The sequence below is a fragment of the Hydrogenophaga sp. genome, assembly GCF_025699295.1.
GTDB lineage: Bacteria > Pseudomonadota > Gammaproteobacteria > Burkholderiales > Burkholderiaceae_C > Hydrogenophaga.
The window spans coordinates 1-52,686 of record NZ_JAILWB010000011.1; the positions used below are offsets into that span (position 1 = coordinate 1).

The 52,686-nt window shown below is 65.5% G+C and carries 67 protein-coding genes (1 of these 67 only partly in view); 51 read left to right on the forward strand and 16 right to left on the reverse strand.

The genetic code is table 11. The features are described from left to right. Window positions 1-63: 63 nt before the first annotated feature. The 9 genes from hpaD to K5880_RS12775 all read left to right on the forward strand — a co-directional run bounded on the left by hpaD (window position 64) and on the right by K5880_RS12775 (window position 8,043). Window positions 64-987 (forward strand): 3,4-dihydroxyphenylacetate 2,3-dioxygenase, encoded by a 924-nt coding sequence (hpaD, locus tag K5880_RS12735; protein WP_297652628.1) that lies wholly within the window; start codon window positions 64-66, stop codon window positions 985-987. An 8-nt stretch (window positions 988-995) separates the two neighbouring features. After that, window positions 996-1,442: a 5-carboxymethyl-2-hydroxymuconate isomerase gene (locus K5880_RS12740; RefSeq protein WP_297652631.1), complete on the forward strand. Its 447-nt coding sequence runs from the start codon at window positions 996-998 to the stop codon at window positions 1,440-1,442. Window positions 1,443-1,447: 5 nt separating this feature from the next. Beyond that, complete coding sequence (gene hpaH, locus K5880_RS12745) at window positions 1,448-2,275, forward strand: 2-oxo-hept-4-ene-1,7-dioate hydratase (RefSeq protein ID WP_297652634.1); 828 nt, start codon at window positions 1,448-1,450, stop codon at window positions 2,273-2,275. An 11-nt stretch (window positions 2,276-2,286) separates the two neighbouring features. After that, complete coding sequence (locus K5880_RS12750; RefSeq protein ID WP_297652637.1) at window positions 2,287-3,105, forward strand: aldolase/citrate lyase family protein; 819 nt, start codon at window positions 2,287-2,289, stop codon at window positions 3,103-3,105. Window positions 3,106-3,125: 20 nt separating this feature from the next. Further along, window positions 3,126-3,920, forward strand: coding sequence for a class II aldolase/adducin family protein (locus K5880_RS12755; RefSeq protein ID WP_297652640.1), 795 nt, complete (start codon window positions 3,126-3,128; stop codon window positions 3,918-3,920). Between the two features lie 4 nt (window positions 3,921-3,924). Further along, entirely contained in the window at window positions 3,925-4,944 is a 1,020-nt protein-coding gene (locus K5880_RS12760; RefSeq protein ID WP_297652643.1) for a 2-dehydropantoate 2-reductase, read from the forward strand. A gap of 40 nt (window positions 4,945-4,984) precedes the next feature. Further along, window positions 4,985-5,800 carry a LuxR C-terminal-related transcriptional regulator gene (locus K5880_RS12765; protein WP_297652646.1) on the forward strand — a complete coding sequence of 272 codons (816 nt, stop codon included), beginning with the start codon at window positions 4,985-4,987 and terminating at the stop codon, window positions 5,798-5,800. 118 nt (window positions 5,801-5,918) lie between these two features. Further along, entirely contained in the window at window positions 5,919-7,004 is a 1,086-nt protein-coding gene (locus tag K5880_RS12770) for an aromatic ring-hydroxylating dioxygenase subunit alpha (protein WP_297652649.1), read from the forward strand. 34 nt (window positions 7,005-7,038) lie between these two features. Continuing rightward, window positions 7,039-8,043 carry a TRAP transporter substrate-binding protein gene (locus K5880_RS12775; RefSeq protein WP_297652651.1) on the forward strand — a complete coding sequence of 335 codons (1,005 nt, stop codon included), beginning with the start codon at window positions 7,039-7,041 and terminating at the stop codon, window positions 8,041-8,043. Here K5880_RS12775 and K5880_RS12780 read toward each other — a convergent pair whose 3' ends face one another. From K5880_RS12780 to K5880_RS12790, 3 genes are all read right to left on the reverse strand, one after another. Further along, window positions 8,044-8,664, reverse strand: coding sequence for a MarC family protein (locus tag K5880_RS12780; protein ID WP_297652655.1), 621 nt, complete (start codon window positions 8,662-8,664; stop codon window positions 8,044-8,046). 127 nt (window positions 8,665-8,791) lie between these two features. Continuing rightward, window positions 8,792-9,271, reverse strand: a complete 480-nt coding sequence (locus K5880_RS12785; protein WP_297652658.1) for a MaoC family dehydratase — start codon at window positions 9,269-9,271, stop codon at window positions 8,792-8,794. A gap of 2 nt (window positions 9,272-9,273) precedes the next feature. After that, entirely contained in the window at window positions 9,274-10,035 is a 762-nt protein-coding gene (locus tag K5880_RS12790; protein ID WP_297652661.1) for an SDR family oxidoreductase, read from the reverse strand. A gap of 87 nt (window positions 10,036-10,122) precedes the next feature. On the opposite strand from K5880_RS12790, the gene K5880_RS12795 reads away from it, so the two are divergent. Genes K5880_RS12795 through K5880_RS12810 form a run of 4 tightly spaced genes read left to right on the forward strand, consistent with a single transcriptional unit; the run spans window position 10,123 to window position 12,995 of the window. Further along, complete coding sequence (locus K5880_RS12795; RefSeq protein ID WP_297652664.1) at window positions 10,123-10,722, forward strand: 2-hydroxychromene-2-carboxylate isomerase; 600 nt, start codon at window positions 10,123-10,125, stop codon at window positions 10,720-10,722. 30 nt (window positions 10,723-10,752) lie between these two features. Further along, complete coding sequence (locus tag K5880_RS12800) at window positions 10,753-11,436, forward strand: dienelactone hydrolase family protein (RefSeq protein WP_297652669.1); 684 nt, start codon at window positions 10,753-10,755, stop codon at window positions 11,434-11,436. A gap of 6 nt (window positions 11,437-11,442) precedes the next feature. After that, window positions 11,443-12,348: an amidohydrolase gene (locus K5880_RS12805; RefSeq protein ID WP_297652672.1), complete on the forward strand. Its 906-nt coding sequence runs from the start codon at window positions 11,443-11,445 to the stop codon at window positions 12,346-12,348. Then, window positions 12,345-12,995: a glutathione S-transferase family protein gene (locus K5880_RS12810; protein ID WP_297652675.1), complete on the forward strand. Its 651-nt coding sequence runs from the start codon at window positions 12,345-12,347 to the stop codon at window positions 12,993-12,995. Before K5880_RS12805 ends, K5880_RS12810 begins: the two co-directional genes overlap by 4 nt. A gap of 4 nt (window positions 12,996-12,999) precedes the next feature. Here the strand turns inward: K5880_RS12810 and K5880_RS12815 are convergent, their stop codons facing one another. Together K5880_RS12815 and hemB are read right to left on the reverse strand one after the other, a co-directional pair. Continuing rightward, complete coding sequence (locus tag K5880_RS12815; protein WP_297652678.1) at window positions 13,000-14,112, reverse strand: magnesium transporter CorA family protein; 1,113 nt, start codon at window positions 14,110-14,112, stop codon at window positions 13,000-13,002. Window positions 14,113-14,122: 10 nt separating this feature from the next. Next, entirely contained in the window at window positions 14,123-15,124 is a 1,002-nt protein-coding gene (hemB, locus tag K5880_RS12820) for a porphobilinogen synthase (RefSeq protein ID WP_297652681.1), read from the reverse strand. 257 nt (window positions 15,125-15,381) lie between these two features. On the opposite strand from hemB, the gene K5880_RS12825 reads away from it, so the two are divergent. The 22 genes from K5880_RS12825 to K5880_RS12930 all read left to right on the forward strand — a co-directional run bounded on the left by K5880_RS12825 (window position 15,382) and on the right by K5880_RS12930 (window position 31,208). Then, on the forward strand, window positions 15,382-16,506 hold the full coding sequence (locus tag K5880_RS12825; RefSeq protein ID WP_297652684.1) for a hypothetical protein: 1,125 nt from the start codon (window positions 15,382-15,384) through the stop codon (window positions 16,504-16,506). Window positions 16,507-16,765: 259 nt separating this feature from the next. Then, window positions 16,766-17,194, forward strand: coding sequence for a CopD family protein (locus K5880_RS12830; RefSeq protein ID WP_297652687.1), 429 nt, complete (start codon window positions 16,766-16,768; stop codon window positions 17,192-17,194). A gap of 4 nt (window positions 17,195-17,198) precedes the next feature. Continuing rightward, the gene (locus K5880_RS12835) at window positions 17,199-18,308 is read left to right on the forward strand and encodes a VanZ family protein (RefSeq protein ID WP_297652690.1); all 1,110 of its coding nucleotides are present in this window, start codon (window positions 17,199-17,201) and stop codon (window positions 18,306-18,308) included. A gap of 9 nt (window positions 18,309-18,317) precedes the next feature. Further along, window positions 18,318-18,659 carry a (2Fe-2S) ferredoxin domain-containing protein gene (locus tag K5880_RS12840; RefSeq protein WP_297652692.1) on the forward strand — a complete coding sequence of 114 codons (342 nt, stop codon included), beginning with the start codon at window positions 18,318-18,320 and terminating at the stop codon, window positions 18,657-18,659. A gap of 14 nt (window positions 18,660-18,673) precedes the next feature. Then, entirely contained in the window at window positions 18,674-19,297 is a 624-nt protein-coding gene (locus tag K5880_RS12845; protein WP_297652695.1) for an alpha/beta hydrolase, read from the forward strand. Between the two features lie 103 nt (window positions 19,298-19,400). Further along, a complete protein-coding gene (locus K5880_RS12850; RefSeq protein WP_297653213.1) occupies window positions 19,401-20,531 on the forward strand; it encodes a D-alanyl-D-alanine carboxypeptidase family protein in 1,131 nt (376 codons plus the stop codon). A gap of 135 nt (window positions 20,532-20,666) precedes the next feature. Next, window positions 20,667-21,044 (forward strand): 30S ribosomal protein S12, encoded by a 378-nt coding sequence (gene rpsL / locus K5880_RS12855; protein WP_068169701.1) that lies wholly within the window; start codon window positions 20,667-20,669, stop codon window positions 21,042-21,044. A gap of 155 nt (window positions 21,045-21,199) precedes the next feature. Continuing rightward, complete coding sequence (gene rpsG / locus K5880_RS12860; protein ID WP_137918320.1) at window positions 21,200-21,670, forward strand: 30S ribosomal protein S7; 471 nt, start codon at window positions 21,200-21,202, stop codon at window positions 21,668-21,670. A gap of 91 nt (window positions 21,671-21,761) precedes the next feature. Next, window positions 21,762-23,864 carry an elongation factor G gene (gene fusA / locus K5880_RS12865; protein ID WP_297652699.1) on the forward strand — a complete coding sequence of 701 codons (2,103 nt, stop codon included), beginning with the start codon at window positions 21,762-21,764 and terminating at the stop codon, window positions 23,862-23,864. A 109-nt stretch (window positions 23,865-23,973) separates the two neighbouring features. Further along, entirely contained in the window at window positions 23,974-25,164 is a 1,191-nt protein-coding gene (tuf, locus tag K5880_RS12870; RefSeq protein ID WP_297652702.1) for an elongation factor Tu, read from the forward strand. Window positions 25,165-25,173: 9 nt separating this feature from the next. Then, complete coding sequence (gene rpsJ / locus K5880_RS12875; RefSeq protein WP_069048583.1) at window positions 25,174-25,488, forward strand: 30S ribosomal protein S10; 315 nt, start codon at window positions 25,174-25,176, stop codon at window positions 25,486-25,488. 202 nt (window positions 25,489-25,690) lie between these two features. Then, complete coding sequence (rplC, locus tag K5880_RS12880) at window positions 25,691-26,365, forward strand: 50S ribosomal protein L3 (RefSeq protein ID WP_297652706.1); 675 nt, start codon at window positions 25,691-25,693, stop codon at window positions 26,363-26,365. Beyond that, window positions 26,365-26,985: a 50S ribosomal protein L4 gene (gene rplD / locus K5880_RS12885; protein ID WP_297652708.1), complete on the forward strand. Its 621-nt coding sequence runs from the start codon at window positions 26,365-26,367 to the stop codon at window positions 26,983-26,985. Before rplC ends, rplD begins: the two co-directional genes overlap by 1 nt. After that, on the forward strand, window positions 26,982-27,296 hold the full coding sequence (rplW, locus tag K5880_RS12890; protein WP_056266794.1) for a 50S ribosomal protein L23: 315 nt from the start codon (window positions 26,982-26,984) through the stop codon (window positions 27,294-27,296). The genes rplD and rplW overlap by 4 nt, the downstream gene beginning before the upstream one ends. A gap of 2 nt (window positions 27,297-27,298) precedes the next feature. Further along, on the forward strand, window positions 27,299-28,123 hold the full coding sequence (gene rplB / locus K5880_RS12895) for a 50S ribosomal protein L2 (protein ID WP_137918323.1): 825 nt from the start codon (window positions 27,299-27,301) through the stop codon (window positions 28,121-28,123). A gap of 12 nt (window positions 28,124-28,135) precedes the next feature. Beyond that, on the forward strand, window positions 28,136-28,411 hold the full coding sequence (gene rpsS / locus K5880_RS12900) for a 30S ribosomal protein S19 (RefSeq protein WP_297652715.1): 276 nt from the start codon (window positions 28,136-28,138) through the stop codon (window positions 28,409-28,411). A gap of 9 nt (window positions 28,412-28,420) precedes the next feature. Then, window positions 28,421-28,750 (forward strand): 50S ribosomal protein L22, encoded by a 330-nt coding sequence (rplV, locus tag K5880_RS12905; protein WP_137918325.1) that lies wholly within the window; start codon window positions 28,421-28,423, stop codon window positions 28,748-28,750. Window positions 28,751-28,765: 15 nt separating this feature from the next. Continuing rightward, complete coding sequence (rpsC, locus tag K5880_RS12910) at window positions 28,766-29,644, forward strand: 30S ribosomal protein S3 (RefSeq protein ID WP_291124650.1); 879 nt, start codon at window positions 28,766-28,768, stop codon at window positions 29,642-29,644. Window positions 29,645-29,646: 2 nt separating this feature from the next. Next, window positions 29,647-30,063 (forward strand): 50S ribosomal protein L16, encoded by a 417-nt coding sequence (gene rplP, locus K5880_RS12915; RefSeq protein ID WP_066272355.1) that lies wholly within the window; start codon window positions 29,647-29,649, stop codon window positions 30,061-30,063. A gap of 16 nt (window positions 30,064-30,079) precedes the next feature. After that, window positions 30,080-30,286, forward strand: a complete 207-nt coding sequence (gene rpmC, locus K5880_RS12920) for a 50S ribosomal protein L29 (RefSeq protein WP_297652726.1) — start codon at window positions 30,080-30,082, stop codon at window positions 30,284-30,286. A gap of 9 nt (window positions 30,287-30,295) precedes the next feature. Continuing rightward, the gene (gene rpsQ, locus K5880_RS12925; RefSeq protein ID WP_066272358.1) at window positions 30,296-30,565 is read left to right on the forward strand and encodes a 30S ribosomal protein S17; all 270 of its coding nucleotides are present in this window, start codon (window positions 30,296-30,298) and stop codon (window positions 30,563-30,565) included. A 130-nt stretch (window positions 30,566-30,695) separates the two neighbouring features. After that, window positions 30,696-31,208 carry a peroxiredoxin gene (locus tag K5880_RS12930; protein ID WP_297652728.1) on the forward strand — a complete coding sequence of 171 codons (513 nt, stop codon included), beginning with the start codon at window positions 30,696-30,698 and terminating at the stop codon, window positions 31,206-31,208. Between the two features lie 82 nt (window positions 31,209-31,290). On the opposite strand, the gene K5880_RS12935 is transcribed toward K5880_RS12930, so the two are convergent. Both K5880_RS12935 and K5880_RS12940 read right to left on the reverse strand, forming a co-directional pair. Then, the gene (locus K5880_RS12935) at window positions 31,291-31,788 is read right to left on the reverse strand and encodes a GNAT family N-acetyltransferase (protein ID WP_297653216.1); all 498 of its coding nucleotides are present in this window, start codon (window positions 31,786-31,788) and stop codon (window positions 31,291-31,293) included. A 70-nt stretch (window positions 31,789-31,858) separates the two neighbouring features. Next, window positions 31,859-32,527, reverse strand: a complete 669-nt coding sequence (locus K5880_RS12940; RefSeq protein WP_297652731.1) for a cytochrome b/b6 domain-containing protein — start codon at window positions 32,525-32,527, stop codon at window positions 31,859-31,861. 150 nt (window positions 32,528-32,677) lie between these two features. Between K5880_RS12940 and K5880_RS12945 the strand changes: the two genes are divergently transcribed. Then, the gene (locus K5880_RS12945) at window positions 32,678-33,130 is read left to right on the forward strand and encodes a cytochrome c (protein ID WP_297652734.1); all 453 of its coding nucleotides are present in this window, start codon (window positions 32,678-32,680) and stop codon (window positions 33,128-33,130) included. An 89-nt stretch (window positions 33,131-33,219) separates the two neighbouring features. Here the strand turns inward: K5880_RS12945 and K5880_RS12950 are convergent, their stop codons facing one another. Further along, a complete protein-coding gene (locus K5880_RS12950) occupies window positions 33,220-33,744 on the reverse strand; it encodes a TlpA disulfide reductase family protein (RefSeq protein ID WP_297652737.1) in 525 nt (174 codons plus the stop codon). 73 nt (window positions 33,745-33,817) lie between these two features. On the opposite strand from K5880_RS12950, the gene K5880_RS12955 reads away from it, so the two are divergent. Next, window positions 33,818-34,522: a DUF4197 domain-containing protein gene (locus K5880_RS12955; protein WP_297652741.1), complete on the forward strand. Its 705-nt coding sequence runs from the start codon at window positions 33,818-33,820 to the stop codon at window positions 34,520-34,522. A gap of 24 nt (window positions 34,523-34,546) precedes the next feature. On the opposite strand, the gene K5880_RS12960 is transcribed toward K5880_RS12955, so the two are convergent. Together K5880_RS12960 and K5880_RS12965 are read right to left on the reverse strand one after the other, a co-directional pair. Further along, the gene (locus K5880_RS12960) at window positions 34,547-34,963 is read right to left on the reverse strand and encodes a thioredoxin fold domain-containing protein (RefSeq protein WP_297652744.1); all 417 of its coding nucleotides are present in this window, start codon (window positions 34,961-34,963) and stop codon (window positions 34,547-34,549) included. Between the two features lie 23 nt (window positions 34,964-34,986). Further along, complete coding sequence (locus tag K5880_RS12965) at window positions 34,987-36,252, reverse strand: CaiB/BaiF CoA-transferase family protein (RefSeq protein WP_297652747.1); 1,266 nt, start codon at window positions 36,250-36,252, stop codon at window positions 34,987-34,989. 67 nt (window positions 36,253-36,319) lie between these two features. On the opposite strand from K5880_RS12965, the gene K5880_RS12970 reads away from it, so the two are divergent. The 5 genes from K5880_RS12970 to ptsP are packed head-to-tail and all read left to right on the forward strand — an operon-like array spanning window position 36,320 to window position 40,661. After that, window positions 36,320-36,886: a hypothetical protein gene (locus K5880_RS12970; RefSeq protein ID WP_297652750.1), complete on the forward strand. Its 567-nt coding sequence runs from the start codon at window positions 36,320-36,322 to the stop codon at window positions 36,884-36,886. Next, window positions 36,883-38,208, forward strand: coding sequence for an MFS transporter (locus tag K5880_RS12975; RefSeq protein ID WP_297652753.1), 1,326 nt, complete (start codon window positions 36,883-36,885; stop codon window positions 38,206-38,208). The genes K5880_RS12970 and K5880_RS12975 overlap by 4 nt, the downstream gene beginning before the upstream one ends. A 9-nt stretch (window positions 38,209-38,217) precedes the next feature. Further along, entirely contained in the window at window positions 38,218-38,664 is a 447-nt protein-coding gene (locus K5880_RS12980; protein WP_297652756.1) for a PTS fructose transporter subunit IIA, read from the forward strand. Beyond that, window positions 38,633-38,902 carry an HPr family phosphocarrier protein gene (locus K5880_RS12985; protein ID WP_297652759.1) on the forward strand — a complete coding sequence of 90 codons (270 nt, stop codon included), beginning with the start codon at window positions 38,633-38,635 and terminating at the stop codon, window positions 38,900-38,902. Before K5880_RS12980 ends, K5880_RS12985 begins: the two co-directional genes overlap by 32 nt. A 1-nt stretch (window position 38,903) precedes the next feature. Beyond that, window positions 38,904-40,661, forward strand: coding sequence for a phosphoenolpyruvate--protein phosphotransferase (gene ptsP, locus K5880_RS12990; protein ID WP_297652762.1), 1,758 nt, complete (start codon window positions 38,904-38,906; stop codon window positions 40,659-40,661). A gap of 3 nt (window positions 40,662-40,664) precedes the next feature. Here ptsP and K5880_RS12995 read toward each other — a convergent pair whose 3' ends face one another. The 6 genes from K5880_RS12995 to K5880_RS13020 form a co-directional block, all read right to left on the reverse strand. Then, entirely contained in the window at window positions 40,665-41,507 is an 843-nt protein-coding gene (locus K5880_RS12995; protein ID WP_297652765.1) for a DMT family transporter, read from the reverse strand. A gap of 64 nt (window positions 41,508-41,571) precedes the next feature. Next, window positions 41,572-42,267 (reverse strand): AraC family transcriptional regulator, encoded by a 696-nt coding sequence (locus K5880_RS13000; protein ID WP_297652768.1) that lies wholly within the window; start codon window positions 42,265-42,267, stop codon window positions 41,572-41,574. A gap of 1 nt (window position 42,268) precedes the next feature. Beyond that, complete coding sequence (gene lipA / locus K5880_RS13005; protein ID WP_297652771.1) at window positions 42,269-43,285, reverse strand: lipoyl synthase; 1,017 nt, start codon at window positions 43,283-43,285, stop codon at window positions 42,269-42,271. A gap of 28 nt (window positions 43,286-43,313) precedes the next feature. Continuing rightward, window positions 43,314-44,006: a lipoyl(octanoyl) transferase LipB gene (gene lipB, locus K5880_RS13010; protein ID WP_297652774.1), complete on the reverse strand. Its 693-nt coding sequence runs from the start codon at window positions 44,004-44,006 to the stop codon at window positions 43,314-43,316. Then, entirely contained in the window at window positions 44,003-44,287 is a 285-nt protein-coding gene (locus K5880_RS13015) for a DUF493 family protein (protein ID WP_297652777.1), read from the reverse strand. The genes lipB and K5880_RS13015 overlap by 4 nt, the downstream gene beginning before the upstream one ends. A 16-nt stretch (window positions 44,288-44,303) precedes the next feature. Then, a complete protein-coding gene (locus tag K5880_RS13020) occupies window positions 44,304-45,215 on the reverse strand; it encodes a D-amino acid aminotransferase (protein WP_297652780.1) in 912 nt (303 codons plus the stop codon). A 149-nt stretch (window positions 45,216-45,364) separates the two neighbouring features. Between K5880_RS13020 and K5880_RS13025 the strand changes: the two genes are divergently transcribed. The 9 genes from K5880_RS13025 to K5880_RS13065 form a co-directional block, all read left to right on the forward strand. Continuing rightward, window positions 45,365-45,853, forward strand: a complete 489-nt coding sequence (locus K5880_RS13025) for an ATP synthase subunit I (protein ID WP_297652783.1) — start codon at window positions 45,365-45,367, stop codon at window positions 45,851-45,853. A 24-nt stretch (window positions 45,854-45,877) separates the two neighbouring features. Further along, the gene (gene atpB, locus K5880_RS13030; RefSeq protein ID WP_297652786.1) at window positions 45,878-46,747 is read left to right on the forward strand and encodes a F0F1 ATP synthase subunit A; all 870 of its coding nucleotides are present in this window, start codon (window positions 45,878-45,880) and stop codon (window positions 46,745-46,747) included. A gap of 76 nt (window positions 46,748-46,823) precedes the next feature. After that, window positions 46,824-47,072 (forward strand): F0F1 ATP synthase subunit C, encoded by a 249-nt coding sequence (gene atpE, locus K5880_RS13035; protein WP_077334647.1) that lies wholly within the window; start codon window positions 46,824-46,826, stop codon window positions 47,070-47,072. Window positions 47,073-47,194: 122 nt separating this feature from the next. Continuing rightward, window positions 47,195-47,665: a F0F1 ATP synthase subunit B gene (locus K5880_RS13040; protein ID WP_297652797.1), complete on the forward strand. Its 471-nt coding sequence runs from the start codon at window positions 47,195-47,197 to the stop codon at window positions 47,663-47,665. Window positions 47,666-47,707: 42 nt separating this feature from the next. Then, on the forward strand, window positions 47,708-48,238 hold the full coding sequence (locus tag K5880_RS13045; protein WP_297652800.1) for a F0F1 ATP synthase subunit delta: 531 nt from the start codon (window positions 47,708-47,710) through the stop codon (window positions 48,236-48,238). A 54-nt stretch (window positions 48,239-48,292) separates the two neighbouring features. Further along, entirely contained in the window at window positions 48,293-49,849 is a 1,557-nt protein-coding gene (gene atpA, locus K5880_RS13050; protein WP_297652803.1) for a F0F1 ATP synthase subunit alpha, read from the forward strand. Window positions 49,850-49,880: 31 nt separating this feature from the next. Continuing rightward, window positions 49,881-50,747 carry a F0F1 ATP synthase subunit gamma gene (gene atpG, locus K5880_RS13055; RefSeq protein ID WP_297652806.1) on the forward strand — a complete coding sequence of 289 codons (867 nt, stop codon included), beginning with the start codon at window positions 49,881-49,883 and terminating at the stop codon, window positions 50,745-50,747. A 44-nt stretch (window positions 50,748-50,791) separates the two neighbouring features. After that, a complete protein-coding gene (gene atpD, locus K5880_RS13060; RefSeq protein ID WP_297652809.1) occupies window positions 50,792-52,198 on the forward strand; it encodes a F0F1 ATP synthase subunit beta in 1,407 nt (468 codons plus the stop codon). A 100-nt stretch (window positions 52,199-52,298) separates the two neighbouring features. Next, window positions 52,299-52,686, forward strand: the 5' portion of a protein-coding gene (locus K5880_RS13065; protein WP_297652812.1) for a F0F1 ATP synthase subunit epsilon. Its footprint extends 29 nt past the window's final position; the window shows 388 of its 417 coding nt (coding positions 1-388); it begins with the start codon at window positions 52,299-52,301; the stop codon falls past the right edge of the window.

The following is a 52,686-nucleotide window of genomic DNA, read 5'->3' on the forward strand; positions in this document are numbered from 1 at the left end:
CGCCCACCCCCAGGGTCATAGCCACGGAGCGAACGAAACCAACCGCACGAAGAGAGATCACACATGGGAAAACTAGCACTCGTCGCCAAGATCACCCACGTCCCCTCCATCGTCCTCAGCGAATTCGACGGACCGCGCAAGGGCTCGCGGCAGGACGCCATCGACGGCCTCAAGCACATCGGCCAGCGCTGCCGCGACATGGGCGTGGACACCTTCGTCGTCTTCGACACCCACTGGCTCGTCAACGCCAGCTACCACCTCAACTGCACGCGGCACTGGGAAGGCCTCTACACCAGCAACGAGCTGCCGCATTTCATCAGCAACATGCCCTACGCCATCCCGGGCAACCCCGAGCTCGGCCACCTGCTGGCCCGGGTGGCCAACGAGATGAAGGTCGACACCCTCGCGCACGAAGGCACCACGCTCGCGCCCGAGTACGGCACCCTCGTGCCCATGCGTTACATCAACCCCGACCAGCACTTCAAGGCCGTCTCCGTCTCGGCCCTGTGCATGGCGCACTACCTCAACGACAGCGTGCGCCTGGGCTGGGCCTTTCGCCGCGCCATCGAGGACGAATACGACGGCACCGTCGCGATCCTCGCCAGCGGCTCGCTCAGCCACCGTTTCGCGCAGAACGGCCTGGCCCCCGAATACGCGTTCAAGCTCTGGAGCCCCTTCCTGGAAACCATGGACCACGAGGTGGTGCGCATGTGGCAGAGCGGCGAATGGAAGGCCTTCTGCGAGATGCTGCCTGAGTACGCCGTCAAGGGTCACGGCGAAGGCTTCATGCACGACACGGCCATGATGCTGGGCGCGCTCGGCTGGAGCGAATACGACGGCCGCGGCGAGGTGATCACGCCGTACTTCGGCGCCTCGGGCACGGGGCAGATCAACATCGCCTTCCCGGTCACGCCCGTCACGGGCAACGCCATTCCCGCGCCGCAGGCCTCTTCGGCGCAAGGCTTCCAGGCCGTCTCGCGCCTCTGAAATCCGCCATGCCCCACCTCGTCATTCTCTACACCCCCAACCTCGACCGCGTCGCGAGCGAGGGCGGCGCCGACATGGGCGCGCTCTGCCGCACGCTGTGCGACGCCATGCTCGCCGTGCGCGACGAGGCGGACAAGCAGGTCTTCCCCACCGGCGGCACGCGTGTGTTCGCCTACCCGGCCGCGCACTGCGCTGTTGCTGACGGGGGTGCTGCCGGCATCGCTGCCGGGCTGGGCGGCGACTACGCCTTTGTCTACATGAACCTGCGCATGGCCAAGGGCCGCAGCGCGCTGACGCACCAGCGCGTGGGTGACGCACTGCAGGCTGTGGTGAGGGCGCACTTCGCCGCGCAACTCGCCGCGCGTCCGATAGGTATCACCGTGCAGGTGGACGAGGGGCACGAGGTGTTCGACGGCAAGACCAGTTCGCTGCATCCCCTGTTCAACCGAAGCTGATCCCCATGCTTGACGACACCCATATTCAGCAACTCGCGGCCGAACTCGACCAGTCCGAGCGCAGCCGTGTGCCGCTGGAGCACTTCTCGAAGCGGTTCCCCGGTATGACGATCGACGACGGCTACCGCGTCGGCCGCGCCTGGGTGGCGCAACAGGTCGCCGGTGGAAAAAAGGTCATCGGCCACAAGATCGGCCTGACCAGCCGCGCCATGCAGATGGCCAGCCAGATCGACGAACCCGACTTCGGCACCCTGCTCGACAGCATGCTGTTCACCGCCCAGGCCGGTGCGGCGCTGGAGATCCCCGCCGCGCGCTTCATCGCGCCGCGCGTGGAGGTGGAACTCGCCTTTGTGCTCAAGGCGCCGTTGCAGGGCGCGGGCGTGACGGTGCAGGACGTGCTCGCCGCCACCGACTACGTGACGCCCGCGATCGAGATCATCGACGCGCGCATCGAGCAGTTCGACCGCCACACGAAAGTGATGCGCAAGGTGTTCGACACCATCAGCGACAACGCGGCCAACGCCGGCATCGTGATCGGCGAGGGCGACCCGCGCTACCGCGCCGACCCGCGCATCACAGATCTGCCGTGGTGTGGCGCGGTGCTGCGGCAGAACGGCGCGGTGGAGGAAACCGGCCTGGCCGCCGGCGTGCAGGGGCATCCGGCCATCGGCATCGCCTGGCTCGCGCACAAGCTCGCGCCCTGGGGCGAGTCGCTGCAGCCCGGGCAGATCGTGCTCGCCGGCTCGTTCACGCGGCCTGTGGCCGCGAAGGCGGGAGACCTGTTCGAGGCCGACTATGGCCCGCTGGGTTGCCTGAAGTTCCAGTTCATTTGAAGCCCCTCACCATGCAGACACCCACCAACCCTTTCAAGCAGGCGCTCGCGCAGCGGCGCGCCCAGATCGGCCTCTGGCTTGGCCTGGCCAATGCCTACAGCGCCGAGATCTGCGCCGGCGCCGGTTTCGACTGGCTGCTGGTCGACGGCGAGCACGCGCCCAATGGCCTGCCGGACGTGCTGGCCCAGGCCCAGGCCATTGCCGCCTACCCCGGCTCGCACGCCATCGCGCGGCTGCCCGTGGGCGATACGGCGCTGGTCAAGCAGTACCTGGACCTGGGCCTGCAAACCTTGCTGGTGCCCATGGTGGACACGCCCGAACAGGCCGCCGCGCTGGTGCGCGCCTGCCGCTATCCGCAGGACGATGGCCAGGGCGGGGTGCGCGGCATGGCCGGCAGCCGCGCCTCGCGCTGGGGCCGTTACCCGAACTACGCGAAGGAGGCCAATGCCCAGGTGTGCCTGCTGGTGCAGGCCGAGACGCGCGAGGCCCTGCGGCACCTGGATGCGATCGCCGCCACACCCGGTGTGGACGGCGTGTTCATCGGCCCGGCCGACCTGTCGGCCTCGCTCGGCCATGTGGGCAACCCGGGCCACCCCGAGGTGCAGTCCGCGATCGAGGACGCGATCGCGCGCATCCTGCGCGCGGGCAAGGCGCCCGGCATCCTGACCACCGACGAGGCCCAGGCGCGCCACTACCTCGCGCTCGGCGCGGTGTTCGTCGCGGTGGGGCTGGACACCCAGATCCTCGTGCGCCAGACCAGCGCGCTGGCGGCGCGCTTCAAGGCCGACGCGCCTGCCGTGGCCGCGCCGGCCAAGGGCGCCGTGTACTGACCCCGTTCGAGGAGATGACGATGAACGCCGCTTTGCAACCCACCACCGCCGCACCCGCCGGCATGCACGCTGACGAATGGGCCGCGCGCGTCGAGCTCGCCGCGTGCTACCGCGTCTTTGCCCTGCTGGGCTGGACCGAGATGATCTACAACCACATCACGCTGCGCCTGCCCGACAGCGTGAGCGGCGAGGACAAGCAGTTCCTGATCAACCCCTTCGGCCTGCACTACAGCGAAGTGACCGCGAGCAATCTGGTGAAGATCAACCTGCAGGGCGCGGTGCTCGACGGCTCGCCGCACCCGGTCAACCCGGCGGGCTTCACCGTGCATGCCGCGATTCACGACAGCCTGCCCGGCGCGCACTGCGTCATGCACACCCACACCACCGCCGGCGTGGCCGTGGCGTGTCTGAAAGATGGCCTGCAGCAGACCAACTTCTACACCGCGCAACTGCACGGCATGGTGGCGTACCACGAGTTCGAAGGCATCACCATCCATGCCGACGAGGCGCCACGCCTGCTCAGGAGCATTGGCGAGCGGCCCGCGGTGATCCTGCGCAACCACGGCCTGCTGGCCTGGGGCGCGACGCTGCCGCAGACCTTCGCCATTCTCTGGACTTTGCAGCGCGCATGCGAGATCCAGCTGGCCACGTTCTCCATGGGGGGCGCGGACGCCGCGCTGCCCGTGTCCGAAGCCATCGCCGCGAAATGCACACGCGACGCGCTACAGTTCAACCCCCATCACGGCGCGGGGCGCGACGTGTTCGACGCCCTGGTGCGCCAGGTGAACCGACTCGACCGCAGCTACCTGGAGTGAGACCTTGAGCACCACACCCGACTTTCAGCGCGTCGCCATCGTCGGCGCGGGCGCCATTGGTGGCTGGATGGGCGTTCGCCTGTCGCACACCGGCTGCATCGTGAGTGCCCTGGCGCGGGGCGACACGCTCGCTGCGCTGCAGCGCGACGGCCTGCAGCTGCACCAGGACGGCCAGTTGCTGGGGGCGCCCGTGACAGCCGCCACCAGCGCCGCCGCCCTGGGCGTGCAGGACCTGGTGATCGTGGCCGTCAAGGCCCCGGCGCTCGCGGGTTTGGCGCGTGCGATCGAACCCCTGATCGGGCGCCACACCGTGGTGCTCACCGCCATGAACGGCGTGCCCTGGTGGTTCTTCAACGGCTTTGGCGGCGAACGCGCCGGCACCCGCCTGGTGACCGTGGACCCGCAGGGTGAGATCGAGCGCGCCATCCCCGCGCGGCACGTCATCGGGGGCGTGGTGCACGCGAGCTGCTCGGTGGACGCGCCCGGCGTGATCCGCCACCATTTCGGCCATGGGCTCATCATCGGCGAACCCTCGGGCGAGAGCAGCGAACGCGTGGCGGTGCTGGCCGATCTGCTGCGCCGTGCCGGTTTCGACGCCTCGGTGTCGCCACAGATCCAGAAGGACGTCTGGTACAAGCTCTGGGGCAACATGACCGTCAACCCCGTGAGCGCGCTCACCGGCGCCACCACAGATCGCATCCTGGGCGACGATCTGGTGCGCGGCTTCATCAGCCGCGTGATGCTCGAGGCCAGGGCGATTGGCACAAGCATCGGCATCCCGATCGACCAGCAGCCGGAAGACCGCCACGCGGTGACGCTCAAGCTCGGCGCGTTCAAGACCTCGATGCTGCAGGACGTGGAAGCCGGCAAGCCGGTGGAGCTGGATGCGCTGGTCAGCGCGGTGCGTGAGCTGGGCCAGATCACCCAGGTGCCCACGCCCTTCACCGATGCGCTGCTCGGCCTGGCGCGTCTCAAGGCACAGTCGCTCGGGTTGTACCCCATGCCCGCATCCCGACAGGGTTAGTCCGCTGGCGGCGGGGGGTCGCGCACAGAAGAATCGGACCATGCCCACCACCTGGACCCTGGACGCACCCGCGGCCGGCATCACCCTCCCGGCCACGGCCGTGCAGGGCCTGCTCGATTGCGCGAGCGCACCGCCCAGCGCCGCCACCCTGCTGCGCACCATCGACGCCGTGGTGCCGGTCGAATACCTTTCGCTCGTGCACTTCCGCCGCGACACGCCCGAGCTGATCGAGGGCAGTGCGCGCCATACGCACGACCGCGACGTGGTGGCCGAGTGTTTCGCCATCTACCGGCGCAGCTACTGGCGCAGCGACACCGTCATGCGCCTGGCCGACCATGCGGCCCGCCGCCCGGCGCGTGAGGTGGCCGTGCTGCACTGCCGCGCAGACGAACTGCCCGTGGCGGGCTGGCGCAACGACATCTACGTGCGCGAGCGTCTCACCGAGCGCTTCACGCTGCTGCACGCACCGGCCAGCGGCGCGGTGCAGGCCATCCATCTCTACCGCGACCTGCGCCAGGGCCTGTTCCAGCCTTGCGAGATCGAGCGCCTGCTAGGCCTGGCGCCGTTGCTGCGGCAGGCGCACCAGGCCGCGCTGGCCAGCCACGCCATCGCTGTCGACCGCAGCGCGCAGGTCGCGCAGTCGCGCCAGCGCCTGTTGCGGCTGGCACCCGCACTCTCGCCGCGCGAGGCCGAGGTGGTGGCGCGCATCGCCTGCGGACTCAGCGCCGACGGCATCGCGGCCGATCTCGACGTGGCGCCCTCGACCGTGGTGACGTTGCGCAAACGGGCGTACCTCAAGCTGGCCGATGTCGGCTTGCCGGCGGACCGGTTGCGGCTGGCACGCTGGTTGGGCTAGGTTTCCACGGACTCGCCGCGGCCCGCAAGAGACCGCGTCCATCCCCCCTGAGGGGGACAAGCCCCGCACCCATGCCACCTAGCATGGGCCTCCATCCCCACAAGAAGGAGACAGGACCATGTGGCTGCGCAATTGCTGGTACGTCATCGCCTGGGACCATGAGATCCCGGCGGCCGATGCGCCGCAACTCTTCACCCGCACCGTGCTCGGCGAGCCGGTGCTGGTCTACCGCACGCAGGCGGGCGAGCTGGTGGCGCTGGAAGACCGCTGCTGCCACCGGCACGCACCGCTCTCGGTGGGCAAGCGCGAGGGCGACTGCGTGCGCTGCGGCTACCACGGCCTGAAGTTCGACCCGCAGGGCCGCTGCGTGGAGGCGCCGGGCATCGAAGTCGTGCCGGCGCGCGCGCGTGTGCGCCGCTACCCGGTGGCGCTGAAGAACCGCTGGGTGTTCGTGTGGATGGGCGAGCCCGCGCTGGCCGACACCGCGCTGCTGCCCGACAACTTCAGCTGCGATTCCCCCGAGTGGCACAACAAGCCCGGTTACCTGCACTACGACACACCCTACCTGCTGATTGCCGACAACCTGCTCGATTTCTCGCACCTGAGCTATGTGCACGAGAAATCGCTGGGCGGCTCCACGCGCATCGCGCAGTCACGACCTGTCATCGAACCGGTGCCTGGCGCCACGCCCGACTGGCCGCAGATGGGCATCAAGGTCTCGCGCCACGTCAGTGACGTGCCCGCGCCGCCGTTCTACCAGCGCTTCCGCCGCTTCGACACGAACCTGGACCGCTGGTTCGTCTACGAATTCCTGCTGCCCGGCACGCTGCTGATGCACTCGGGCGGGCGGCCGACGGGTACCGCGCCGGACGCACCCGGCCCGTCGGTGCGGCTGCATTCCTGCCAGACGCTCACGCCCGAGACCGCCACCACCACGCACTACTTCTTCCAGCAGTCGCACCGGGTCGGCGAGGGCGACGGGACCGTGACCGAGAGCATCTACAACAGCCTGGTGGGCGCCTTCAACGAAGACCGCGACATGATCACCGCGCAGCACCGCAACATCCAGCTCAATCCCACGCTGCCCATGATGCCGCTGGCCATGGACGGCGCGCTGATCCAGTTCCGCCGTCTGCTGGAGGCGCGCGTGCGCGCCGAGCAGCAGGCGCAGAGCCCGTCCCCGCAACCGGCCACCGTGGCCTGACCCCTTTCACCACAACGACCCTGGAGACATGCCCATGACCCGCAAGATACTCACCCTCGCCGCATTGCTGGCCCTCGGCGGCCACGCCGCTGCGCAGACCGTGCTCAACGTCTCGACCTGGCTGCCGCCCTCGCACGGTGCCACCGTGGCGCAGAACCAGTGGTGCGAAGCCGTGGAGAAGGAGAGCAAGGGCAGCGTCAAGTGCAATCTGCTGCCCAAGGCCGTGTCCGCGCCGCCCGGCACCTTCGACGCGGTGCGCGATGGCCTGGCCGATGTGTCCTACACGGTGGACGGCTACACGCCCGGGCGCTTCGTGTTCACGCAGGTGGCCGAGTTCCCCTTCCTGGGCGACAGCTCCACCGCCACCAGCGTGGCCTACCAGCGCATCTACGACAAGTACTTCGCGCCGCTGGGCGAGCACCGTGGCGTAAAGACGCTGGCCGTGTTCACGCACGGCCCGGGCATCATCTTCACGGTGAAGCAGCCGGTGACGAGCGCCGCCGAGGCCGCCAGACTCAAGTTCCGCATCGGCGGCGGCAACATCAACGAACTCTCCAAGCTCATGGGCTGGAACACCACGCTCAAGCCCGCCACCGAGTCCTTCGAACTGCTTTCCACCGGCGTGATGGACGGCACCTTCTTCCCCGACGAGTCGCTGCAGTCCATGCGCCTGGGCATGGTGAAGTACGCCACCACCTTCCCTGGCGGGCTCTACAACACCAGCTTCGTCTTCATGATGAACAAGGCCAGATACGACGCGCTGTCGGCCTCCGACAAGGCGGCGGTCGACAAGGTCTCGGGCGAGGCCGCGGCACGCCTGTTTGCCGCGGGCTGGGACCGCACCGACGCGGCGTCGCGCGAGATCCAGAAGACCACCGGCGTGCAGCGCCAGATGGCCAGCGAGGCCTTCATCAACGACGTGAAGGCCCGCCAGGCGCAGCTGGAGGACAAGTGGGTGGCGGCGGCCGAGGCGCGCGGCCTGAAGAACGCGCGCGCCGTGCTGGCGGAGTTCCGGGCGGAGACGCAGAAGCTCAAGTGATCAGCCCGCCAGCGCGGGAAACAGCTTCACCAGCCCGGTGGCCATGACCTCGACCGACAGGGCGGCGAGGATCAGGCCCATGAGGCGCGTCATCACGTTGATGCCCGTCTGTCCGAGAAAGCGCGCAATCGGTTCGGCGAGCGCGAAGCAGATCGCGGTGGCCAGCGCGATCACCACACCGTAGCCCACCAGCGCGGCGTGCTGGAAGAAGGTCTTGGCCTGGTCGGCGTAGATCACCACGGTGGACATGGTGGCCGGCCCCGTGAGCAGGGGAATGGCCAGCGGCACCACGGCGATGGAGGCCCGCGACGAGGCGTCGCTCACCTCCTGTTCGGTGGCCTTGGCCTCGGCAGGACGGGCGTTGAGCATGGACAGGGCCGAGGTCAGCAGCAGCATGCCACCACCCACCTGGAAGCTGGCCAGCGAGATGCTGAAGAACTCGAGGATCTGCAGACCGATGACGGCGCAGGTGGCGATGACCGCAAACGCGCTGAACGCGGAGATCATCACCGTGCGCCGCCGCTGCTTGCGCGAAAAGCCCTGCGTGTAGTGGATGAAGAACGGCACGATCGCCAGCGGGTTGACGATGGCCAGCAGGGTGATGAGCGGCTTGAAATCCATGATGGATTGTGGCCCACCCCCGCCGCGCTGCGCGCGTCCCCCTCAAGGGGGCGCACGCTGGGACCGGCGAAGCCGGGTCCTTACGTGCCCTGGATGATGCACCTCGCGCAGCGGCGGAGCGTGCGGGCTACGGCTTCCCTGGCTCGCGGCGGCGGAACATGCCGTAGCCCTCCATGTGCAGCACCTTGTCGCCGTGCTGGTTGAACATCTCCCAGGTGGTGCGCACCAGGCCCACGTCCAGGCGTTTGCTCATGGGGCGCTTCTCGGTAATGGTGTGCTGCAGGCGCAGCGTGTCACCGGGGAACACCGGCTTGAGCCACTTCAGGCTCTCCAGGCCGGGCGAGCCCAGGCTGGCGCTCTCGCACAGGAAGTTGGTCACCATGAGGCGCATGGCCATGGCGCAGGTGTGCCAGCCGCTGGCGCTGAGCGCGCCGAACACCGAGGCTTTGGCCGCCTCCGGGTCCAGGTGGAAAGGTTGGGGATCGAACTGGCGCGCGAAGGCCACGGTCTCTTCCTCCGAGGGCGTGACGCTGCCCAGATCGCGCGTCTCGCCGACCTGCAGGTCTTCCCACCAGTACTTGATGGTGGGCGTCGTTGTCGTGCTCATCTTCAGCGCCCCCCGGAGACGTCGATCAGGCTCATCGTCGTGTAGCTCGCGGCACCCGACAGCAGCCAGACGATGGCCTGGGCCACTTCGTCGGCCTGGCCGCCGCGCTGCATGGGCACCTGGTGTTGCAGGTCACGCACCCGGTCGGGCAGGCCGCCCGAGGCGTGGATGTCGGTCTCGATCAGGCCCGGGCGCACCGCGTTCACGCGAATGCCTTCGGCCGCCACCTCCTTGGCCAGGCCGATGGTGAAGGCGTCGATCGCCCCCTTGGCGGCGGCGTAATCCACGTACTGCCCCGGCGAGCCCAGGCGCGACGCCGCACTCGACAGGTTCACGATCGAGCCTCCCGCGCCGCCGTGCTTCGTGCTCATGCGCCGCACCGCCTCGCGCGCGCACAGCATCGAGCCGATCACGTTGACGTCGAACATGCGGCGCCAGCGCGCCACGCTCATTTCGTCCACACGCGCCGTCACGTCGACCACGCCGGCGTTGTTCACCAGGCCGCCGAGCGGGCCCAGCTTCGCGTCGATGTGCGCGAACATCGCCAGCACCTGTGCCTCGTCGGCCACATCGGCCCGCACGCTCATGGCCTGGCCGCCCTCGGCCCGGATCGCACGCACCACCTCGTCGGCCGCGAGCGAGTTCGCGGTGTAGTTCACCGCCACCGCCCAGCCCTGCCGGGCTGCCAGCCGCGCCGATGCCGCGCCGATGCCGCGTCCGCCGCCGGTGACCAGCAGCACCCGGCCCTTCACCTTGTCTGTCATAACCTGCCTCCAGCAGAATGGGGCGGCTTCGCGTACAACACGGGCTCGCCCTTCCGAGAGCCATTACAACAGCGCCAGGAGACCGCCATGCGTCACACAGTCGACTATTACCTCGCCCCGCAGAGTCCCTGGACCTACCTCGGCCACGAGCGCTTTGCCGCGCTGGCGCGCGAGACCGGCGCCGCGGTGCGCGTGCTGCCGATGGACCTGGGCAAGATCTTTCCCATCTCCGGTGGCCTGCCGCTGCCCAAGCGCGCGCCGCAGCGCCAGGCCTACCGCCTGCTCGAACTGCGCCGCTTCAGCGAGGCCCTGGGCGTGCCGCTGCACCCGGAGCCGAAATTCTTCCCCGTGGCCGGCGACCCGGCGGCGCGCCTGATCACCGCCGTGGCCCTGCGCGACGGTGCCGATGCGGCCTTGCGCATCACCGGTGCCGTGACCGCCGCCGTGTGGGCGCAGGAGCGCGACATCGCTTCGATGGATGTGCTTGGCGAGCTGCTGGCCGAATGTGGCCTGGACGCCGCGCGACTCGACGAGTCGCAGCAGGCCGAGGTGCAGGCGCGGTACGAGCAGCAGACGCAGGCGGCCATCGACCTCGGCGTGTTCGGCGCGCCGACCTACCTGGTCGACGGCGAGATGTTCTGGGGCCAGGACCGCCTCGACTTCGTGGCCCGCCGGCTGCGGGCCTGAAATTTCACCCTCACCACAGGAGATACACACATGGGTCAGACCATCGAACTCAAGTCCGCAGACGGTTTCACTTTCCCGGCCTACGTGGCCCAGCCCGCTGGCAAGGCACGGGGTGGCCTGGTGGTGCTGCAGGAAATCTTCGGCGTGAACTCGCACATCCGATCGGTGGCCGATGGCTACGCGGCGGACGGCTATTTCGTGGTTGCTCCCGCCACCTTCCACCGTGTGAAGCCGGGGGTGGAGCTGGGCTACACCGAGGCCGACATGAAGGAGGGCATGGGTTTGAAGGCCGCAGTCGAGGGCCTGCCCGCACCGGGCGTGATGCCCGACATCCAGGCCGCCGTCGACCATGCCGCCCAGGCGGGCAAGGTCGGCATTCTGGGCTACTGCTGGGGCGGCCTGCTCACCTGGCGTTCGGCCGCGCAGCTCAAGGGCCTGTCGGCAGCGGCGCCGTATTACGGTGGTGGCATGACGGTGGGGGATGACGCAGCCCGTGTGCCGACGGTGCCGGTGCTGGTGCACTTCGGCGACCAGGACCACTGGATTCCGCTCGACACGGTCGAGGCCTTCCGGAAGGCGCACCCCGGCGTGACGGTGCACGTCTACAGCGCCAACCACGGCTTCAACTGCGACCAGCGCGGCTCGTACAACGCGGTGGCGGCAAAGCTCGCGCGGGAGCGCACACTGGCCTTCCTGGCCGAACACCTGGGCTGACCCGCCATGCGGCGCGCTGCGGCCTGTCTGGCGGTGCTGTTGGCAGCCGGGACCGCGGTAGCGGCCGACTACAGCGGCCCGCTGTTCGACGCCCACCTGCACTACAACGACGAGGCCTGCACGCACGACAGCCCGGTGCCGGGCTGCCCGCACCCCATGGCCGATGTGCTCGAGCGCATGCAGCGCAACGGCGTGCGCGCCATCGTCGCCAATTCGCGGCCCAACGACGGTACGCGCGCCCTGGCCAGCGCGCGCGAACAGACACAGGCCGCCGGTGTGGCCGTGGTGCCTTTCGTGCGCCTCTACCGCAATCGCGCCGACTACAGCAACTGGTTTCGCGATCAGAGCATCGTGGACATGGTCAACGCAGAACTGGCGCGCGGCACGCCTGCCGGGCCGTACCGCGGTCTGGGCGAATTCCACCTGTACGACAGCGCCAACGCCGACGGCCCGGTGGCGAAGCAGCTCATGGCGCTGGCCGATCAGAAAGATTTGGCCGTGCTCGCGCACGTGGACGACGTGGCCGTGGACAAGCTGATGGCGCACACGCCGTCGAAAGGGCAGACGATGCGCCTGATCTGGGCGCACACCGGCATCGGTGGCACGCCGGTGGCGCGCGTGGATGCGCTGATGGCGCGCTTTCCGCGCCTGATGGGAGAGCTGTCGTACCGACCCGGCCTGACCTGCGGCGACGGCCAGCTCTGCCCCGAGTGGCGCGCACTGCTGCTCAAGTACCCCGACCGGTTCCTGATCGGCTCGGACACCTGGGTCAACCAGCGCTGGCTGTACTACGGCGAACTCATGAAGGGCTACCGCGCCTGGCTGGGCACGCTGCCAACCGCAGTGGCGAAACAGATCGCCTGGGACAATGGCGCCACGCTCTTTGGCATTTCCGAACCCGCTCCCCGATGATCCAGCTGTACTTTCATCCCGGCACCGCCGCCATGGTGCCCCACATCCTCCTTGAAGAACTCGGTGTGCCTTACGAGCGCGTGGCGGTGGACCGCGTGAATGGCGAGCACAAGGCACCCGCCTACCTCGCACTCAATCCCAACGGGTTGATCCCGGTGCTGGTCGATGGCGACCTGGTGCTTTACGAGACCGCCGCCATCTGCCTGCACCTGAGCGACACGCACCCACGGGCCGGGCTGATGCCCGCTCTGGGCACGCATGAGCGGGCGCAGGCTTACAAGTGGCTCATGTGGCTCACCAACACCCTGCAGGCGACGCTGCTGGCCTACTTCTATCCCGAGCGCTGGGTCCATGCGGGCAATGTCACCGGCGCCGCCGAGGTGAAGGCCTGCGCCCAAGCGCGCGTGGGCGCGCTGCTCGACCAGCTCGATGCCGAACTCGCACGCCATGGAGGCCCGTGGTTTGCGGGTGAGGCGTTCACCGCGCTCGATGCCTACGTGTTCACCTTGTGTCGCTGGACACGCAATTTTTCCCTTGCACCGGCGCGCGAGCGCGTCCACCTGGGCCCCTTTCTGCAGCGCATGCTGGAGCGGCCGGCGCTGCAGCGCGTCATGTCCAACGAAGGGCTGGTCGCGCCTTTCGTCTGAGCCGTCAGCGCGACGAGGAGCGCACGAGGTAGCGCTTGCGCCAGAACAGCACCCCGAGCACGGCAGCGATCAGTGCCATCGAGCCCATGGCCCACCAGAATCCGGTCTGCTGGTGAATCAGCGGAATGAACTCGAAGTTCATGCCGAAGATGCCGGCGATCAGGTTCAGCGGCAGGAAGATGGCGGTGAGCGCGGTGAGCGTGCGCATGATGTCGTTGGTGCGGTTGCTCTGCGCCGAGAAGTGCATCTGTACCGCGGTCTCGGCGTTCTGTTCGAGACGGCGCACGTGGTGCACGACCCGTTCTATGTGTTCGAGCACATCGCGCGAACGCACCTTGAGCAGCTCCAGACCCCGGTGCCCGCCGTTGTGCTCGTTGGGCTCCCAGGTCGCCAGCGCCTCGATCCAGTCCTGGATGGCCGAGCGCTGGTCTTCGCAGATCTCGTCGAGCTGGTGCAGCGAGATGCGCGCGTCCAGCAGCGAACCCCAGTTGCTGAAACGCGTCTTGGGATGCAGCAGTTCGGCCTGCCAGTGGTCCAGCTGGCGCGTGAGTTCGCGCCGCAGCTCCAGGTAGCCATCCACCATCTGGTTGACGATGCGCAACATCAGATCCGCCGGATTGGGCGGCAGGTGAACGCCAGCCGCGCGCGACGCGGCCGTGGCCGACGACTTCAGGCGGGTGGCGTACTGATCGAGCACCAGGCAGCCAGCGGGATGGACTGTGATCAGCACACGATCGAAGACGGCAAAGCCCACCGGGCTGGTGTCGATACGTCGCAGCACCGGTGGCCCACCGCGCTTGAGCGACTGGGTGAGCACGGCGCCCGGTTGGGTCAGATCGGTCTCGCTGTGGCCGGCCGCCAGGCGGCGGAACACCAGGACGTCGTACTGCGATGTGTAGTCGTAGTGCGAAGGCAGCTGGTTGTTCAGCAGATCCGCGACATGCAGATCCACCAGCGCGCTGGCTCCCAGCGACTGCAACGTGGTCTGTATGCGCGTCTGCTCCAGTTCGAACTCGCGCCGTCCGCAGGCAATCCAGAGATAGCCCTTGTCGGCCAGCCGCTCGGGCAGCGCATCGGACTCGCTGACGCCGGTCGACTGGATGTGGAATATGCGCACGGCGAACGCCTTAGCCGCGCAGCAGACGGGCGGCGTCGCGCGCGAAATAGGTCAGCACGCCATCCGCGCCCGCGCGCTTGAACGCCAGCAGGCTTTCCATCATCACAGCGTCGTGGTCCAGCCAGCCATTCTGGGCGGCGGCCTTGAGCATGGCGTACTCGCCGCTGACCTGGTAAGCGAAGGTTGGCACCGCAAACTCGTCCTTCACCCGCCGCACGATATCCAGATAGGGCATGCCGGGCTTGACCATCACCATGTCGGCGCCTTCGGCGAGGTCCAGCGCGACCTCGCGCAAGGCTTCGTTGGTGTTGCCCGGGTCCATCTGGTAGACCTTCTTGTCTGCCTTGCCCAGGTTGGCAGCCGAACCCACGGCGTCGCGAAACGGGCCGTAGAAGGCGCTGGCGTATTTGGCGCTGTAGGCCATGATGCGTGTGTGCACAAGGCCTTGCGCTTCCAGCGCGGCTCGGATCGCGCCGATGCGGCCATCCATCATGTCGCTGGGCGCCACGATGTCGACACCCGCCTGCGCCTGCGTCACCGCCTGCTTCACCAGAATCTCGACCGTGGCGTCGTTCAGGATGTAGTTGTGCTCGTTGAGCAAGCCGTCCTGACCATGGCTGGTGTAAGGGTCGAGCGCCACGTCCGTCATCACGCCAAGCCGGGGAAAGCGCTTCTTCAGCTCGCGCACCACGCGCGGCACCAGTCCGTCTGCGTTCAAGGCCTCACGGCCATCGGGTGTTTTCAGCGACTGGTCGATCACCGGGAACAGCGCCATGACCGGGATGCCGAGCGCGACGCAGTCCTCGGCCACGGGCAACAACAGATCCAGGCTGAGCCGCTCGACACCGGGCATCGAGCCCACGGCCTCACGCCGACCATGGCCATCCAGCACGAACACCGGATAGATCAGGTCGGCCACGCCGAGGCGGTGTTCGCGCACCAGATCGCGGGTGAATACATCCCGACGCAGGCGGCGGGGGCGGTTGAACGGGTAGGCGGCGGGTGGATGCATGCCCGTATTGTGGCAAACGCCCCGCAGCGGCAGTGCCGCCCGGTCGGCCGGACGTCGGGCTGCGGTCATTGCAAAAGTTCGCAGGGTGGGAGCGCCGGTGGAAAACCGAGGGTGGCGTGGCGAACTCCACAGTAAGAAGAAAATACTGCAGACTCTTGCCCGCGCTCGCTGATGCCGAGGCGCTATTCTCTTGTCAGCTCACCTTGCTTCCCCCTGGCGCAACGCCGCCTGATTCCCGAGAAACTCCTGTCTGCCCCATGCTGACCACCAAAAAAGCCGCCACGAGCAGTGTCGCGAACACCAAGTCCGGGGCCAAGGAGCCCGAATCGTGGTCGCTGGACGATCACTGGCCCACGCTGTTGTCCGGTCTGGCAGACCAGATCACGGAGGGCACAAGCGCGCTGCAGAACATCATCGACCTGCTGCTGAGCCAAGGCCGCATTACCCGGCAGGAGCACCGTTCGCTCAGCATCCCGACCGATCGCATCAAGCTCTCGGGAATCAGCGCGCAGCAGATCAACCGCTTCTATGGCGGACGCATAAGACAGTCTCACGAGAAGATCTGCATGGCCGAACTGGTGGAGGGCGTGCTGCAGGAGCGCAAGAAGGACTTTGTCATTCTGGGCATCGAACTGCGGCGCAAGCTCAAGCCGGTGGAGGTGCTGGTGGACCCGACCGTGGCCCACTCCTTCGTCAACGCTGTGCTCGACTGGGGCATGCCCTTCGGCTCGCACATCGATGTGCGCATGGACCTCAATGCATGGCCTCAGCATGCGCGCCTGCAGGTGCGTGTGACCAATGACGGCGCGCCGCCTTCGAGTAGCGCCTCCATGGACAGCCTGAGCTGGATGCTGGTGCGCCAGATCGCCCTTGCCGCCGGGGGCATCGAGATCGAACGGCAGATGACCGACGAGGGCGTGAGCTTCACCGCCATGTTCACCCGCACCGTACAGGCCGTGGATGGCATCTCGGCGGTGGACCTGTCGGACAACCAGTCCTCGATGTTCAAGTCGCTCTCTGGTGTGTATGTGCTCACGATCTCGCCAACCCTTCAGATCCGGGCCGATGTGCGTGATGCGTTGCGTGAGATCGGCATCACCTCGGACAGCGTGGTCGACTTCAGCCAAGCTCGGGAAGCTATCCGCTCACGTATGCCCAACCTGATCGTCGTCGATTCCGACATGATGGACCACGGCTTCGACCAGTTCCGGCGTGAACTGCTGCGCGAGGTGTTCGAGTTTCCCTTTGTCGAGATTTCACCGGACGACAGTTCGTTCGACATGTCGGGATTCGGGGAATTTTCCATGGCCAAGGTCGGGCGCGGCAACATCCGTGAAGCCTTGGGCACAGCGGTCATGTTTGAACTCGCAAAGATGATGTAGCTCTTTTGACTACACCAGAACGCGAAAAAAAACACTGTCAGAACTGACAGGTTGCTTGGGTTTCCTTTCCGATTGGTGTAACATTTCTTTGGATCTTCCGAAAGGTTGATCCCCCGCTTTTCCTCCCTGAGCGGGTGCCTTAGTGTGTGACAGCAAAAAGGCTTCCTGACCCGGCCCGCAAGGCCGGGTTTTTTTTGTGCGATCCGCCGCGCTGCCGCCAGAACCCCGTCCCGAGTGCCCCCGGGGCTACACTGCCGCCATGCTCTGGGTCAAGTCCTTCCACATCGTTTTCGTGGCCAGCTGGTTCGCCGGTCTGTTCTACCTGCCGCGCATCTTCGTGAACCTCGCGATGGTGCCCGCTGGCAGTGAGGCCGAGCGTGAGCGCCTGCTTCTGATGGCGCGCAAACTGTTGCGCTTCACCACCGTCCTGGCCGTGCCGGCTGTGGGCCTGGGATTCTGGCTCTGGTTGGGCTATGGCATCGGCTGGGGCTCCGGGCAGGGCTGGATGCACGCCAAGCTGGCCGTCGTGGTCTTGGTGCTGGGGTACCACCGTGCCTGCGCGGTCGTGCTGCGTCGTTTTGTCCAGGGCCGCATCCAGCGTAGCCATGTCTGGTTTCGCTGGTTCAACGAGGTTCCGGTGATCCTGCTGGTGGTCGTGGTGGTGCTGGTGGTGGTCAAGCCCTTTTGATGCTTTGAAAACCCGTTCATCCGCCTGGCCGCTGGCACTGCTTTTTGCCGGGTTGGTGGTGTATGCCAGCCTGTACCCCTTCACGGGCTGGCGTATTCAGGGGGTCTCGCCGCTGGCGTTTCTGCAGGCACCCTTGCCCCAGTACTGGACTGGTTTCGACGTCGCGTCCAACCTCCTGGGCTATGCCCCGCTGGGTTTTCTGCTGACCCTGGCCATGCTTCGCTCAGGCTGGGGGCGTGGCGCCTGGTGGGTCTCTCTGGGGCTGCCGACCCTGTTGTCGCTGGCTGTGGAAACCAGCCAGAACTACCTGCCGATGCGCGTGCCGTCGAATGTGGATTTCGTCCTCAACAGTGCCGGTGCGGCGATGGGCGCGGTTGGCGCCTGGATCATGGAGCGCTTGGGAGTCCTGCGACGCTGGACGCAGTTCAGGGCCGACTGGTTCGAGCCGACGGCGCACGGCAGTCTCGTGCTGCTTTGTCTGTGGCCTTTCGCCTTGCTGTATCCGCAGCCCGTGCCCTTCGGCTTGGGCCAGATCTGGGATCGGCTGGAGGCCGGGCTGTTGCTGTTGCTTGACGAGACTCCCTTCCTGGCCTGGGTGCCGGCCCGGCCAGTGTTGCCGGACCCCTTGAGCCCGCTTGCCGAGGCGTTCTGCATTGGCTTGTGCCTGTTGTCGCCCCTGTTGATGGGTTATGCCGAGATACGCTCTGCGTTGCGCAGGGGACTGTTTCTGTTGATGTTCTTCCTGTGCGCGTTCGCGGCGGCTGGCCTTTCGGCCGCTCTCACTTACGGGCCATCGCATGCATGGGCCTGGATCAATCCCCAGGCCAGCGCGGGCATGGGAATGGCGCTTCTGGCGGCGCTGGCTCTGTTGGGCCTGCGTCGCCGCCTTTGTACCGTGGTGATGCTGCTGACCCTGGCAGTGTCGCTCACCCTGTTGAACCGCGCGCCCGACAGCCCCTACTTCGCGCAGTCGCTCGAAGTCTGGGAGCAGGGACGTTTCATCCGCTTTCATGGCCTGTCGCAATGGTTGGGCTGGTTGTGGCCCTTCGCGGCCTTGGTTTTCGGTCTGCGCGTGGTGGCGCGCGCGCCGGTCATGGCGGGGCGACCCCACTAGAATTCCGCCATGAGTGAAGAAACCAGGCCCTACTACGAGCGGCACATCTTTTTTTGCCTGAATCAGCGGGACAACGGCGACACATCCTGTGCTCAGTACCGGGCACAGGAGGCCTTTGACCGATGCAAATCGCAGACCAAGGCGTTGGGCCTGTCGGGGGCGGGCAAGGTGCGTGTGAACAAGGCGGGTTGCCTGGACCGCTGCGCTGGCGGGCCGATCGCCGTGGTGTACCCCGAGGCGGTCTGGTACAGCTATGTGGACGAGCACGACATCGACGAGATCGTGCAATCGCATCTGCGCGACGGCGTTGTGGTGCAGCGCTTGCTGACCCCGGCAGATGTCGGGCGCTGAGAGGCTCAGCTGCAATGAACGCGCAAACCGAGTTCGTGAGTGTGGCGGGTCCTGCCGGCGTGCTGGAGGTGGCGATCGACCGCCCACCGGGTGACGCTCGTGGCGCGGCGGTGATTGCCCACCCTCACCCACTGCATGGGGGTACCCTGACCAACAAAGTCGTCCAGACGCTGGCGCGTGCCTGCGTGCAGAGCAGCTGGACAGCGGTGCGGTTCAATTTCCGTGGTGTGGGGCAAAGTGAAGGCGCATACGATGAGGGGCGGGGCGAGCTCGATGACCTGCTCGCAGTGACGACTGCGCTGGCGCCGACCGGTCCGCTGTGTCTCGCCGGTTTTTCGTTTGGGGCCTTCGTAACCAGCCATGCGGCCGCCCGACTGCTTGAAACGCGCGACATCGATCGTCTCGTGCTGGTGGGCACTGCGGCGAGCCGTTTCCATGTTGCGCCCATTGCTGCGGAACTCCACGACCGCACGCTGATCGTTCATGGCGAGCAGGACGACACGGTGCCCCTGTCGTCCGTCATGGACTGGGCGCGCCCCCAGTCCCTGCCTGTACTGGTGGTGCCTGGAGGAGGTCACTTTTTCCATGGTCAGCTCCCGCTGTTGCGCGATCTTGCGCTGCGTCACCTGCGCGCGTGACCTCGCCGCAAGCCTCCCGTTTTTTTGTTCTGAACTGAAGGGTCTGATTTTGTTGCGTCGCTTTCTCTCTCGCTTGCTGGTGTCCTTGTCGGTAGCTCTTGGTATGGCGCAGCCGGCGCTGGCCCAGATGCCCGTGCCGCCGGAGGTGGCCGCACGGGCGTATCTGCTGCTGGATATCACCTCAGGCCAGGTGCTTGCCTCCAAGGACCCGGATCAAGCGGTTGAGCCGGCCTCTCTGACCAAACTCATGACTGCCTATCTGGTGTTCGACGCGCTCAAATCCGGCAAGATCAGCCTCACGCAAACGTTCGGCGTGAGCGAGCGGGCGTGGAAGATGCCCGGCTCGCGCATGTTCATCGATCCGAAGATGCAGGTGCCGGTTGAGGACCTCATCAAGGGCATGATCGTGCAGTCGGGCAACGACGCCACGGTGGCGCTGGCTGAAGGCGTCGCCGGTTCCGTCGAACGTTTCGTGCAGCTCATGAATGAACAGGCCAAGGCGCTTGGTATGACCGCCACGAGCTACCGCAACGTGGAAGGCCTGACCGAGGCTGGGCACACGACCACTGCGCGTGACCTGGCCACTCTGTCAACGCGCCTGATGGCCGACTTTCCGCAGTATGTGCCGTACTACGCCATCCAGCGCTACCGCTACCCCGGCACGCCGACCGCCAATGACACCAATCGCAACCTGCTTCTGTTTCGCGATCCGAGCGTCGACGGCCTGAAGACCGGGCACACCAACGCGGCAGGCTACTGCCTGGTGGCGACGGCGCGCCGGCAGGTGCCGGGCCTGGGCGAGGGTGCTCAGGGCCAGCGTCGTTTGGTCAGCGTGCTGCTGGGAGCGTCCAGTGAAAGCGCGCGCGCCGCTGAGACACAGAAGCTGCTCAATTGGGGTTACACCGCGTTCGATGCAGTGCGCCTGATTCCAGTCGGAGAGCCGGTGGCCACGCCGCGCATCTGGAAAGGCAAGGCCGAACAGGTCCGTCTGGGGCGAGCCGAGGGCGTTGTCGTGTCGGTTCCCGCTGGCGAAGGCGCCAAACTGAAATCCGAGGTGATCCGTCCGGAGCCGCTCGTGGCGCCCCTGTTGCGTGGTCAGAGCGTGGGCACCTTGCGCGTGACCCTTGCCAGCGGCGCGCCGGTGGCAGAAATTCCGCTCACTGTTCTCGAAACCGTGGAAGAAAGTGGCGTCTTCGGGCGCGCATGGGACGCCATCCGCCTCTGGATCCAGTGAATTCGCTGGGGTTGGTGCTGTGGAGGACCGGCGGCGGATTGTCTTGAATCCGACTGCATGCTACAGTAGAGGGCTTTTCGGAATTTTCCGAGGAGCTTTCGTTTTCGCTTTTTTCAGACGTTTAGGGACGTTTTAATGCCAACCATCAACCAACTCGTGCGCCACGGCCGGGAGGTCGAAAAGACCAAATCCAAGAGCCCGGCCATGGAAAACTCTCCGCAGCGTCGCGGTGTGTGCACCCGTGTGTACACCACGACCCCCAAGAAGCCCAACTCTGCTCTTCGCAAGGTCGCCAAAGTGCGCCTGACGAACGGTTTTGAGGTCATTTCCTACATCGGCGGTGAAGGCCACAATCTCCAGGAACACAGCGTGGTGCTGGTTCGTGGTGGTCGTGTCAAGGACTTGCCTGGTGTGCGTTACCACATCGTGCGTGGCTCGCTGGACCTGCAGGGCGTGAAAGACCGCAAGCAGTCGCGTTCCAAGTACGGTGCCAAGCGCCCCAAGAAGGCCTGATCGATAGAAGTCCGGTGTTTGTTCCGCCCTGGCAGGTGGTTCGAACGCAGTGGCCCACAACACGGAATCGTCCGTGCGGGTCGAGTAAGTGAGAGTTCTGCATGGCTCTCGCGGCCCCTGAAAAGGTGCCAACTGAAGCAATATGAGGTGAAGAAATGCCACGTCGTCGCGAAGTCCCTAAACGTGAAATCCTGCCGGACCCCAAGTTCGGCAATGTCGAGCTCTCCAAGTTCATGAACGTGATCATGGAAGGCGGCAAGAAGGCCGTTGCCGAGCGCATCATCTATGGTGCGCTGGAGCAGATCGAGAAGAAGAGCGGCAAAGATCCGGTCGAAATCTTCTCGGTCGCCATCAACAACGTCAAACCCATGGTGGAAGTGAAATCCCGCCGCGTGGGTGGTGCCAACTACCAGGTGCCGGTTGAAGTCCGCCCGGTCCGTCGTCTGGCCCTGTCCATGCGCTGGATCAAGGAGGCTGCACGCAAGCGCAGTGAGAAGTCCATGGCCCTGCGCCTGGCCAACGAGCTGATCGAGGCCACCGAAGGCCGTGGCGGCGCCATGAAGCGCCGTGACGAAGTGCACCGCATGGCTGAAGCCAACAAGGCTTTCAGCCACTTCCGCTTCTGATCCGGGCCAGCGCCCAGTAGAGCATCCAGAACCGAGAGCCCGCATGCCCTGATCCAGGGTGGCGGGCTCGATCCCTTTTCGGAGTATTTCCATGTCCCGCACCACGCCCCTTGAGCGTTACCGCAACATCGGCATTTCCGCGCACATCGATGCCGGCAAGACCACCACCACCGAGCGCATCCTGTTCTACACCGGTGTGAACCACAAGATCGGCGAAGTGCACGATGGCGCAGCCACCATGGACTGGATGGAGCAGGAGCAGGAGCGCGGCATCACGATCACGTCTGCCGCCACCACCTGTTTCTGGAAGGGTATGGACCTGTCCTACCCCGAGCACCGCTTCAACATCATCGACACCCCCGGCCACGTGGACTTCACCATCGAGGTGGAGCGTTCCATGCGCGTCCTCGACGGCGCCTGCATGGTGTACTGCGCCGTGGGCGGCGTGCAGCCCCAGTCAGAAACGGTCTGGCGCCAGGCCAACAAGTACAAGGTGCCGCGTCTGGCCTTCGTCAACAAGATGGACCGCACCGGCGCCAATTTCTTCAAGGTCTACGACCAGATGAAGCTGCGCCTGAAGGCCAACCCCGTGGCGATCGTCATTCCCATCGGCGCCGAGGAGAACTTCAAGGGCGTGGTCGACCTCATCAAGATGAAGGCCATCATCTGGGACGAAGCCTCCCAGGGCATGAAGTTCGAGTTCCAGGACATCCCGGCCGAACTGCAGGCGCAGGCTGCTGAGTGGCGCGAAAAGATGGTGGAGGCCGCGGCCGAAGCCACAGAAGAGCTGATGAACAAATACCTTGAGGAAGGCGATCTGAGCGAAGCCGAAATCAAGCTGGGCATCCGCACGCGCACGCTGGCCACCGAGATCCAGCCCATGCTGTGCGGGACCGCGTTCAAGAACAAGGGTGTGCAGCGCATGCTCGACGCCGTGATCGATTTCCTGCCTTCGCCGGTGGACATCCCCCCCGTGGGCGGAACCGATGACAACGAGGAGCCGACCTCGCGCAAGGCGGCTGACGAAGAAAAGTTGTCGGCCCTGGCGTTCAAGCTGATGACCGACCCGTACGTGGGTCAGTTGACGTTCGTGCGCGTGTACTCGGGCGTCCTGAAGAAGGGCGACTCGGTGTTCAACCCCGTCAAGGGAAAGAAGGAGCGCATCGGCCGTATCGTGCAGATGCACGCCAACAATCGCCTGGAGGTGGAAGAAATCCGTGCGGGCGACATCGCCGCCTGCGTGGGCCTCAAGGACGTCACCACGGGTGAAACCCTGTGCGATCCGGACGCCATCATCATGCTCGAGCGCATGATCTTTCCCGAACCCGTGATCGCGCAGGCCGTGGAGCCGAAGACTAAAGCCGATCAGGAAAAGATGGGCATTGCGCTGCAGCGACTGGCGTCGGAAGACCCATCGTTCCGCGTCAAGACCGATGAAGAGTCCGGCCAGACCATCATCTCCGGCATGGGCGAGCTGCACCTGGAAATCATCGTCGATCGCATGAAGCGCGAGTTCGGCGTGGAAGCCAATGTCGGCAAGCCGCAGGTGGCGTACCGCGAAACCATCCGCAAGAGCGTGGATGAAGCCGAAGGCAAGTTTGTGCGCCAGTCGGGCGGTAAAGGTCAGTACGGCCACGTGGTGTTCAAGATCGAACCCAATGAAGCTGGCAAGGGTTTCGAGTTCGTCGACGCGATCAAGGGCGGTGTGGTGCCGCGCGAGTACATCCCGGCGGTGGAAAAAGGCGTGATCGAAGCGCTCAACTCCGGTGTGCTGGCCGGCTTCCCCGTGGTGGATGTCAAGGTCACGCTGCACTTTGGTTCGTACCACGACGTGGACTCGTCTGAAATGGCGTTCAAGATGGCCGCCATCTTCGGCTTCAAGGAAGGCTGCAAGAAGGCCAGCCCGGTCATTCTCGAGCCCATGATGGCCGTGGAAGTGGAAACGCCCGAAGACTATGCCGGCAACGTGATGGGTGACCTGTCCAGTCGTCGCGGCATGGTTCAGGGCATGGAAGACATGGTGGGCGGCGGCAAGGCCATCAAGGCCGAAGTGCCGCTGTCCGAAATGTTCGGCTACTCGACCACGCTGCGTTCGATGTCGCAGGGCCGTGCCACCTACACGATGGAGTTCAAGCACTACTCGGAAGCGCCGCGCAACGTATCCGAAGCCATCGTCGCCGCGCGTTCCAAGTAATTTTCAGCCGGTCTGCGACCATGCGCCGCCCTGTCCCCGTGCGGGGCGATCCAGCAGCGTGGTGCAGACCTTAAACCGTGACACGGGTTTGTTCTTTAGGAATTGAAAAATGGCAAAAGAGAAATTTGAGCGGACCAAGCCGCACGTGAACGTGGGCACGATCGGACACGTTGACCACGGCAAGACGACGCTGACGGCGGCGATCACGACGGTGCTGGCGTCCAAGTTCGGTGGTGCGGCCAAGGCCTACGATCAGATTGACGCGGCTCCGGAAGAGAAGGCGCGCGGCATCACGATCAACACCGCGCACGTGGAATACGAGACGGCCAACCGCCACTACGCTCACGTGGACTGCCCCGGCCACGCCGACTATGTGAAGAACATGATCACCGGCGCGGCCCAGATGGACGGCGCCATTCTGGTGTGCTCGGCCGCTGACGGCCCGATGCCCCAGACGCGCGAGCACATCCTGCTGGCGCGCCAGGTGGGCGTGCCCTACATCATCGTGTTCCTGAACAAGTGCGACATGGTCGACGACGCCGAGCTGCTCGAGCTCGTCGAGATGGAAGTGCGCGAGCTGCTGGACAAGTACGAATTCCCGGGAGATGCCACCCCCATCATCCACGGCTCGGCCAAGCTCGCCCTCGAAGGCGACAAGGGCAAGCTGGGCGAAGAGGCCATTATGAAGCTGGCCGAGGCGCTGGACACCTACATTCCCACGCCCGAGCGCGCGGTGGACGGTGCTTTCCTGATGCCGGTGGAAGACGTGTTCTCCATCTCGGGTCGTGGCACCGTGGTGACGGGCCGTATCGAGCGTGGCATCGTCAAGGTGGGCGAGGAAATCGAGATCGTGGGTATCTCCACGACGCAGAAGACCACCTGCACGGGCGTGGAGATGTTCCGCAAGCTGCTCGACCAGGGCCAGGCTGGTGACAACGTGGGCATTCTGCTGCGCGGCACCAAGCGCGAAGACGTGCAGCGCGGCCAGGTGCTGTGCAAGCCCGGCTCGATCAAGCCGCACACGCACTTCACCGGCGAGGTGTACGTGCTGAGCAAGGACGAAGGGGGCCGTCACACGCCGTTCTTCAACAACTACCGTCCGCAGTTCTACTTCCGCACGACCGACGTGACCGGCTCGATCGAGCTGCCCGAAGGCAAGGAGATGGTGATGCCGGGTGACAACGTGTCGATCACGGTCAAGCTGATTGCGCCGATCGCCATGGAAGAAGGCCTGCGCTTTGCCATCCGCGAAGGCGGCCGCACCGTCGGCGCCGGCGTCGTCGCCAAGATCATCGAGTAAGGATCGGCCATGTCTACCAAGCAGAAAATCCGTATTCGCCTCAAAGCGTTCGACTACAAACTGATCGACAGCTCGGCCGCCGAGATCGTGGACACCGCCAAGCGCACAGGCGCGATCGTCAAGGGCCCCGTGCCCCTGCCGACCCGCATGAGGCGCTTCGACATCCTGCGTTCGCCGCACGTGAACAAGACCAGCCGCGACCAGCTTGAAATCCGCACCCACCAGCGTCTGATGGACATCGTGGACCCGACCGACAAGACGGTCGATGCCTTGATGAAGCTCGACCTCCCGGCTGGCGTGGACGTCGAAATCAAGCTGCAGTAAAGCTGTCGAACCGAGCGCATTGGGCAAGCGGCCCACTGCGCTTGCATGAAAAGAGCCCGCCGGGTATACTGGCGGGCTTTCCAGCTTCTGGCTGGAGATTTCGTGGTGCCGGTTGATCGCATTGATCCGACTGGCCCTTAGCGCGGAGCCCCGGTTCCGCAACATCAGCCCCGGCCAATTGAAGTCGGGAACGGAGAAAACAATGAGTCTTAGCAACTCCCTCGGGTTGTTGGGTCGCAAGGTGGGCATGATGCGTCTGTTCACCGATGACGGGGACGCAGTGCCTGTCACGGTGGTCGATGTGTCGAACAACCGTGTGACACAGGTCAAAACCCTGGCCCATGACGGCTACGATGCGCTGCAGGTCACCTTCGGTGCCCGCCGTGCCTCACGCGTGACCAAGCCCGAAGCGGGCCACCTGGCCAAGGCCGGTGTCGAAGCGGGTGAGATCATCCAGGAATTCCGCGTCGCCTCCGACGTGGCTGCCCAGTACCAGCCTGGTGCCGTGGTGGCCCCCAACGCGATCTTTGCGGCGGGTCAGAAGGTGGACGTGCAAGGCACCTCGATCGGTAAAGGCTTCGCCGGCACCATCAAGCGCCACAACTTCAAGTCCCAGCGCGCCTCGCACGGCAACAGCCGTTCGCACAACGTGCCGGGCTCCATCTCCATGGCCCAGGATCCGGGCCGCGTGTTCCCTGGCAAGAAGATGACCGGGCACATGGGCGATGTGACCAAGACCATCCAGAACCTCGACATCGTGCGTGTGGACGAAACCCGTCAACTGCTCATGATCCGCGGCGCCGTCCCCGGCGCCAATGGCGGCTTCGTGACCGTGCGTCCCGCCATCAAGGCCAAGTCCGGCCAGGGAGCGAACTGATGCAAGTTGAACTCCTGAATGACCAGGGCCAGGCATCGTCCAATGTGGACGTGCCCGAGACCGTGTTTGGTCGCGACTACAACGAAGCCCTGATCCACCAGCTCGTGGTGGCTTACCAGGCGAACGCCCGTCAAGGGACGCGTGCTCAAAAAGACCGCCAGATGGTCAAGCACTCGACCAAGAAGCCGTTCAAGCAAAAAGGCACGGGCCGCGCCCGCGCCGGTATGACGTCTTCCCCGCTGTGGCGCGGAGGTGGTCGCATTTTCCCGAACAGCCCCGACGAGAACTTCACCCAGAAGCTCAACAAGAAGATGTACCGCGCCGGCATGGCCTCCATCTTCTCGCAACTGGTGCGCGAGGGTCGTCTGGCCGTGGTCGACTCCATCAAGGTGGACTCGCCCAAGACCAAGCAGTTGGCCGACAAGTTCAAGGCCATGAACCTGCAATCGGTGCTGGTGATTGCCGAGGAAGTCGACGAGAACCTGTACCTGGCTTCGCGCAATCTGCCCAATGTGCTGGTGGTTGAGCCGCGGTACGCCGATCCGCTGTCGCTGGTGCATTACAAGAAGGTCATCGTCACCAAGGCGGCGATCGACCAGCTCAAGGAGATGTTCGCATGAGCGTCACAAAATACGACGAAGGCCGTCTGATGCAGGTTCTCGTGGCACCCATCGTGTCCGAGAAGGCCACCCAGGTCGCCGAGCAGACCAACGCCGTGATGTTCAAGGTGTTGCGCGATGCGTCCAAACCCGAGATCAAGGCCGCCGTTGAACTGATGTTCAAGGTCCAGGTCAAGGGCGTGTCCGTGCTCAACCAGAAGGGCAAGGCCAAGCGTTTTGGCAAGACCGTGGGTCGCCGCGATCACGTGCGCAAGGCCTATGTGACCCTCATGCCGGGTCAAGAGCTGAACTTCGGTGGGGAGGGCGTTTAATCATGGCAGTCATCAAGATGAAACCCACCTCGCCAGGCCGTCGCGGCATGGTGAAGGTGACGCGTGACCAGTTGCACAAGGGTGCGGGTTTTGCGCCGCTGCTGGAGCCCCAGTTCCAGAAGGCCGGCCGCAACAACAACGGTCACATCACCACCCGCCACAAGGGCGGTGGTCACAAGCACCACTACCGTGTTGTCGACTTCCGTCGCGACAAGGATGGCATTCCTGCGAAGGTCGAACGCATCGAGTACGACCCGAACCGCACGGCGCACATCGCGTTGATGTGCTACGCAGACGGCGAGCGCCGCTACATCATTGCCCCGCGCGGTGTTGAAGTGGGCGCGACCCTGCTGTCCGGCTCGGAGTCGCCGATCCGCGTGGGCAACACCCTGCCGATCCGCAACATTCCCGTCGGCTCGACCATTCACTGCATCGAGTTGCAGGTCGGCAAGGGCGCGCAGATTGCGCGCTCGGCAGGCGCGTCGGCCGTGCTGCTGGCCCGCGAAGGCATCTACGCCCAGGTGCGCATGCGCTCGGGTGAAGTGCGCAAGGTCCACGTGGATTGCCGCGCCACCATTGGCGAAGTGTCCAACCAGGAGCACAGCCTGCGCCAACTGGGCAAGGCCGGCGTCAAGCGCCACATGGGTATCCGCCCGACCGTTCGCGGTACCGCGATGAACCCGATCGATCACCCGCACGGTGGTGGTGAAGGCAAGACCGGCGAAGGCCGCGCTCCGGTGGATCCGTGGGGCAACCTGACCAAGGGCTATCGCACCCGCAACAACCGCCGCACGCAGTCGATGATCGTCTCGCGTCGCAAGAAGTAAAGGGTTGACAACATGACTCGCTCACTCAAAAAAGGTCCGTTTGTCGACCACCACCTGCTGGCCAAGGTTGAAAAAGCCCAGGCCAACAAGGACAAAAAGCCCGTCAAGACCTGGTCGCGCCGCTCGATGATCCTGCCCGATTTCATCGGCCTGACCATCGCCGTGCACAACGGCAAGCAGCACGTACCTGTGTACATCACCGACCAGATGGTGGGACACAAGCTCGGCGAGTTCTCGCTGACGCGAACGTTCAAAGGCCACCCGGCCGACAAAAAAGCGAAGAAGTAAGGACTAACCATGGAAACCCGTTCAATCGTTCGAGGCGTTCGCCTCTCGGTCGACAAAGGCCGACTGGTTGCCGACCTGATTCGTGGCAAGAAGGTCGACCAGGCCCTCAACATCCTGGCGTTCACGCAGAAGAAAGCGGCCGGCATCGTCAAGAAGGCCCTTGAGTCCGCCATCGCCAACGCCGAGCACAACGACGGCGCCGACATCGACGAACTGAAGGTCAAGACCATCTACGTCGAGCAAGGCACCACGCTCAAACGCTTCTCGGCCCGCGCCAAAGGCCGCGGCAACCGCATCAGCAAACCCACCTGTCACATCTACGTGACGGTTGGCAACTGAAGAGGTCACAGGAATATGGGACAAAAAATCAACCCCACCGGGTTCCGCCTCGCCGTTTCACGCAACTGGGCCAGCCGCTGGTATGCGAGCAACCGTGATTTCGCCGGCATGCTGGCCGAAGACATCAAGGTGCGCGAGTACCTCAAGGGCAAGCTGAAGAACGCCGCGGTCTCGCGCGTCGTGATCGAACGCCCCGCCAAGAACGCCCGCATCACCATCTACTCGGCACGTCCGGGCGTGGTGATCGGCAAGAAGGGCGAGGACATCGAGAAGCTGAAGAAGGAACTGGCTGCGAAGCTGGGCGTGCCGGTTGCTGTCAACATCGAGGAAGTACGCAAGCCCGAGATCGATGCCAAGCTGATCGCCGACAGCATCACGCAGCAGCTCGAAAAACGCATCATGTTCCGTCGCGCCATGAAGCGCGCGATGCAGAACGCCATGCGACTGGGTGCTCAAGGCATCAAGATCATGTCGTCGGGCCGTCTCAACGGCATCGAAATCGCACGTTGCGAGTGGTACCGCGAAGGTCGCGTGCCGCTTCACACCCTGCGCGCCGACATCGACTACGGCACGTCCGAAGCCAAGACCACCTACGGCATCATTGGTGTCAAGGTCTGGGTCTACAAGGGCGACACCCTGGGTCGCAATGACGCGCCCGTGGCTGCCGAGCCGCGTGTGGAAGAAGAGCGTCGCCCGCGTGGCCCGCGCCGTGAGCGTCCGGCAGGTCCTCCTGCCCGCGCCGCTGTGCGCCGTCCCGGAGCCAATGCCGCCCCGGCCGATGGCAGCGACAAGCCTGCCGAAGCCACCGCTGGCACCGAAACCAAACCCGCCGTTAAGCGCGTTCGCAAAGACGCCGCGCCCGCATCTGCAGCTGCGGACGGCAAAGGAGAATAAACATGTTGCAACCTGCTCGCCGCAAGTTCCGTAAAGAACAAAAAGGCCGCAATACCGGCGTCGCCACCAGCGGCGCAACCGTCGCGTTCGGCGACTTCGGCCTGAAGTCGACCGACCGTGGTCGTCTGACGGCTCGTCAGATCGAGGCCGCGCGCCGCGCGATTTCTCGCCACGTCAAGCGTGGTGGTCGCATCTGGATCCGTGTGTTCCCGGACAAGCCGATCTCCAACAAGCCCGCCGAGGTCCGCATGGGCAACGGCAAGGGCTCGGTGGAGTACTACGTGGCTGAAATCCAGCCCGGCAAGGTGCTCTACGAGATCGTGGGCGTGCCCGAGCAGCTGGCACGTGAAGCCTTCACGCTGGCGGCCGCCAAACTTCCCCTGCGCACCACGTTCGTGACGCGCATGCTGGGTCAGTGATTCAGGAGAACACAAGATGAAAACTGCTGAACTGCGCCAGAAGGATGTGGCCGGCCTCGAAGCCGAAGTGAAGTCGCTGCAGAAGGCCCATTTCGGTCTGCGCATGCAAAAAGCCACGCAACAACTCAACAACAACGCCGTGCTGGGTGATACCCGCCGTGCGATCGCTCGCGCCAAGACCATCCTGGCCGAGAAGCAGCGTGCTGCTGCCGCGGCCAAATAAGGAGTGACCATGACGGAAGCTAAAACATCCCTCAAGCGCACCTTGGTTGGCAAGGTGGTTAGCGACAAGCGCGCCAAGACAGTGACCGTTCTGGTCGAGCGCCGCGTCAAGCACGAGCTCTACGACAAGATCGTGGCCAAGTCGAGCAAGTACCACGCCCATGACGAAAAGGGTGAATACAAGACGGGCGACGTGATCGAGATCACCGAGAGCCGTCCGCTGTCCAAGACCAAGAACTGGGTCGCGACGCGCCTGGTGCAAAAAGCCGCCCTGGTTTGATCGGCTTTGCGCTGCTCGCAGCGCGGAATGACAAAGCGACCGACAATTCGGTCGCTTTTTCTTTTTTCGGGCCCGGTTCCACGGGGCATTGCATCCATGGCCCATGGGCCACCACAACAAGGAGCACAGCATGATTCAAGTGGGTGAAAAGATTCCGGCGGCCACGCTGATGGAATACAGCGAGGTCGAGGGCAATGGCTGCAGCATCGGCCCCAATCCGGTGGACGTGCAGAAGGCGTCGGCCGGCAAGACAATCGCCGTGTTTGCGCTGCCTGGCGCCTTCACGCCGACCTGCTCTGCCAAGCACGTTCCGGGCTACGTACAGCACGCGTCGGACTTCAAGGCGGCCGGCGTGGACGAGATCTGGTGCCTGAGCGTGAACGATGCGTTCGTGATGGGGGCATGGGCGCGCGATCAGAAGACAGGCGACAAGGTGCGCATGCTGGCCGACGGCAGTGCCGACTTCGCCAAGGCCACCGGACTCACGCTGGATCTGACCGGTCGCGGCATGGGTCTGCGCAGCAACCGCTATTCGATGCTGATCAAGGACGGCGTGGTCAAGTCGCTGAACATCGAAGGCCCTGGCAAGTTCGAGGTGAGCGACGCGGCCACCCTGCTGGCCCAGGTCAAGTCAGGCGCCTGAGGCGACTGCATCTCTGCGGGAAAGCCGCCCGTGGCAACACGGAGCGGCTTTTTCATGGATGGGCATGCGGGAGGCGCAGACCTCAGAGATTGACCTTGAGGTAGTGCGCTCCGGGGATGGGGTTGTGGTAGTACGGCGCTACCTCGACAAAGCCCACCTCCTGGTACAGCGCACGGGCGGTCTCCATGTCGCTCAGCGTGTCCAGCAGCATGGTGGTGTAGCCGGCAAGTTGCCCATCGGACAGGATGCGTTCCACCAGCAGGCGGCCCAGGCCGAAGCCGCGAAACGCGGGCCGTACAAACAGGCGCTTCATCTCGCAGGCGTTGAGGTGGTCGGTGTTGGGCAGGGGGCGCAAGGCGCAACAGCCTGCAGGCTGGCCGTCCACCAGTGCCAGCACCAGAGCACCTTCGGGGGGGGCATACGCGCCTGGCAATCCCGCCAACTCGGTCTCGAAACCCTGGAAGCACAGGTCGATGCCCAGCCCAGCCTGGTAGTCCAGGAACAGCTCGCGAATGGTCTGCAGGTCGTCGGGAAACTGGGCAGGTCTCAGTGAGATCGCGGCGGTTCCAGGGGCATTCATGTCGGCGGGGCGGCGGGCGAGGGCCTTGGCAATGGCGTGGCTGCCACTATACGACAGCATTGGCGCAGCCTCAGAAGGCGTTGCCCACGGAGACCAGCCAGGCCACACCGGCCCCACAGGCCAGGAACACCCCGAGCGCCAGAAGCCGGCTGCCGGTGGTGTCGCGCGCACTCGGCACGTTGTGAGCGATCTGCTTGTCGCCCACGACCATGGGTTGCACCAAGCCTTGCCTTTTCACCAGCTTGTAGAAGAGGATCGCGCCCAGGTGCAGCGCCACCAGTGACAGCAGGATGAACTTGCCCACGTTCTTGTGATAGCCCGTCGCCAGGGCCACGGTGTCGCCGGAAACAAATCGCACCAGAGGGCCGAAAAAGGCGATTTCGTCGTCGCTCATCAAGCCGGTGCCGACCTGGGCACACAGGATCAGCAACAAAGCAAACACCGACAGCGAACCCAGCGGGCTGTGACCCACGCCGTGCTCGGGGCGACCTTGGCCGCGCAAATGCGCCAGCAGCGCCGTCGGCCCGTAGAGGAAGCTGGAAAAGCGCGACCAGTGCCCGCCGATGAATCCCCACACCAGGCGGAACAGCAGCAAGGTCAGCACCGCGTAGCCCAGGCGCAAATGCCAGTTCATCCAGTTGCCGCCGATGCTGCCGGTGGTCACCAGGCCGACGACGCAGATGGCCAGCAGCCAGTGGAACAGTCGGGTGGGCAGGTCCCAGACGCGGATGGTGTGCATGGTGCGGGGCAGCAAAGATGGTGGGGTAATCCGGATGGAGAAGATATCCGGGAAAACAGTTCCTGAGGAACTTTGACTTGCCCAAGGCACTCCCCTGCGGGTGGCCGCAGAGCCACGCGTTTTCTCCCACATCCTTGTTCTGGAGTTTTAATGAAAACAGTCGCCCCACTCGCCTTGGTCATCGCTTTTGCCACACTCTCGGCGCCCGCCATGGCGCAGTTCCAGAAGCCGGAGGACGCGGTGAAATACCGCAAGGCCGCGCTGACCGTCATGGCCAACCACTTTGGCCGTGTTGGTGCCATGGCGAACGGTCGGGTGCCGTTCGATGCCAAGGTTGCCGCCGACAGCGCCGCCATCGTGGAGACCATGAGCAAGTTGCCGTGGGAAGGCTTTGTTGCCGGCACCGACAAGGGCGACACCCGTGCGCTGCCCGTGATCTGGACCGAGCAAGCCAAGTTCAAGGAAGCATCGGAACGGCTGCAGGGCGAGACCGCGAAGTTGAATGCCGCGGCCAAGACGGGCAACCTGGATGCCATCAAGACCGCGTTCGGCGCGGTGGGGCAGAGCTGCAAGGCGTGTCACGACAACTTCCGCAAGGAGTGATCGCGGCCAGGTGCACCTGTCGCAGGCGCACATGAAAAAGCCGGGTAGCAACCCCGGTCTCTGGGTGTCGTGGAACCGACGGAGCGGACTCAGGCCTGCGCCAGCAGTTCCTCGATCAGCTTGTGCAGTGCCGCGAAGTCGGGTTCACCAACGAAGCGTTTGACGATGCGGCCCTGCTTGTCCACGAGGTAGGTCGTGGGAGTGAGCTTGACCTCGCCCCACTGACGGGCGATCTCGCCGGTGTTGTCCAGCGCCACCTTGAACGGCAGCTGGCGCGTCTGCGCGAAATTGAGCACCCAGGACGGAGGGTCGTACTCCATCGCAACCGCCACGGTCTCGAAACCCTTGTCCTGGTACTTCTGGTACGTGGCGACGATGGACGGCATTTCCTTCACACAGGTCACGCAGGTGGTGGCCCAGAAGTTCACCAGCGCCACTTTTCCCTTCAGATCGGCGGTGGTGGCCTTGCTGCCATCGAGCAGCACGAAGGTCGAGTCGGGCGCGTTGTCGAGGCCGGTACAGGCGCCCAGGCCCAGCGCGCTGACCGCGCCAAGCGCGGCGACAGCCTTCAGGCTGCGGCGGCGGAGCAGGCCGTCGGGGCTGAGATCGGTCATTGTCTTTTCACTTCCCGGGGGCTACATTGCCCCACGTCATTCATTGAACAGCTTGCCATCCGGAGGAACCGCCATGCAGCGCCGCCAGTTTACCCAGTCCACCACAGCGATGATCGGTCTGCTCATCCTCGCCGTCCATCGGCAGGCCAGGGCCTTGTCGCTGGGGGATCTCACCGAAGGCGACGCCAGCCAGGGCATCAAGGTGGCGCTCGAAAAGGGCGCGTTGGCGGCGGTGGCTCTTCTGGGCAAGACCGATGGATTCCTGGGCAATCCAAAAGTTCGGATTCCCTTGCCGGGATATCTCGAGGACGCTGCCCGTTTGCTCAAGCTGACGGGCCAGGGCAAGCGGGTGGACGAGCTGGTGACCAGCATGAACCGCGCGGCCGAGGCGGCTGTGCCCGTCGGGCGTGACGTGCTGCTGGGGGCGGTCAAGTCCATGAGCGTGACCGATGCCAAGAACATTCTGGGCGGTGGCGACAACTCGGTGACGCAGTTCTTCGCTGAAAAAACGCGCACCCCGCTGGGCGACAAGTTCCTGCCCATCGTGACCCAGGCCACCGAGAAGGTGGGCCTGGCGCGGCAGTACAACCGGGTGGCGGGCAAGGCCGCGGGCATCGGGCTGGTGAAATCCGAGGACGCCAACATCCAGCGCTATGTCACCGGCAAATCGCTGGACGGGCTCTACACCATCATCGGGGAGGAGGAGCGCAAGATCCGTCAGGACCCGGTGGGCACCGGCAGCGCGATCCTCAAAAAGGTGTTTGGCGCGTTGAAGTGATGGGCCAGACCCGCACCGGCAGGCCTACCTGAGTTTCTGGCGTGCCTCGGACAGGCGGGCTTCGAGGTACTCGCCATAGAAATCGGGCACCGCAACACCCACCAGGCGTTCGGCGAGCTCTCGGCCGGTCGGGCCGAAGAACAGCACGGTCGGTGTGAACCGCGCGTTCCAGGCGCGCGCCTGTTCCGCCGGCGTGGTCAGTTGCCCATCAAACCCCTGCAGGCTGCTGCTGCGGTCGCGCACGTCGAGCTGCACCGCGTGCACCTTGCCCTCGCGCCGCATGGGCATCAGGTAGTGGCCACGCACGATGGCGCAATAGGGGCAGCCCTCCAGCGTGGTCATGACCACGAGCGGTTCGCCACGCGCGGCGGCGGCCAGGCCCGCGCCGCGCAGCGAGGCTGGCGCCGGCAAGGCCTGTTTGGACGGGCGGGTCTCGCTCATAGGGTGGGGCGCGGTGCGTGTGCTCAGATCGCGCCGCCGCGGCGCAACGCCTCCACGCTGGCAGGCGACATCGCCAACCAGTCGCCGAGCACTTCGGCGGTGTGCTGGCCCAGCAAGGGCGGTGGCAGATCGTTGCGCACCGGGGTGGCGCCGAGCTTCATCGGGCTGGCCACCAGATCCACGGCGTCCGCCAGCGGATGCGCCCAGGTGTGAACCATCTCCCGCGAGCGCACGTGTTCGTCGGCAAACACCTCTGCCAGGTTGTTGATCGGACCGCACGGCACCCTGGCGGCCTCCAGCGCGGACAGCCAGTCGGCTTTGCCCCGCGTCTTGAGGACCTCGGTCAGCAGGGGGACGAGCACGTCGCGGTGGCGCACACGGTTCTGGTTCAGCGCGAAGCGCGCATCGGTGGCGAGTTCCGGGCGACCCGCGACGGCGCAGAACTTGGCGAACTGGCCGTCGTTGCCCACTGCAAGGATGATGTGCTGAGGCTGCCCCTGCGCGTCGGGTGCGACCTCGAACACCTGGTACGGAACGATGTTGGCATGCGCGTTGCCCGCTCGACCCGGCACCTTGCCCTCCTCGCGGCCGCGCACCAGGTAGTTGGCGCCCAGGTTGGCGAGCATCGCCACCTGCGTGTCGAGCAGCGCCATGTCGATGTGCTGCCCCTCGCCGGTGCGTTCGGCGTGGCGCAGCGCGGCCTGGATGGCGACCGTGGCGTACAGGCCGGTGAACAGGTCGGAGACTGCCACGCCGACCTTCTGTGGGCCACCACCGGCGAGGTCGTCGCGCTCGCCCGTCACGCTCATGAGGCCGCCCATGGCCTGTATGGCGAAGTCGTAACCCGCGCGTTCCCGGTAGGGGCCGGTCTGGCCGAAGCCGGTGATGGAGCAGTACACCAGGCGGGGGTTGACCGCGCGCAGCGTGGCGTAGTCCAGCCCGTAGCGCGCCATGTCACCCACCTTGTAGTTCTCGACGAACACGTCGGCCTTGGCTGCCAGTTCGCGGATCAGGGCCTGCCCGGCGGGCGTGGCGATGTCGCAGGTGATGGAGCGCTTGTTGCGATTGGCGCCGAGGTAGTACGCGGCTTCAGCGGTGTCGGATCCGTCGCGCCCACGCAGGAAGGGCGGGCCCCAGCCACGCGTGTCGTCACCACCAGGGTGGCCATCGCCAGGCCGGCGTTCGACCTTCACCACGTCGGCGCCGAGATCGGCCAGGGTCTGCGTGCACCAGGGGCCGGCGAGCACGCGCGAGAGATCCAGTATGCGGATACCATCCAGAGCATTCATGTCGCCATTGTGCGCGAGGCCACCCCTGCCGCGGTGTCCCGGCGGTGGCCCATCTCGCTGGAAATCCATGTCTGTTCCCGTCACCGGTGGCGCATTGCGCCGCCGTCCGCACCCGATCGGGTTCGCGATCTCCGCCCTGCTGGCCCTGGGCGCCTGCACCCCCACCTTCAACTGGCGCGAGCTGCGCCCCGAGGGCACGCCCTTGCAGGCCCTGATGCCCTGCAAACCCGAATCGGCGGCGCGGGCGGTGTCATTCGACGGTGCCGCGCCCGTCGAACTGCACATGCACAGCTGTGACACCGGCGGCCTGACATTCGCCGTGGCCTGGGCAGACATGGGCGACGCCGTGCGCGCGCCCGCCGCACTGGACGGCTGGCGGCGCGCCTCGCTCGGTGCCGTGCGCGTGGATCCGGACCAGGCCGACGATCCGGCAACGCGCTGGAACGCCACCGTGCGCGGCGCGCCCGTGGCCTCCGGGCTGACCGCGCAAGGTCGCGATCACTCAGACCAGCCGGTGCAGATGCGTGCGGTGCATTTCTCGAGCGGCTCGCAGGTCTATCAGGCTGCGGTGTACGGCCCGGCACTTGCGGAAGAAGTGACAGCGGCTTTCTTTGACGGGTTGCGGCTGCCATGACGCAGGCCGCCCGACCCGGCCCCGTGCGCCATGAAGCAACCCCTTTTGCGGCTGCTGTCGCGCCATTCGGCGACGTGCTGGCGCCCCGCGCGGCGGTCGTGGTCTTCCTCACGTTCGCGCTGGCCTACTTCCTCTCGGCACTGTTGCGCGCCATCACGGCCACGCTCTCGCCCACATTGAGCGTGGAGCTCTCGCTCAGCGCGAGCGACCTCGGCCTGCTGGCCGGGGGGTACTTCTTCGGCTTCGCGCTCACGCAGTTGCCGCTGGGCAACTGGCTGGACCGCCACGGCCCACGCCGGGTGATTCTGGCCTTTCTGAGTGTGGCGGTGCTGGGCTGCGCGGCATTCGCGGTGGCCACCAGTTTCTCCGCGCTGCTGGCCGCGCGTGTGCTCATCGGCATGGGCGTGAGCGCCTGCCTGATGGCGCCGCTCACGGGCTACCGCCGCTGGTTGACGCCGGGCGCGCAGATGCGCGCCAACTCATGGATGCTCATGACCGGTTCTTTCGGCATGGTGGCGGCCACGCTGCCGGTGCAGTGGCTGGTGCCCCTGACCGGCTGGCGCGGGCTGTTCTGGGCGCTGGGCGCGCTCGTTGCGCTGTCGATGGTGGGCATTGCGCTGACCGTGCCGCACTGGCGCCGGGTCGACCCTGCCACGGTGTCGGCCGACACCACGCTTGCCGTGGCGCCATCGAGTGGCTACGGCATGATCTGGCGCCACGCCTACTTTCGCCAGATGCTGCCGATCGGCTTCGTCAACTACGGCGGCATGGTGGCGGTGCAGACGCTGTGGGCCGGCCCCTGGATGGTGAAGGTAGCGGGCTACACGCCGCAACAGGCCGCCGGCGGCCTGTTCGCCATCAATCTCTCGATGCTGTGCACCTTCTGGCTCTGGGGGGTGGTCAATCCCTACCTGGCTCGCCATGGCTGGCAACCCGAACGCCTGATTGCATGGGGTCTGCCGCTGAGTTTTCTGGTGCTGGGCGCCATCGTGCTGCTGGGGGGCGACGCGGGCTGGCACTTGTGGGCGCTGTACTGCGTGAGCTGCACCTTCGTATCGTTGTCGCAGCCCGCCGTTGCGCTGGCCTTGCCCGCCGAGGCCGCGGGGCGCGCTCTCTCCGCCTACAACCTGGCCATCTTCGCCGGCGTGTTCGCCGTGCAGTGGGGCATCGGGCTGCTGATCGACGCGCTGGGAGTGTTCGGCGGCAGCGAAGTTGACCGCTACCGCAGCGCCATCGCCATCTTCGGAGCCTGTGGCGTGTTGGCGTACGCAGCCTTCCTGCGCGCCCACCTGCGTCGTGCGGCGGCGCTGCGGCCGGGCTAAACTGCGGCCATGAACGGCATCCTCATCATGGCGCACGCGCCGCTGGCCTCGGCGTTGCGCCAGTGCGTGCTGCACGTGTTTCCCGACGCAGCCGATGCGGTGTCCGCGCTGGATGTGCAACCCAATGTGCCACCGGAGGAATCGCTGGCGCAGGCGCGTGTGCTGATGCGCCAGATGCACGTGCCGCAGACGCTGGTGGTGACGGACGTATTCGGTGCCACTCCTTGCAATGTGGCGCAGAAGCTCATCGACGGCATCAACTCCAAACTCATCACGGGCGTGAACCTGCCCATGCTGCTGCGCACTGTGTCGTACCGGCATGAGTCCCTGGACGCCCTGATCTCGCGCGCCATGATCGGCGCCACGCAAGGCGTGATCCAGGTGGCGGTGACCGCCCCGCAAAACCAGGCCCGACGAGCCACCCATGATCAAGACCACCGTGACCATCAGCAATAAGCTCGGCCTGCATGCGCGCGCCTCGGCCAAACTCACCAAACTTGCTGGCAGCTTTGCCAGCGATGTCTGGATGTCTCGTGGCGAGCGGCGCGTCAACGCCAAGAGCATCATGGGCGTGATGATGCTGGCGGCGGGATTGGGCAGCATGGTCGAGATCGAGACCGCCGGGCAGGACGAGCAGGTGGCGATGGATGCGCTGGTCGCCCTTATCAACGACAAGTTCGGCGAAGGCGAGTGACATGACCATCTCGGTCCATGGCCTGGCGGTCTCGCGGGGTATCGCCATCGGGCGAGCGGTGATCGTGGCGTCCAGCCGCGTGGACGTGGCGCACTACTTTGTGCAGGTCGACCAGATCGAGGCCGAGATCGAGCGCCTGCGCCAGGCGCGCAACGCGGTGGCCGAGGAAATCACGAAGGTGCAGCACAGCCTGCACGACCTGGGTCCAAACGATGCGCATCCCGAACTCACCGCGCTGCTGGATGTGCACCTGATGCTGCTGCAGGACGAGCAGCTCACAAGTGGCGTCAAGCACTGGATCATTGATCGCCATTACAACGCCGAGTGGGCGCTGACCACGCAGCTGGAGGTGATCGCGCGCCAGTTCGACGAGATGGAAGACCCGTACCTGCGCGAGCGCAAGGCGGATCTGGAGCAGGTGGTGGAGCGCATGCTGCGCTTCATGCGCGGCGTGGCCTCGCCGGTGGCGGCGGGTGCTGTGGATGCAAGGCATTCGGGCGACAGCGCAGCCGAGGCCCCCCTGGTACTCATCGCACACGACCTCTCACCGGCCGACATGCTGCAGTTCAAGCAGAGCGTGTTCGCCGGCTTCGTCACCGATGTGGGCGGCAAGACCAGCCATACTGCGATCGTGGCGCGCAGCATGGACATCCCCGCAGTGGTCGGTGCGCGCTCGGCCAGCCACCTCATCAAGCAGGACGACTGGGTCATCATCGATGGCGACGCGGGCGTGGTGCTGGTCGACCCTTCCCCGATCCTGCTGGCCGAGTACGGGTTCAAGCAGCGCCAGGGCGAGGTCGAGCGTGAGCGGCTCTCGCGGCTGAGGAACACGCCCGCGGTCACGCTCGACGGGCAGAAGATCGAACTGCTGGCCAACATCGAGCAGCCCGAGGACACCGCCGCCGCGCTCAAGGCCGGGGCCGTGGGCGTGGGCCTGTTCCGCAGCGAATTTCTCTTCATGGGGCGCAGTGGCAACCTGCCCGATGAGGACGAGCAGTACCAGGCCTATTGCCGTGCAGTGGAGGGCATGCAGGGTCTGCCGGTGACCATCCGCACGGTGGACGTGGGGGCCGACAAACCGCTGGAGCGTGGGGTCTCGCGCGCTGGCGAAGACCACCTCAACCCCGCGCTGGGCCTGCGCGCCATCCGCTGGAGCCTGGCCGAGCCTGCCATGTTCCTGGCGCAGTTGCGCGCCATCCTGCGCGCGGCAGCACACGGGCCGGTCAACCTGCTCATTCCCATGCTGGCCCATGCCAGCGAGATCCGGCAGACGCTGGCCCTGGTGAACCGCACCCGGGAGCAACTGGACAACAGTGGCACGCCGTACGGGCGCGTGAAACTGGGCGCGATGATCGAAGTGCCGGCGGCGGCGCTGACGATTCCGCTGTTCCTGCGGCATTTTGATTTCCTCTCCATCGGCACCAACGACCTGATCCAGTACACGCTGGCGATCGACCGCGCGGATGAGGCGGTTTCGCATCTGTACGACCCGGTGCACCCGGCGGTGCTGCACCTGCTGGCCAGCACCATCGCGCAGTGCAACGCGCAGGGCAAGGGCGTGAGCGTGTGCGGCGAAATGGCGGGCGACGTGAGCCTGACTCGCCTGCTGCTCGGCCTGGGGTTGCGCAGTTTTTCCATGCACCCGTCGCAGATCCTGGCGGTCAAGCAGCAGATTCTGCGCTGCGACACCACGCGTCTTCAGACTTGGGCGCAGAGCGTGCTCGCCGCGGAGGATCCGGCCGCACTGATGACGGACTGAAGCTCAGCGTGGCCTGCGCGTGGCCATCACGGCCGCGCCCACGATCATGAGCGCCGCCAGGCCCACCGCGAGGCTGGGGCGTTCGCCTCGCACCAGCAGCAGCGTCAGGGTGGACAACAGGGGCGTGAGAAAGCTCAGCACGCCGATCTGCCGAGCGTCGCCGCGCTTGAGCGCCGCGTCCCACAGGAAAAAGGCACCGCCCAGTGGCCCCAGGCCCAGCACGGCGATCAGCAGCAGGTCGCGCATGGACAGACTCACCGAAGGCTCCAGTCCGGCGTGACACAGCAGCGAGAGCAGGCCCGAGGCCAGCGCGAAGCTGCCGATGGCGGCGGTGGGGAAGGCGCGCACCCGTTTCGTCAGCAACGAATAGCTGGCCCAGATGAATGCCGAGGCCAGCGCTGGCAGATAACCCCAGGCCCAGCGCGCCTCACCGGTGTCGACGGCGCCAGCGAGGATGGCCAGCGCCGCACCCGCGAAACCGATCAGGGCTGCGAGCACATGGCGCAGGGTGAGCGACACGCCGGGCAGGAACAGCGGCGCCATCACCACGATGCCCAGCGGCCAGAGGTAGTTCACCAGGTTGGCCTGCACCGGCGGTGCATGTCGCAGCGCGATGAACAGCAGGAAGTGGAAGCCGAACAGCCCGTAGATGCCCAGCGCGAGCGTGGACAGCGGCACGCGCCATGGGCGCAGGTCGAAACGGGAGAGCGGCAATGCGATCAGGCTACCCACCAGCAGCGACAGGCCGGTCAGCAGGAACGGCGGTACGTGCGACAGAGCCACCCCCAGGGCGGCGAGGGATGCCCACAGCGCGATCGCGCCCAGGGCCAGCAGGTTGGCGTTCATGAGGCGCGAGGTTAGCGCGGCGTGGCTGCGCGCGGCGCGGGTCTGTCGTCGCGCAACGGGCGTTTCAGCCCGCCGCAAGGCGCCGCAGCGCGGCGGTCAGGGCAGACGGCGAGCGGTAGCCGCTGCGGCGGGCAACCTCCGCCACGCTCAAGCCTTGCGCGCGAAGGGCGCGGGCCTGCGCCAGGCGCAGGTCGCGCAGCCATTGCTGGGTGCTTTGCCCTTGTTCGTCCCGGCAGCGCGCGGCCAGTTGCGAGGCGCTCAGGTGCGCGCGGTCGGCCAGATCGGTGACCGTGGTGGACGGCCCGTGGTCGAGCGCCCACCGCGCCAGGGCATCCCAGTCCACGGCGCGGCGGGGACGGTGCTGGATGGAGGCGGTGGAAGGCGGAGCCGACCAGGCTTCGAGCAGCAAGCCGGGGCCCAGGTGCTGCGCGCGCGGCAGGCCTGCGGCGCAGGCCTGCGCCAGGTAGCGCGCCAGAGCGAGGGTGGCCGGCCGGGGTCTGCATGGCGCCACGCGGACCCAGTCATCGGCATGGCTGTCGAGCACCAGGCAGCGGGCGCCGGCGCGGGCCTCGAAGTCATGCCGCTCGCCTGGGGGCACCACGCAGCCGTCCCCGGTTGCGATGCGCTGCCCACGCCCGGCCACTTCGAGCTCAAGCACTCCGTCGAGGCCGACCAGGATCTGGAAATGATGGTGGTCGTGGCTGCCGTGCGAGGCGCCGTAGTCGCGCACGCTCAGGTGGTCGCGCGCGCCCCTGGTCATGTCACTTCGCCAGTGCCTCCAGCACGCCATGCGCCTGCTGGTCAGCGTGGTAGCTGCTGCGCACCATGGCGCCCACGGCGGCGTGCGTGAAGCCCATCCTGTAGGCCTCGGCCTCGAACATCCTGAAGGTGTCGGGGTGCACGTAGCGGCGCACAGGCAGGTGGTGGCCACTGGGGGCGAGGTACTGGCCGATGGTGAGCATGTCGATGCCGTGCGCGCGCATGTCGCGCATCACCGCCAGGATCTCTTCGTCGGTCTCGCCCAGGCCCACCATCAGGCCGCTCTTGGTCGGCACCTGCGGGAACAACGCCTTGAACTTCTTCAGCAGGTTCAGGCTGAACTGGTAGTCCGAACCCGGACGTGCTTCCCTGTACAGGCGTGGCACGGTCTCGAGGTTGTGGTTCATCACGTCCGGTGGCGCGGCCTTGAGGATCTCGAGCGCGCGGTCGTCGCGGCCGCGGAAGTCGGGCACCAGCACCTCGATCTGCGTTTGTGGCGAGAGGGCGCGGGTTTTCTCGATGCAGGCGACGAAGTGGCCGGCACCGCCGTCACGCAGGTCGTCGCGGTCCACGCTGGTGATCACCACGTACTTGAGCTTGAGCTGGGCGATCGTCCTGGCGAGGTTGTCGGGCTCGTCCACGTCCAGCGGGTCGGGGCGGCCGTGGCCGACGTCGCAGAACGGGCAGCGCCGTGTGCACTTGTCGCCCATGATCATGAAGGTCGCCGTGCCCTTGCCGAAGCATTCGCCGATGTTGGGGCAACTGGCTTCCTCGCACACCGTCACCAGCTTGTTGGTGCGCAGGATGTCCTTGATCTCGTAGAAGCGCGTGCTCGGGCTGCCGGCCTTGACGCGGATCCACTCGGGCTTCTTGAGCACCTCGGCCGGCACAACCTTGATGGGGATGCGTGCCGTCTTGGCCTGGCTCTTCTGTTTGGCGGTCGCGTCGTAGCTCGCGGCGGGCTGTGCGTCGCGAACGGTGCTGCTCGAAGTGCCAGTGGGAGTGTCGGGGCGGGTCATGGCGTGGGCGCGAGGGGCGCGTGTTGGGTCAGGGGGAGAGGGTGATCGCCAGCTTCTGGCTCAGGACCTGTGCCGCTTCATCCCATGAAACAGCAACCCCGATTGTAGAAAGATCGACGGTTTGCAGGCCGGCATAGCCGCAGGGGTTGATGCGCTGGAAGGGTTGCAGGTCCATGGCCACGTTGAGCGCCACGCCATGGTAGGTGCAATGGCGGCTCACCTTGATGCCGAGTGCGGCGATCTTGCCCAGGCCGGCGAAATCGGGCGGCGGCATTGGCACGCCAGGGCTTTTTTTCTGCGGGCGCTGTGGCAGCAGGGCATGGCTGCCGGGGTCGTTCAGTCGTACATAGATGCCCGGCGCGCCCCCCACCCGGTGCCCGGTTACACCGAAGTCACCCAGGGTGCGAATCACCGCCTCCTCGACGCGGTAGACGTACTCCTTGACGAAGTAGCCTGCGCGCTGGAGATCGACCAGCGGGTACGCCACCACCTGGCCGGGGCCGTGGTAGGTCACCTGGCCGCCACGGTTGGTGGGCACCACCGGGATCTCGCCAGGGGCGAGCAGGTGATCCTCGCGACCGGCCAGGCCTTGTGTGAACACGGGCGGGTGTTCGCAGATCCAGAGTTCGTCGGGTGTATCGGCTTTGCGTTGCGCCGTGAAGTCCTGCATGGCCTCGCAGGTGGGGGCAAAGGCCACCCGGCCGAGGGGTCGTATGTTCACAGCACGATCTTGACCATGGGGTGGGTGGTCAGGGTGCGATAGAGCTCGTCGAGCTGCTCGCGGCTGGTCACGTGCACGGTGAGCGTCAGGCCCATGTAGTTGCCGGCTTTGCTGGGGCGCAACTCGACCGTGGTGGCGTCGAAGGCGGGGTCGAAGGCACGCGCGACGTGTGTCATGGCGGTCACGAAGCCGTCCACATTGGCCCCCATCACCTTGATGGGAAAGTCGCACGGGTAGGTGATGAGCGACTGCTCGGGAGGAATTTCTGGGGGCAGATCCATGGTCGGAACTTCGGGCTCAGATCGACTGCGTGGCCACGGCCTGCTGATACCCGGCGTAGAGCCGCGCGTACACCGGGCCGGGTCGGCCGCGTTGCGCGCCATGCCCCACCGGGGTCCCGTCCAGCGTGGTGATGGGCAGCACTTCCTTGGTGGCCGAGGAGAGCAGCAGTTCATCGGCGGCCAGCACCTCGGCGCGCGAGATGCGGCGCAGCTCGAAGCGCAGGCCTTGTTCGCGGCAGATATCCTCGATCAGGCCGAAGCGGATGCCTTCGAGCACCAGGTGGTCCTTGGGTGGGCCCAGCACGGCACCGTCCTTGACCATCCACACATTGCTCGCCGCCGCCTCGCTCAGGAAACCGTTGCGGAACATCACGGTCTCGGTCGCGCCGGCGTCGGCACTGATCTGGCGCGAGAACACCGCGCCGAGCAGGCTGGTGCTCTTGATGTGGGCCTTTTGCCAGCGGAAGTCGTCGGCGGTGACGCATGCCACACCGCGTTCGCGTTGGGCGTCTGTGGCCAGCTTCATTTCGCCGGCCATCACAAACACTGTCGGCGCAAGGTCGGGCGGCATGACGTGGTCGCGCATGGCAACGCCGCGTGTGACCTGTATATAGATCAGCTGGTGGGCAAAGCCCTTGGTTTCCTGCAGGGAGGCGACCAGCCGGCGCGCGATGGCCAGCCAGCCCTCGCGGGCCATCGGATTCCTGATGCGCAACTCCGCCAGCGAGCGGTCCAGCCGTGCCATGTGCTGCTCGAACCGGAACAGCTTGCCGCCATAGGCAGGCAGCACCTCGTAGACACCGTCTCCAAAGATGAAGCCGCGGTCCAGCACGCTCACCTTGGCGTCGCGCAGGGGCGCGTACTCGCCATTGAGGTAACACAGCGTGTCGGGAAGAAGAGGGGGGGTGCCCTGTGTGGCAGTTGACATGGTGGGATTATCGGCCGCGCAGAACGCTGCCGTCGTATCCGCCAGCTTGCCTTGACGAACGCATGGGGTTTCTACGTATAATCAACGGCTGTGCCGAAATGCATGTGTCCGTAACCCATCTGTCATTTGCCATGTCGACAATGCCCCCGGTGACGTCGAAGGCGTCCGCCCCAGGCAACTGGGAAGATGGGGAGAAAGACCCCGAATTCAAGCCCCTGGGCCGCGAAGAAGCGGCTCGGTGGCGTGCCGCCCAGCCCGGGTTGTCGGCCTGGCGGATCGTGATGGTGCAGTTGCTGGTCGGGTTGGTCGCGGGCGTTTTGGGGTGGTTGATCACCCAGCGCGTTTCGGTGGGCCTGTCTGTCTTGTACGGCGCAGCATCGGTGGTGGTCCCAACGGCGCTGATGGCCTGGGGCGTGACGTCGAGTGCCCTGTCCCGCAAGGCGTCGGGGCATGTGATCTCGGCGTTCATGAGTTTCGTGTTGTGGGAGGGGGTCAAGATTCTGCTGTCGGTGGCCATGTTGTGGTCCGCGCCCAGAGTCGTCCCTGACCTGAACTGGCTGGCCTTGCTGGCGGGGCTGGTGGTGGTGATCAAGGTGTACTGGTTTGGATTCTGGATCCAGGCCCGTCGTGCAAACTGAAACGGTTGATGGAATCAAACAAACATGGCTGCTGAAGGACAAGCACTGACCCCGGGTGAATACATCCGGCACCACCTGGTTCACCTGACGAACAAGAAGCAGGAGTCGATCGTCGACTTCTCCGTGATCAACATCGACTCGATGGTGGTCAACATCGTCATGGGGGCGCTGGTCTGCTTCGTGCTCTGGCTGGCGGCACGCAAGGCCACGTCCGGTACGCCGGGGCGCTTCCAGGCGGCGGTGGAAATCCTGGTCGAAATGGTCGACAGCCAGGCCAAGTCGGTGATCCACAACGCGCACAGCCGCAAGCTGATCGCGCCCCTGGCGCTGACGGTGTTCTGCTGGATCTTCATGCTGAACTTCATGGACCTGTTGCCGGTGGATGCGCTTCCTGCCATCTGGCACGCCGCTGGTCCCGCCATGGGCTACCCCGACTACCTGCGTGTCGTGCCGACGGCAGACCTGTCCACGACGCTGGGCCTGTCGATCTCCGTGTTCCTGCTCTGCCTGTACTACAACGTCAAGATCAAGGGTCTGGGCGGCTGGGCGCACGAGTTGGTGAGCGCGCCTTTCGGTACCAGCAAGAACCCCGTCTTCGCACTGCTGCTGGGCGTGGTGAACTTCGCCATGCAGATGATCGAGTTCGTCGCCAAGACGGTCTCGCATGGCATGCGGCTGTTCGGCAACATGTTTGCGGGCGAACTCGTGTTCATGCTGATCGCACTGCTGGGTGGTTTTGCCGCGCTGTCCCTGGGCGGCGGCCTGTTCTTCATCGGGCACATCATCGCGGGCTCGATCTGGGCCATCTTCCACATCCTGATCATCACGCTGCAGGCGTTCATCTTCATGATGCTGGCCCTGATCTATTTCGGGCAGGCGCATGACGCTCACTGACATGCGCTGATCGGCGCATCCGGTTTCTTTCGTTACTTTCCCTCTCTCAACTTCCGTTTCTTTCTAAGGAGTCATCATGGAAAACGTTCTGGGTCTCGTCGCACTGGCTTGCGGTCTTATCGTCGGTCTGGGTGCCCTGGGCGCCTCTGTCGGCATCGGCATGATGGGCGGCAAGTTCCTCGAATCCGGTGCGCGCCAGCCCGAGCTGATGAACGACCTGCAGACCAAGATGTTCCTGCTGGCCGGTCTGATCGACGCGGCCTTCCTGATCGGCGTGGCCATTGCACTCCTGTTCGCGTTCGCCAACCCCTTCACGCTGGCTTGATTGATCTGCTGCCTCGCGCAGCGGCGCCTGGTGGATCGGCCCAGCCGATTCGCCGCCCGGTTTTCCGCTGATGCCGCAGCAGGTGAGTCCCACCTCTTGTCCCTACACAGAAAGGCGTTGCGATGAACATCAATGCAACCCTCTTCGCGCAGATCGTCGTCTTCGCGATCCTGGTGCTGTTCACGATGAAATTCGTGTGGCCCCCGATCGCCAAGGCACTGGACGAGCGTGCGTTGAAGATCACCGAAGGCCTGGCTTCCGCCGAGAAGGCCAAGTCCGAACTGGCCGTGGCCAACAAGCGGGTCGAGGAAGAGTTGAGCCAGTCGCGCAACGAGTCGGCCACCCGTCTGGCCGACGCCGAGCGCCGGGCCCAGGCCGTGATCGAGGAAGCCAAAGCCCGGGCGACCGACGAGGCCGCCAAGATCGTGGCGGCCGCGCGCCAGGAAGCCGAGCAGCAGGTCATCAAGGCCCGTGAAGGCTTGCGCGAGCAGGTGGCTGCTCTGGCCGTCAAGGGTGCCGAGCAGATCCTCAAGCGCGAAGTCAACGCCGGCGTTCACGCCGAGCTGCTGAGCCGCCTGAAGACCGAGCTCTGATACCACCCGACGACGCCAGCGACCGGCACCCAAAGGACCACCATGGCAGAAATCGCCACCATTGCCCGCCCCTACGCGGAAGCGCTGTTCAAGGCTGTGGGCTCTGATGCGGCCAGTGCCGCAGTCTGGCTCGACGAGCTGGCTGTCGTGGCCGCCAACGAGCAGCTGCGCCAGTTCGCCGACAGCCCCAAGACCCAGCCCGAGCAGGTGTTCGCGCTCATGAGCGGGGTGCTCAAGAACGCGCTGCCCGCCCAGGCCCAGAATTTCCTGCGCACCGTGATCGACAATGGCCGCATTGCGGCCCTGCCCGAGATCGCGGCCCAGTTCCGCGCGTTGAAGAATGCGCAACTGGGGTCTTTCGACGCGGTGGTCTACAGTGCCTTCGAGGTCGACAGTGCTTCACTGGCCGATCTCTCCGGCGTGCTGGAGAAGCGCTTTGGTCGCAAGCTCAACCTCCATGTCGAACTGCAGCCTGATCTGATCGGCGGCATCCGCGTGGTGGTGGGAGACGAGGTGCTGGACACTTCGGTCAAAGCCCGCCTGGAACAAATGAAGATTGCCCTGACGGCCTGACGGCCGATTCTCCGGGCGCGCCTGCACACCATTTAACGAAAGAAGGAAAGAGTCATGCAACTCAATCCCGCCGAAATTTCCGAACTGATCAAGTCCCGTATCGAGGGCCTGGCCGCGTCGACCGACGTGCGCAACCAGGGCACCGTGGTGTCGGTCACGGACGGCATCGTCCGCGTCCACGGCCTGTCCGACGTGATGCAGGGCGAGATGCTCGAATTCCCGGCCAACAAGGACGGTGTGCCATCCTTTGGTCTGGCGCTGAACCTCGAGCGCGATTCCGTCGGTGCCGTGATCCTGGGCGAATACGAGCACATCTCCGAAGGCGACACCGTCAAGTGCACGGGCCGCATTCTGGAAGTGCCGGTCGGCCCCGAGCTGATCGGCCGTGTGGTGAATGCGCTGGGCCAGCCGATCGACGGCAAGGGCCCGGTCAACGCCAAGATGACCGACGTGATCGAGAAGGTCGCTCCCGGCGTGATCGCCCGCAAGTCGGTGGACCAGCCCGTGCAGACCGGCCTGAAGTCGATCGACTCGATGGTGCCCGTGGGTCGCGGCCAGCGCGAACTGATCATCGGCGACCGCCAGACCGGCAAGACCGCGGTGGCGATCGACGCGATCATCAACCAGAAGGGTCAGAACATGACCTGCGTGTACGTCGCCATCGGCCAGAAGGCGTCGTCGATCAAGAACGTGGTGCGTGCCCTGGAGCAGGCCGGCGCGATGGACTACACCATCGTCGTGGCTGCCTCGGCCTCCGAGTCCGCCGCCATGCAGTACCTGTCGGCCTACTCCGGCTGCACCATGGGCGAGTACTTCCGTGACCGCGGCCAGGACGCCCTGATTGTGTACGACGACCTGTCCAAGCAGGCCGTGGCCTACCGCCAGGTCTCGCTGCTGCTGCGCCGCCCGCCGGGTCGCGAAGCCTATCCTGGCGACGTGTTCTACCTGCACAGCCGCCTGCTCGAGCGCGCTGCCCGCGTGAACGCCGACTATGTCGAAGCCTTCACCAAGGGTGAGGTCAAGGGCAAGACCGGCTCGCTGACCGCGCTGCCGATCATCGAGACGCAGGCCGGTGACGTGTCTGCCTTCGTTCCGACCAACGTGATCTCGATCACCGACGGTCAGATCTTCCTGGAAACCAGCCTGTTCAACGCCGGTATCCGCCCCGCCATCAACGCCGGTATCTCGGTGTCGCGCGTCGGTGGCGCCGCCCAGACCAAGCTGATCAAGAGCCTGTCCGGCGGCATCCGTACCGATCTGGCCCAGTACCGCGAACTCGCGGCCTTTGCGCAGTTCGCTTCCGATCTCGACGAAGCCACCCGCAAGCAACTCGACCGTGGCGCCCGCGTGACCGAATTGCTCAAGCAGGCTCAGTACAGCCCCTTGTCCATCAGCCTGATGGCCGCTTCGCTCTTTGCCGTGAACAAGGGTTTCATGGACGACGTCGACGTCAAGAAGCTGCTGTCCTTCGAAGCCGGCCTGCATGCGCACCTCAAGGACAAGCAGGCGGCTTTGCTGACCAAGCTGGAGTCCGACAAGGCCATGGACAAGGACGCAGAAGCCCAACTGTCGGCCGCCATTGCCGAGTTCAAGAAAACCGGCACGTACTGAACCGGCCCATTGACCCGATAAAGGAGCAGCAATGGCAGCAGGCAAGGAAATACGCGGCAAGATCAAATCGGTGGAGAACACCAAGAAGATCACCAAAGCCATGGAAATGGTCGCCGCCTCCAAGATGCGCAAGGCGCAGGAGCGCATGCGCGCGGCCCGCCCGTACGCCGAAAAGGTGCGCCAGATCGCCGGCAACCTGAGCCGGGCGAACCCGGAGTACACCCACCCGTTCATGCAGACCAACGACGCCAGGACCGCCGGTTTTGTCGTCGTCACGACCGACAAGGGTCTGTGTGGCGGCCTCAACACCAACGTGTTGCGCGCCGTGACCAACCAGCTCAAGGAGCTGCAGGCCAAGGGGCAGGATGCCCAGGCGGTGGCCATTGGCAACAAAGGTCTGGGCTTCCTCAACCGCATTGGCGCAAAGGTCGTCTCCAGCGTGACGGGCCTGGGCGACACGCCCCATCTGGAAAAGCTGATCGGCCCCGTCAAGGTGCTGCTCGATGCCTACACCGAGGGCCGTGTCAACGCCGTCTACGTCTGCTACACGAAGTTCATCAACACGATGAAGCAGGAGTCGGTGATCGAGCAACTGCTGCCGCTCAACGCGGACACGATCCAGGACAATGCCGGTGGTCGCGACTGGGATTACATCTACGAACCTGATGCCGCCGCCGTCATTGACGAGTTGCTGCTGCGTTACGTGGAAGCCCAGGTGTACCAGGCAGTGGCCGAGAACATGGCGTCCGAGCAGTCCGCCCGCATGGTGGCCATGAAGGCCGCAACCGACAACGCTGGCAGCGTCATCGGTGAACTCAAGCTGGTCTACAACAAGACCCGCCAGGCCGCGATCACGAAAGAGCTTTCGGAAATCGTCGCCGGTGCCGCAGCGGTCTGAAGCAGCCGTTCAACAGAATCCAGAGTATTTAAAAGGTATCCATCATGTCTCAAGTACAAGGCAAGATCGTCCAGTGCATCGGCGCCGTCGTGGACGTTGAATTTCCGCGCAACCAGATGCCGCACATTTACGACGCCCTGAAGATGGAAGGCTCCGCGCTGACGCTGGAAGTCCAGCAGCAGTTGGGCGACGGCGTGGTGCGCACCATCGCGCTGGGCTCATCCGATGGCCTGCGCCGCGGCATGTTGGTGTCCAACACCGCCAACCCCATCATGGTGCCCGTGGGCAAGGCCACGCTGGGCCGCATCATGGACGTGCTCGGCGCACCCATCGACGAACGTGGCCCGGTCGACCAGGCGCTGACCGCATCGATCCACCGCAAGGCCCCGGCGTACGACGAACTCTCGCCCTCGCAGGAGCTGCTGGAGACCGGCATCAAGGTGATCGACCTGGTGTGCCCGTTCGCCAAGGGCGGCAAGGTGGGCCTGTTCGGTGGTGCCGGTGTGGGCAAGACCGTGAACATGATGGAGCTCATCAACAACATCGCCAAGGCCCACAGCGGTCTGTCGGTGTTCGCTGGTGTGGGTGAGCGCACCCGCGAAGGCAACGACTTCTATCACGAGATGGCCGACTCCGGCGTCGTGAACCTGGAGAACCTGGGCGAATCGAAAGTGGCCATGGTCTACGGCCAGATGAACGAGCCCCCGGGCAACCGTCTGCGCGTGGCCCTCACCGGTCTGACCATTGCCGAGTCGTTCCGCGACGAAGGCCGTGATGTGCTGTTCTTCGTGGACAACATCTACCGCTACACCCTGGCCGGTACCGAAGTGTCCGCCCTGCTGGGCCGCATGCCTTCCGCCGTGGGCTACCAGCCGACGCTGGCCGAGGAAATGGGCCGCCTGCAGGAGCGCATCACCTCTACCAAGGTCGGCTCGATCACCTCCATCCAGGCCGTGTACGTGCCGGCCGACGACTTGACCGACCCGTCGCCCGCCACCACCTTCGCCCACCTGGACTCCACCGTCGTGCTGAGCCGTGACATCGCCGCGCTGGGCATCTATCCCGCCGTGGATCCGCTGGACTCCACCAGCCGCCAGCTTGATCCGCTGGTCGTGGGTCAGGAGCACTACGAAACCGCCCGCGCTGTGCAGGGCACGCTGCAGCGCTACAAGGAACTGCGCGACATCATCGCCATCCTGGGTATGGACGAGCTGGCGCCGGAAGACAAGCTGGCCGTGGCCCGTGCACGCAAGATCCAGCGTTTCCTGTCGCAGCCGTTCCACGTGGCCGAGGTGTTCACCGGTTCGCCTGGCAAGTACGTGCCGCTGTCCGAAACGATCCGTGGTTTCAAGATGATCGCCGCTGGTGAGTGCGACCACCTGCCCGAGCAAGCTTTCTACATGGTCGGTACCATCGACGAAGCCTTTGAAAAGGCGAAGAAGGTCGCCTGAACCGAGGTTCAGCGTTCAGCGTAGTGCGTTGAGCGGGGATTGAGCAGACGCCCCCGCGCGCTCAACGCTCAGCGCTCAACGCCCAACCCAAGGAAATCCCATGAGTACCATCCGCGTCGATGTGGTCAGCGCCGAAGAATCCATCTTCTCCGGCGAGGCCAAGTTCGTGGCGCTGCCGGGTGAGGCCGGTGAGCTGGGCATCCTGCCCGGGCACACGCCCTTGATCACCCGCATCAAGCCCGGTGCCGTGCGCATCGAGAAGGCCGAGGGCGGCGAGGAGTTCGTGTTCGTGGCCGGCGGCATTCTGGAAGTGCAGCCGCACCATGTCACGGTCCTGTCCGACACCGCCATCCGCGGTGGCGACCTGGACGAAGCCAAGGCTACCGAGGCCCGCCGTCAGGCCGAAGAGGCTGTGAAGAACGCGCAGAGCGACCTCGACCTGGCCAAGGCCACCTCGGAGCTCGCGGTCATGGCCGCTCAGATCGCTG

Coding starts and splice junctions, on each gene's coding strand:
- K5880_RS12985 (WP_297652759.1), top strand. CDS start 38,633: ATGATCAAGACCACCGTGACCATCAGCAATAAGCTCGGCCTGCATGCG.
- K5880_RS12840 (WP_297652692.1), top strand. CDS start 18,318: ATGAGTGAAGAAACCAGGCCCTACTACGAGCGGCACATCTTTTTTTGC.
- K5880_RS12960 (WP_297652744.1), bottom strand. CDS start 34,963: ATGAGCGAGACCCGCCCGTCCAAACAGGCCTTGCCGGCGCCAGCCTCG.
- rplP (WP_066272355.1), top strand. CDS start 29,647: ATGTTGCAACCTGCTCGCCGCAAGTTCCGTAAAGAACAAAAAGGCCGC.
- K5880_RS13045 (WP_297652800.1), top strand. CDS start 47,708: ATGGCAGAAATCGCCACCATTGCCCGCCCCTACGCGGAAGCGCTGTTC.
- K5880_RS12965 (WP_297652747.1), bottom strand. CDS start 36,252: ATGAATGCTCTGGATGGTATCCGCATACTGGATCTCTCGCGCGTGCTC.
- K5880_RS12830 (WP_297652687.1), top strand. CDS start 16,766: ATGCTCTGGGTCAAGTCCTTCCACATCGTTTTCGTGGCCAGCTGGTTC.
- K5880_RS12850 (WP_297653213.1), top strand. CDS start 19,401: ATGGCGCAGCCGGCGCTGGCCCAGATGCCCGTGCCGCCGGAGGTGGCC.
- K5880_RS13015 (WP_297652777.1), bottom strand. CDS start 44,287: ATGGATCTGCCCCCAGAAATTCCTCCCGAGCAGTCGCTCATCACCTAC.
- rplB (WP_137918323.1), top strand. CDS start 27,299: ATGGCAGTCATCAAGATGAAACCCACCTCGCCAGGCCGTCGCGGCATG.
- K5880_RS12825 (WP_297652684.1), top strand. CDS start 15,382: ATGCTGACCACCAAAAAAGCCGCCACGAGCAGTGTCGCGAACACCAAG.
- hpaD (WP_297652628.1), top strand. CDS start 64: ATGGGAAAACTAGCACTCGTCGCCAAGATCACCCACGTCCCCTCCATC.
- K5880_RS12940 (WP_297652731.1), bottom strand. CDS start 32,527: ATGCACACCATCCGCGTCTGGGACCTGCCCACCCGACTGTTCCACTGG.
- rpsC (WP_291124650.1), top strand. CDS start 28,766: ATGGGACAAAAAATCAACCCCACCGGGTTCCGCCTCGCCGTTTCACGC.
- fusA (WP_297652699.1), top strand. CDS start 21,762: ATGTCCCGCACCACGCCCCTTGAGCGTTACCGCAACATCGGCATTTCC.
- rplD (WP_297652708.1), top strand. CDS start 26,365: ATGCAAGTTGAACTCCTGAATGACCAGGGCCAGGCATCGTCCAATGTG.
- K5880_RS12800 (WP_297652669.1), top strand. CDS start 10,753: ATGGGTCAGACCATCGAACTCAAGTCCGCAGACGGTTTCACTTTCCCG.
- rpsS (WP_297652715.1), top strand. CDS start 28,136: ATGACTCGCTCACTCAAAAAAGGTCCGTTTGTCGACCACCACCTGCTG.
- K5880_RS12750 (WP_297652637.1), top strand. CDS start 2,287: ATGCAGACACCCACCAACCCTTTCAAGCAGGCGCTCGCGCAGCGGCGC.
- atpB (WP_297652786.1), top strand. CDS start 45,878: ATGGCTGCTGAAGGACAAGCACTGACCCCGGGTGAATACATCCGGCAC.
- K5880_RS12980 (WP_297652756.1), top strand. CDS start 38,218: ATGAACGGCATCCTCATCATGGCGCACGCGCCGCTGGCCTCGGCGTTG.
- K5880_RS12995 (WP_297652765.1), bottom strand. CDS start 41,507: ATGAACGCCAACCTGCTGGCCCTGGGCGCGATCGCGCTGTGGGCATCC.
- K5880_RS12795 (WP_297652664.1), top strand. CDS start 10,123: ATGCGTCACACAGTCGACTATTACCTCGCCCCGCAGAGTCCCTGGACC.
- rplC (WP_297652706.1), top strand. CDS start 25,691: ATGAGTCTTAGCAACTCCCTCGGGTTGTTGGGTCGCAAGGTGGGCATG.
- K5880_RS12755 (WP_297652640.1), top strand. CDS start 3,126: ATGAACGCCGCTTTGCAACCCACCACCGCCGCACCCGCCGGCATGCAC.
- rpmC (WP_297652726.1), top strand. CDS start 30,080: ATGAAAACTGCTGAACTGCGCCAGAAGGATGTGGCCGGCCTCGAAGCC.
- rplV (WP_137918325.1), top strand. CDS start 28,421: ATGGAAACCCGTTCAATCGTTCGAGGCGTTCGCCTCTCGGTCGACAAA.
- K5880_RS13020 (WP_297652780.1), bottom strand. CDS start 45,215: ATGTCAACTGCCACACAGGGCACCCCCCCTCTTCTTCCCGACACGCTG.
- lipA (WP_297652771.1), bottom strand. CDS start 43,285: ATGACCCGCCCCGACACTCCCACTGGCACTTCGAGCAGCACCGTTCGC.
- K5880_RS12780 (WP_297652655.1), bottom strand. CDS start 8,664: ATGGATTTCAAGCCGCTCATCACCCTGCTGGCCATCGTCAACCCGCTG.
- K5880_RS12945 (WP_297652734.1), top strand. CDS start 32,678: ATGAAAACAGTCGCCCCACTCGCCTTGGTCATCGCTTTTGCCACACTC.
- ptsP (WP_297652762.1), top strand. CDS start 38,904: ATGACCATCTCGGTCCATGGCCTGGCGGTCTCGCGGGGTATCGCCATC.
- atpE (WP_077334647.1), top strand. CDS start 46,824: ATGGAAAACGTTCTGGGTCTCGTCGCACTGGCTTGCGGTCTTATCGTC.
- K5880_RS12955 (WP_297652741.1), top strand. CDS start 33,818: ATGCAGCGCCGCCAGTTTACCCAGTCCACCACAGCGATGATCGGTCTG.
- atpD (WP_297652809.1), top strand. CDS start 50,792: ATGTCTCAAGTACAAGGCAAGATCGTCCAGTGCATCGGCGCCGTCGTG.
- rpsQ (WP_066272358.1), top strand. CDS start 30,296: ATGACGGAAGCTAAAACATCCCTCAAGCGCACCTTGGTTGGCAAGGTG.
- K5880_RS12740 (WP_297652631.1), top strand. CDS start 996: ATGCCCCACCTCGTCATTCTCTACACCCCCAACCTCGACCGCGTCGCG.
- K5880_RS12970 (WP_297652750.1), top strand. CDS start 36,320: ATGTCTGTTCCCGTCACCGGTGGCGCATTGCGCCGCCGTCCGCACCCG.
- hemB (WP_297652681.1), bottom strand. CDS start 15,124: ATGCATCCACCCGCCGCCTACCCGTTCAACCGCCCCCGCCGCCTGCGT.
- K5880_RS12765 (WP_297652646.1), top strand. CDS start 4,985: ATGCCCACCACCTGGACCCTGGACGCACCCGCGGCCGGCATCACCCTC.
- K5880_RS12930 (WP_297652728.1), top strand. CDS start 30,696: ATGATTCAAGTGGGTGAAAAGATTCCGGCGGCCACGCTGATGGAATAC.
- K5880_RS12950 (WP_297652737.1), bottom strand. CDS start 33,744: ATGACCGATCTCAGCCCCGACGGCCTGCTCCGCCGCCGCAGCCTGAAG.
- rpsL (WP_068169701.1), top strand. CDS start 20,667: ATGCCAACCATCAACCAACTCGTGCGCCACGGCCGGGAGGTCGAAAAG.
- atpA (WP_297652803.1), top strand. CDS start 48,293: ATGCAACTCAATCCCGCCGAAATTTCCGAACTGATCAAGTCCCGTATC.
- K5880_RS12775 (WP_297652651.1), top strand. CDS start 7,039: ATGACCCGCAAGATACTCACCCTCGCCGCATTGCTGGCCCTCGGCGGC.
- hpaH (WP_297652634.1), top strand. CDS start 1,448: ATGCTTGACGACACCCATATTCAGCAACTCGCGGCCGAACTCGACCAG.
- atpG (WP_297652806.1), top strand. CDS start 49,881: ATGGCAGCAGGCAAGGAAATACGCGGCAAGATCAAATCGGTGGAGAAC.
- tuf (WP_297652702.1), top strand. CDS start 23,974: ATGGCAAAAGAGAAATTTGAGCGGACCAAGCCGCACGTGAACGTGGGC.
- K5880_RS12790 (WP_297652661.1), bottom strand. CDS start 10,035: ATGACAGACAAGGTGAAGGGCCGGGTGCTGCTGGTCACCGGCGGCGGA.
- K5880_RS13000 (WP_297652768.1), bottom strand. CDS start 42,267: ATGACCAGGGGCGCGCGCGACCACCTGAGCGTGCGCGACTACGGCGCC.
- K5880_RS12935 (WP_297653216.1), bottom strand. CDS start 31,788: ATGAATGCCCCTGGAACCGCCGCGATCTCACTGAGACCTGCCCAGTTT.
- K5880_RS12785 (WP_297652658.1), bottom strand. CDS start 9,271: ATGAGCACGACAACGACGCCCACCATCAAGTACTGGTGGGAAGACCTG.
- K5880_RS12810 (WP_297652675.1), top strand. CDS start 12,345: ATGATCCAGCTGTACTTTCATCCCGGCACCGCCGCCATGGTGCCCCAC.
- K5880_RS13040 (WP_297652797.1), top strand. CDS start 47,195: ATGAACATCAATGCAACCCTCTTCGCGCAGATCGTCGTCTTCGCGATC.
- K5880_RS12805 (WP_297652672.1), top strand. CDS start 11,443: ATGCGGCGCGCTGCGGCCTGTCTGGCGGTGCTGTTGGCAGCCGGGACC.
- K5880_RS12770 (WP_297652649.1), top strand. CDS start 5,919: ATGTGGCTGCGCAATTGCTGGTACGTCATCGCCTGGGACCATGAGATC.
- rpsG (WP_137918320.1), top strand. CDS start 21,200: ATGCCACGTCGTCGCGAAGTCCCTAAACGTGAAATCCTGCCGGACCCC.
- K5880_RS12975 (WP_297652753.1), top strand. CDS start 36,883: ATGACGCAGGCCGCCCGACCCGGCCCCGTGCGCCATGAAGCAACCCCT.
- K5880_RS12845 (WP_297652695.1), top strand. CDS start 18,674: ATGAACGCGCAAACCGAGTTCGTGAGTGTGGCGGGTCCTGCCGGCGTG.
- rplW (WP_056266794.1), top strand. CDS start 26,982: ATGAGCGTCACAAAATACGACGAAGGCCGTCTGATGCAGGTTCTCGTG.
- rpsJ (WP_069048583.1), top strand. CDS start 25,174: ATGTCTACCAAGCAGAAAATCCGTATTCGCCTCAAAGCGTTCGACTAC.